The sequence below is a fragment of the Asticcacaulis sp. genome, from assembly GCF_051954415.1.
GTDB lineage: Bacteria > Pseudomonadota > Alphaproteobacteria > Caulobacterales > Caulobacteraceae > Asticcacaulis.
Genome location: NZ_JBQCHT010000009.1, coordinates 1 through 44076, shown reverse-complemented (window position 1 = coordinate 44076; position 44076 = coordinate 1). Strand labels below are relative to the sequence as shown.

Below are 44076 nucleotides of genomic sequence, written 5' to 3'. Positions count from 1 at the left end.
AACAAAGGCGCGATGACATCCCATTCTGTATCGGTCAACTCGTAGCGGCGACGCGTCATGAAAAAGGCTCCCTGTTCACCGGAAGCCTTGAATCACGATCAGTTCTAAATGGGAATCCCGTTTATGGGTTTACGCCCTAAGCTAATCTATCCCCGCTCCGTTTTCCCGGTGCATTCTATCCGGATGTCCCTCGATGACCAGACAGCACAACAACACCTAAGCCCGGAAGAGCGGCGCGGGCTTTTGCGCGCCTTTGCCGACCGGATGCTGCTCAAAATCACCGCCATGGATGATCCCGAAGATATGCCGGGTGTCGAGAAGGTCATGCGTGTGGCCGCCGTGATCGAGCGCATCTACAGCCGCTGCGACCGCGCCGAGCGCCAGCGCGACACAACGCCCGATCCGCGTAAAGCAGAAGCCGAACGCGCCACGCATGAGGAAGCGGCCATCAAGGCGCGCGTTTCCCTGGCCAATACGCTGAAATGGGGCGAAGAACGTCGTCAGGGTCTGGGCCATTGGTGGGAGGCAGCACAAAAAGCCATTCAAACGCCTGCCCCGCAGGCCACGACCTCCGGCCAGACATCCAACACACCGCCGGCTACGCAAAAAGTCATCTATACTGATATGACCGACGACTTCGAAGCCGCCCGCGCCAAACTGGTCCTGAAAAAACACGCCTCGGCGCAATCGGCGCAAATCCCCATGCCTCCGCTGCGCGGCCCGCCACCCAGATCCGGCTAGGCGGGCCCAACTTCCCCTCTCCCCATTTTCATGGGGAGAGGACGACGAGCAAGGCGAAGCCGCAGATCGTCGGGTGAGGGGCTTTTTCTCCCTTTATTACGCCCCTCACCCGGTCACCTGCGCCGCTGGCGCGGCTTGTTTCCCGTCCTCTCCCCATTGTCATGGGGAGAGGGGGAAAAAGCGCTTAATGAATTTCTCTGCAGCGCCTGACCGCACTTGCCGCGCAGCGGTTTAGAGCGCATGAAGCCGTATGCTCGATACCCTGATCCGCGTCCTTGTCTTCTTCGCCTTTATCGGCCTCGGCGCCTTGCTGGTGAAGCTGAAACGCCTGAACGCCCAGGGTCTCGACGGCCTTTCCGCTTATTTTTACTGGCTGGCCTTTCCGTGCTGGCTGGTGATCAGTTTCGCCAAACTGCCGCCCTTCCAGCCTGCCCTCACCTTACCGCTCATGGCCTATATCGCGGTCATGGTCGTCACGGCCATGTGCGTGGTCATCGCGGCGCGCGGGCTGAAAGCCAGGGCCGACGACTCCGTGGCCGCCGGCATGGCCGGTTTCATCAATAATTCCGCTTTTCTAGGCATTCCCATCGCCATCAGCCTGTTCGGCCCGGCCGTTTCGCAGACCGGGCCGCTGGTTGTGGCCGCCGATTTCCTGATCCTGTTCAGCCTTGGCTGCGCCGGCCTCGCCAAGGCGTCCGGCCACACGGTGAAGATGGCGCTCATCAATACCGCCCGCAACCCAACGGTCATCGGCGCGCTGATCGGCGTGCTCTGCATGGTCATCGGCTTTCATTTCCCGCCCGCCATCGAAAATGCGCTCGATATGCTGGGCCATTCCGGACCGCCCGTCGCCCTGGTGGCGCTCGGCGGGATGCTGGGTCTGATGCCGGCCTCAAACCTGATCCGGCCCGATGCCGCCAGCGCCGCTGCGATTATCGGCAAGATTCTGCTGGCGCCGGCCCTGGTCGCCCTTGTTCTGGCGCTACTGCGCGTCGATCCGCTCACCTTCCGCGTCTTCGTCTTTCTCTCGGCCACCCCCACCGCGGTCAGCGTCTTCATCCAGTCGAAGATGTACGGCCTGTGGTTCGAAGGGGCCGCGCGTTCGGTGGCACAATCGACCCTGATCAGCCTGTTCACGCTGTCGGCGCTGGCCCTGCTCTTGACGGCAAGCTGAAAGCCGCTATAAGCGCCCCATCCTTCAGGGGAGTAACCGCCTCACGTCAGTGAGGGCTGCCGTCAACACACTTACCGGGCATCGGTATGGCGTCAGCGGTCCGGGCAGCCGGACAAGGTGAGACCTGCGGTGTCGTGCGTCGCCTTTGATCGGGCGCCGCTGCATGGCGCCGTATGTCTTGAACCTTGCGCCCGATCAGAATAGCAGCCCATAAGTGTCCCTCCCCCTCGACGCCTTCCTCCATTCCACCCTGCTCGTCGCCGTTTCCGAAATCGGCGACAAGACGCAGATCCTGTCGCTGATTCTGGCGGCGCGCTACCGCAAGTCCATCCCCATCGTCTTCGGCATACTGGTGGCAACCCTCGCCAACCACGCCCTGGCGGCCTTCGGCGGCACTCTGCTCATGCACACGGCGCTGAAAGCCTGGATGCCGCTGATCCTGGCCCTCTCCTTCATCGGGCTTGGCCTGTGGATTCTGGTGCCCGACAAGGTGGATGACGATGAGGGCACGGTGAAAAAGGACTATGGCGCCTTCGTCACCACCACGATCATGTTCTTCCTGGCCGAGATGGGCGACAAGACCCAGTTCGCCACCATCGCCCTGGCCGCCGAATACAACAACATCCTGATGGTCGTCGCCGGCTCGACACTCGGCATGATGATCGCCAATGTCCCCGCCGTCATCTTTGGTGATAAGATCATGAAGTATGTGCCGCTGAAATGGGTGCGGATCGTCGCCAGCCTGCTGTTTATCGGCTTCGGTGCCTGGGCGCTTTATCAGTATATCACTTCGGTGATGTAGCCGTGCCGGCCAGTATGCCGCCATCGATGTTGAATTCCGAACCGGTGATATAGGTCGCCTCGTCGGACGCCAGCAGGATAGCCACCGCCGCCACCTCATCCGGCCGGCCGAAACGGTGCAGCGGCATATTGGCCAGCAACTGCTTTTCGTCATCGGCGCTATCGATCATGGCGTCCCACATCGCGGTGCGGATCGAGGCCGGATACAGCGAATTGCAGCGGATGCCAAGGTTCTGCTCGGCGCAATAGAGCGCCACCGTCTTGCTGTGGTTACGGATGGCGGCCTTGCTGGCGGCATAGGCGGCGGTCTTCGGCACGCCCACCAGGCCGGAGCGGCTCGACATATTGATGATCGAGCCGCCACGCCCGGTGGCGCGCATGGCCTGGATGGCGTGCTTGCAGCCCAGGAAGACACTGTCGAGATTGATGCGCATCACCCGGTGCCAGTCATCGAGGCTGGTATGCTCCGGGTCATGCGGACGGCCACTTTCCGTGCCGGTGATGCCGGCATTATTGACCAGCACGTCGAGCCCGCTGTGCTCGGCTACGATGGTCGCCATCACCGCCGCCCACTGCGCCTCGTCGGTGGCATCATGGCGGAGAAAGCGGGCATTTTCGCCAAGTGCCGCCGCCCGCGCCGCGCCGGTTTCCGCGTTGATGTCGCCGATCACAACAAAAGCACCTTCCGCCACGAAGGCTTCGGCGATAGCGGCTCCGATCCCGCTGGCGGCGCCGGTGATGAGGGCGGTCTTGCCCAATAGTCTGTTCATAAGAAAATACCCTGTCCGTTTCCAGACAGGGTATCACTTTCATCGGCAGTGGCTACGGGTTAAATCAGAGCCTTGACCGCCGTGAGACCTTCATCGGCCTTGGAATCGTCCGGTGCGCCGCCCTGGGCAAAGTCCGGCTTGCCGCCGGCGCCCTGGCCGCCCATGGCGATCACCGCCGCCCTGGCCAGCTCTGCGGCGTTGAACTTGCCTGTCAGGTCCGGCGTCACCGCCACGGTCACGGCCGCCTTGCCGTCCAGCTTGCCGACCAGGGCCACGATGCCGCTGCCGACCGATTTCTTGAAGTCCTCGGCCAGCGGACGCAGATCCTTGCCGCCGACGCCTTCCAGCACACGGGCAATAACCTTCGTGCCATTGATCTCTTCCGGACCGGACGCCGCACCGCCACCGCCGACTGCCAGAGCGCGCTTGGCTTCGGAAAGCTCCTTTTCCAGGCGCTTGCGCTCAGCGATCAGGGCTTCGACACGCGCCTCGACCTGCGCCACCGGCACCTTGAACTGATCGGCCAGCGATTGCGCCACGCCGGCCTGCCCCAGCAGGTACTGGCGCGCCGCCTCACCGGTAAAGGCTTCGATCCGGCGGATACCAGCCGCCACGCCGCCTTCGGAAATGATCTTGAACAGGGCGATATCGCCGGTGCGCGCCACATGGGTGCCGCCGCACAGTTCGACAGAATAATCCCCCTCGCCTTCCAGCGCATGACCCAGCGCCAGAACGCGGACTTCCTCGCCGTACTTTTCACCGAACAGCGCCACGGCGCCGGCTTCGATCGCCTTTTCCGGCGACATTAGCCTGGTGGAGGCGGCCTGGTTCTGCAGGATCACGGCATTGACCTCGGCCTCGATGCGCGCGATCTCGTCATCGGTCAGCGGCGCGCCATGGCTGAAGTCGAACCGCATCCGGTCGGCATCGACCAGTTGCCCCTTCTGCGCCACATGCGGCCCCAGAACGTGCTTGAGCGCGGCGTGCAGCAGGTGCGCCGCCGAATGGTTGGAGCGCGTGGTGTGGCGCTTTTCGGCATCGACCTTCAGCTCGACCTTGTCGCCGGGCTTGAGCGTGCCTTCGGTGATCTCAAGCTGATGGACGATCAGGTCTCCGGCCTGGCGGTAGGTGTCCCTGATCACGCCCGTGCCATGCAGCAGTTCGACCGTACCGGTATCGCCGGCCTGGCCGCCGCCTTCCGGGTAGAAGGGGGTCTTCTCGAAGACGACCTCAACCGTGTCACCGGCCAGGGCCTCGCTCACCTGCTGGCCATCCAGCAGCAGCGCCTGCACATGAGCCTGGGCTTCGAGATGTTCGTAACCAACAAATTCCGAGGCGCCGATCGCTTCCTTGATGGTAAACCATTCAGCCGATTGCGCTTTTTCGCCGGAACCCGTCCAGTTTTCGCGGCCGCGCGCCTTCTGGGCTTCCATGGCGTGCTCGAAGCCGTCGAGATTCACGCTCAGGCCCTTGGCGCGCACGGCATCCTGAGTCAGGTCAAGCGGGAAACCGTAGGTGTCATACAGCTTGAAGGCGGTCTCGCCGCTCAGCATGTCGCCCTCTTTCAGGTCGCGCGTCGCCTCATCAAGCAGGGTCATGCCGCGGCCGAGCGTGCGGCGGAAGCGTTCTTCCTCCTGGCGCAGGGTCTCGACGATCGTGGCCTCGGCGCGCTTTAACTCGCCGAAGTGGCCGCCCATTTCCGATACCAGGGTTGGCGCTAGCTTATGCAGCAGCGGCTCCTGCGCGCCAAGCAGATAGGCATGGCGCATGGCGCGGCGCATGATGCGACGCAGGACATAGCCGCGGCCTTCGTTCGACGGCGTCACGCCATCGGCGATCAGGAAGGACGACGAACGCAGATGATCGGCGATGACGCGATGCGACGGCAGGCTGTCGCCTTCCGCCTTGACGCCGGTAGCCGATTCCGAGGCACGGATCAGGGTCTGGAACAGGTCGATGTCGTAATTGTTGTGCACGCCCTGAAGCACGGCGGCGACACGCTCAAGTCCCATGCCGGTGTCGATCGACGGCTTGGGCAGGCTGACGCGTGTGCCATCGGCCGACTGGTCGAACTGCATGAAGACGAGGTTCCAGATTTCGACAAAGCGGTCACCGTCTTCTTCCGGCGTGCCCGGAGGACCGCCCCAGATATGGTCGCCATGATCGAAGAAGATTTCGGTGCAAGGGCCGCACGGACCGGTATCGCCCATCGACCAGAAGTTATCCGACCCAGCAATGCGGGCGATTTTTGATTCCGGCAGGCCGGCAATCTTCTTCCACAGGTCGAAAGCCTCGTCATCATCAATATAGACAGTCGCCATCAGGCGGTTTTTGTCGATGCCGTAGTCCTCGGTGATCAGCTTCCAGGCAAATTCGATCGCCTCGGCCTTGAAATAGTTGCCGAAGGAGAAATTCCCCAGCATCTCGAAGAAGGTATGATGGCGCGCCGTATAGCCGACATTATCAAGATCGTTGTGCTTGCCGCCGGCACGCACACATTTCTGCGAGGTGGTGGCGCGGTTATAAGGCCGTGTTTCCGCACCGGTGAAGACGTTCTTGAACTGCACCATGCCGGCATTGGTGAACATCAGTGTCGGATCGTTATGCGGCACGAGTGACGAGGACGACACGACCTCATGGCCCTGCTTGGCAAAGTAATCGAGGAAGGTCTGACGTATCTGGTTTAAGGACGGCATGAGTGTCTTCAGTTCTTGAAATAAAGACCGCTATATAGAGGGGGTTACACACAAGCGCAAAGACCTTTGCGCAGGCCGGACTATCTTTTTGCGATATGTTGAGACTTAATGCTTCAACCATCTGGAGGGGAGCTTGAAAATTGTGCCGGTAGTTACCCCCTCCGGCGCTGCGCGCCACCTTCCCCTCCAAGAGGTGAGATCAACAAAAAAGACGCCCGTTGCGGGGCGCCTTTCTCTGACCGGGCCGGCGGACCGGCGGGTTTGGAACCGGCCCAACCCAATCATATTTAGCTCAAGCGCCGCTTGGCTCGCCGCATTAGCGGCGGCGGGCAGTCGCCCTTGCCAGATTACTAACGTAATCTGTAATTACAAAGATTCATCGCCATCATTGGCATCCGGCTCCGGCGCGCCCAGCATCTCTTCGGAGATGGCGGCGGTTTTCTTGCGGATACCCATTTCGATCTCTTTCGCCATGTCCGGATTGGCCTTGAGGAAATCGCGGGCATTGTCGCGGCCCTGACCGATGCGGGTCGAGTTATAGGAATACCAGGAGCCCGACTTCTCGACGATACCGCCCTTGACGCCGAGGTCGATGATTTCACCGATCTTGGAAATACCTTCACCGAACAGGATGTCGAACTCGACCTCGCGGAACGGCGGTGCGATCTTGTTCTTGACCACCTTGACCTTGACGCTGTTGCCGATGTTCTCGTCACGCACCTTGATGGCGCCGGTGCGGCGGATATCCAGGCGCACCGAGGCGTAGAACTTCAGGGCATTACCGCCGGTCGTCGTTTCCGGCGAGCCATACATGACGCCGATCTTCATGCGGATCTGGTTGATGAAGATGACGATGCACTTCGACTTGGAGATAGAGCCGGTCAGCTTGCGCAGGGCCTGCGACATCAGACGGGCCTGCAGACCCGGCAGGCTGTCGCCCATGTCGCCCTCGATTTCGGCGCGCGGCGTCAGCGCCGCTACCGAGTCGACAACCACGATATCGACCGCGCCGGAACGCACCAGGGTATCGGTGATTTCGAGCGCCTGCTCGCCGTTATCCGGCTGCGAGACCAAAAGGTCATCGAGATTGACGCCCAGCTTATGAGCATAGGTCGGATCAAGCGCGTGTTCGGCATCGACAAAAGCGGCCGTACCGCCCAGCTTCTGGATTTCGGCCACGGTGTGCAGGGCCAGGGTCGTCTTGCCCGACGATTCCGGCCCGTAGATTTCGATGACGCGACCCTTGGGCAGGCCGCCGATACCCAGCGCCATATCCAGGCCCAGCGAGCCGGTGGAGACGGATTCGATTTCCTGGACCTTGCCATTCGAGCCCAGTTTCATCACCGAGCCCTTGCCGAATGCGCGGTCAATCTGCGCCAGCGCCGCTTCCAGGGCGCGCTGCTTTTCACCTTCGTTCTTGCCTACCAATTTCAATACCGCCTGAGATGACATAACCAAACCCTCCTATGTCACGATTCCCCGCCCGCGGGGCTTGTTTTCGTCGTCGTGAGGATTAACACGTACCCCATTTGTTCCAAGTTCGCAATATGTTCCAGCCGCATTTTGGAACATTTTTAGAACATGCAATGGATTCAACAGTCTAGCCGTACTGCAGACTGAGCACCACGGCCGTTGTGGCGATCACCAGCAGCGACATCAGCGCCCCTACCCGCGAATAGTCACTGAACCGGTACCCGCCCGGCCCCATGATCAGCAGGTTGTTCTGGTGGCCGATGGGGGTGAGGAAATCGCATGACGTGCCCACCAACACCGCCAGCAGCATGGCGTCGGGCTGGACATGCAGCAACTGCGCCAACTGGATCGCCAGCGGCCCCATGATTACCGCCGTCGCCACATTATTGAGCAGTATGGTCAGACACAGGGTGAGCGCGCACATGGCAGCGATGGCCAGAGGCAGCGGAAAGCCGGTCATGACGCCACCCACGGTTTTGGCGATGAAATCGGCCGCGCCGGAGGTCTCGAAACTGCCGCCCACCGGGATCATCGCCGCCAGCAGGACCAGAATACTCCAGTCTATCGAGCTGTAGACCTCTTCCTTCGGGATCAGCCGCAGGGCCGCGATCAAGGCCGCCGCGCCAAGGAAACTTAAAGACGGCGGCACATCGGTGAAAATCACCAGCAGGATCGCCGCCGCGAAGATCGCCACGGTCTGGATCGCCGTGCGCAGGTTTACGGGGATGGAATCGCGCCGGTCGAGTTCGATCAGCCGTTCATTGGCGGCGAAACGGGCGATATCATCCGGCGGACCGCTGATGAACAACTGGTCACCGCTCTGGATCGGCACCACCGAAAGCGCGCACCGCAGGGTGGCGGCGCGCGGCCCCGCCGCCACCACTTCAAGGCCGCCATTGCTGTGCGATTTTACCGCATCATGTGTCTCGCCGATCAGGGGCGAATTATGCGGCACCATCAGGCGCGCCGTGACATGCCCCGGCTCCGCCGTCTCCTTGCCGCGCAGGAAATCGATCGTTTCCCTTATCTCCGCCGGCAGCGACCGCGAGATCAGCAGCAGGCGGTCGCCCGACTGCACCCGGTTGTTCTTCGGCCATTTTATCGTCTTGTTACGCCTCAGAAGCCCCAGTATGCGCGTCCGGCTCTGGCGCAACTGCCGGGAAATATCCTCGCGGACCAGCACCTTGCGCGCATCGAGCGGCAGTTCCAGCACGCGCCACGGCGAATCGGCCGTCATCTCATTGCCCTTGCGGTGCGGCAGCAGGCGCCAGCCCAGCAGGATCAGATAGGTTAGCCCCACCACGCAGACCGCCAGCCCCACCGGCGTCATGGTGAAGAACCCGAACGGCGCGCCCAGCGCCTTCTCACGGAAGGACGACAGGATCATGTTGGGCGGCGTGGCGATCAGGGTCGTCATGCCGCCAATCATGGTGGCGAAGGAGAGCGGCATCAGCACCGTCCCCACCTGCTTCTTGCTTTGGCGAGCCAGTTCGGTGGCCAGCGGCATCATGATGACCAGGGCGGCGATATGATTCATGAAGGCCGACAGGAAACAGGCGCCGATCAAGAGCATGGTCAGGCGCGCCGTGAAGCCGGCCTTTTCCGGGATGACCGAGCGTGCGACCCAGCCGGCCACGCCCGTCAGTTCCAGCGCCCGCCCCACCACCAGAACCGCCGCCACGGTGATGACCGCCGGATCGGCAAAGCCTTTCAGGGCATCGCCAAACTTCACCAGGCCCGTGGCCAGGCAGGCAAACAGCGCCGACAGGGCGATCAGGTCATGGCGCACCTTGTCGCTGATGAAAAGCGCCAGCGCGCCGATGAGAATAATGCCACAGAGCAGCGGCGGAGACACATAGTCGGTCAGCAATGGAGGCCCCGGAAATGGCCGCGCCCGCCATCGGGCCGCGGTAAAACGGACAGCCATTAGCCGCCGCCGGGCGCTAAATTTTCAATGTGGAGCTGCATTCTGTTTATAGGGCGGCGGGTCAGCCGGCGGACACATATCAATAGCAGACGCACCGGGCCGGGTCAGGCGCACGCAATCGCCTTCAAGTCCCTGCCAAGCCGTGCTGCCGAAATTGGCGACCAGCACACGGCCATCGGCATAGCTGGCCTGCTGGACCAGGCGATCCGGCGTCCGCCACTGGAAGCCGGTCAGGGCCACAGGCGTATCCACGCCATGCGCCTGGTGGAAATCGTCCTCGGCCGCCTTCAGCCAGGGGGCAATGCGCGCCAGTTCGCGGCGATCGAGGTTCCACATGGTCGGCGCGCCGTAGAGCAATGACCGGGCGAATCGGGTCCGCTCCTCGCCGGCGATCTTCATCAGGCCGAATTCCCAGCGATCGGCCGATACCACCGAATCGTGGAAAACGGCCTCGAACAGCGGCAGGCGGTCCGAGGCGCCAAACAGCGCGCGTGCCTCGTCCGGCGTCGGCGTCACGGGCCTGAAGAACATCGGCGGGCGTTCCGGCGGCCAGTAACCGCCGAAATCCGGGTTCTTGTGCATCGGCCAGATAGCGGCGGAGTGGGCCTGCGCCGTGCCATGCGAATAGTGGGTCACACCCGCAGCCCAGGCGGTGACGCTTTCCGACCCCAGCACCAGTTTATACTGGCTGATCGCCAGCCCCAGGCGCTTGAGGCGATTGGCGCGGTCCTGCGCCATGGTCATCGGGTGATCGGGGCTGTGGTCCTCGAAGAAATCGCCGAAAGCATCGACATCGATAAAAACATGGCTGACGCCATCCTTGATATGGCGGGCATAGCGTTCACCGGGAATAAACGGCCCCGGATAGCGCGCGATGGCCTCGGTCGACATATAGCAGCCGCGATTGGCGAAGCCCGTTTTCGGCTTGCCATCGGCCTCGATGACGCAGCCCTTCGGATAGAGATCACCCGGCCAGATCGCCACCGGCGTGTCGGCCGTGGCCTCCGGCTGGCCATTATCGAAAGATTCGTAAGGCCCCGCCAGATAACCCATCGCGGCCGCCTTCTTCAGATAATCCGACGTGACCACGAATTTGCCGGTCCGTTCATCCTGATCATAGGCCAGCAGGATGCGGTCGATGCCCAGCGCCTTCAGGTCATCGAGAAAGGCCAGGTCGCGGCCATCGCCCCAGACATAGGCGTGCGGCGCGCCGAACAGGCGCGGCAGGTCAGGCACCGCCTTGTCGGCAAAGGATTTGAACTGTCCGCGCCCCTTCAGCACCTCCCGGTAGAACAGCGCCGGCGCCAGCGGTTCCGGCGGCCGAATGGCGAACAGAAGCTCGATCTTTTCCGCGCCGGGGCCGAACGCATGTTTCAGCCGCGCCTGAAGGCCGTCCTGGTCATGCAGGCACAGTTCCGATTGCAGGCCATCGGCCAGGGCATAGGTCACGGCACGGCTTTCGGTCAGGTAGCTCCAGGCTGGAAAGGACAGGGCCGTGGTGCCGCCCAGGCAATGCTCTTTGTTATAGGCCGCCCGCCAGAAAGGATCACTGACCGTAAAGGCCATGCCCTCCCCGTCCGGCACCAGCCAGGTGCCGCCTGCCGGCGGCGGCAGGTTCCAGGCCAGGTCTTCACCCGCCTTCCCCGTTATCGTCAGACGCAGAGCATGGCCTTCCGCTGCAAGGACCAGATCATGACCGGCGCTGTCGGTCCAGTGAGGGCTCGTAGCGCCGTCATCGATGACCTTTATGTCCTGCGCGGGATAGAGCGGCGGCATGACCGTCACCACCGTGCCGTCGGCCAGTTGCGCGTCGATGCCCAGAGTGCGCGGATCAACATTATAGACCGTGCCATCGATCTTCATGACGACAGGCGAAGCGTTGGCCGGCCCTGCTATGGCAACGGCCAGCCACAGCGCCAGACCCGATAATGCGCCCCTGATCATTTCCGCTCCCCCTGTAAGATATGCCCGACGCTAGCAGGCCCGCCAGCGCCCGGCAATTAACGTATCGGTGAGCCGCTATTGACAAAACATACTGCACCACACATACTGTGTATTATACAGTGTACAACACATACTATACGAGACGCAGGCTATATGGACGGTGAAAGCGATCTTTTCGAGAGTTTGCGCGCGGAGTTACGGCGCGGATCGCTCAGCCTGGCGGTCCTCGCCCGGCTCAGGGTCGAGCGCTACGGCTACACCCTGCGCCAGGCCCTGGCCGAGGACGGGCTGGATATGGAAGAAAGCACCCTCTATCCGCTGCTGCGCCGGCTGGAGGCGCAGGGGCTGCTGGTCAGCGAATGGCGCGAGGAAGAAAAGCGCAAAAAGCGGTTCTACGTTCTCTCTCCAGCGGGGGAGATCATGCTGGAACGGCTGGTCGGGGAATGGCGGGCGATCAGCGCCTCGCTTGAGAAAATAACGAACAATCGGATGTGATGGGGTTAAAATGGACATGCTGGAAGACTATCTGCGGGCCGTATCGCGTCTCCTGCCCAGGGCGAAACGTGAAGACATCATCGCCGAACTGCGCGACGAGATCCTGACGCGCATCGAAGCGAAGGAAAGCGAACTCGGCCGCACGCTCACGCCTGACGAAACCGAGCAGGTCCTGCGCGATTTCGGCCACCCGATCGTTGTCGCCGCGCGCTACCGCGACGGGCCGCAATACAGCGTCGGCCCCGCCCTCTATCCGTTCTGGATATTCGCGGTGCGGCTGGCCGTGATCATCGAGATCGCCATATCCGCCATCGTCTTCTTCGGTCGCATCGTGGGTGGCGCCAATCCCGCCCAGGCATTCGGAACCGCCCTCGGCTCCGGCCTCACCGGCGTCATGACCCTGATAGGCTTCGCCACGGTCGCCGCCTGGATCATCGAGCGCAAGGGCATCAGCATCGATTATTTCAAGACCTGGCGGGTGCGTGACCTGCGCTTCCTCGACTTCCCCATCTGGGATTGGGGAGATGTGAGTGACTCATTCGACAAGTGGCAGAAGGGCGCGCCCTATCGCGCCGAAGCGCGTAATTACGCCTATCACGGCTGGACCCTGCGCCAGTCCTCGGCCGGACGCGGCGTCGGCGCCATCGTGGCCGGCGTGGTGTTCATCCTGTGGTGGGTGGGAATCCTCAGTTTCGGCCTGCGCCCGATCCCGGTCGATTATGCCGGCCTGCATGTCGATCCCGGCCGATTGGCTCAGGTCGACTGGCCGGCGCTCAAGGCGGCCATTTACTGGCCGGTACTCGCCTATTTCAGCGCCGTCGTCCTGTTCGGTGCCGCCGTGCTGACCTGGCCGCGGGGTGTGCGCCTGCGCGGCGTGATCGACATGGTCATCGGCCTGTCGGTCATGGGTCTGGCCGGCTGGGTATGGACCACCTCGCCGATCGCCGATGCCGTCCGCGTCGATGATGTCGCGCACCTCTTCCAGCGCATCCAGGCCTTCTTCGCCCATCCGACGCCCATTCCGCTGGAACTGGCCGTGACGGTCTTCCTGCTCCTGTTCGCCTTCGGGGGCGCGTGCCGGGCGCTGGGCGGCCTGTGGGAACTCCTCACCGGCGCCCCGCGCTATCCGGGGGATTGATCAGCCGCCTTCAGGCCGCCTTCATGGTCGGCCGGTGCAGGCGCACGCAGTTACGTCCACCGGCCTTGGCAGCATAGAGCGCGATATCGGCCAGGGCCACCATCTGCGACAGTTCGGTTTCCGGTGCGTTCGACCAGTGGATGCCGAAACTGGCGGTAATCCGGCCGCCCTCACCGAAGTCGAATGCCTCGATACATTCGCGGATCTTTTCCGAAACCCGCTGCGCGCCGCGCCGGTCGATACCGGCGCAGACCACCACGAACTCTTCCCCGCCCCAGCGCGCCACCAGATCGACCGCGCGCACATTGCGGCTGATCACCCCGGCAATCTGGGCCAACACCCGATCGCCATATGCGTGGCCAAAGCGATCGTTCAGCGCCTTGAAGTGATCGATATCGATCAGGATAACGGTCATGGCCGCTTCGCGCCGCGCCCGGCGCAATTCCTCAAAGCGTTCGGTCACGCCCCGGCGGTTCAGCACCTTCGTCAGATGATCGTGGCGCGCCGCTTCCTGGGCCTCTTGCAGGGCAAGGGCTTCCAGGGTCCGGCGCTCGCGTAACGCACGGCGCAGATTACTGAGCCGGTAGCCGAGATAGGCGACGATCATCAGGATCCACAGACCCAGCAACAGTGAATACCACTGCGCGTCGCTCATGATGGCGGTCCTGATCTCGATATCCCTGATCCGGAAGGTGTGCGACCCCAGCGGCGCCTCGGAACCGGTTTCGATGATGATGGAGGTGATATTGTCGAACTGCGGCCGGCCATACTGCGGCGCCAGCTTGTATTTGCGCAACCACCAGTCGGCCACACCGAAATCATCGGGCACGAAACTGGTCCGCTGCCACTTGCCGGGCGTGGTGTCGGCCTCCACACGCAGATATTTCGGCGTGTCGTCATCGGTGGCGCGGCTGTAATGGGGATCGAAATTCTTGAGATGCACCCGGAACGAGGTCGCCTGGCCCTCGTACATCAGGGTGATGGTAAGCGTGCGCATATTGGTCAGGTTCAGACCGTGCGTGCCACGATTGCCGTCGACAAACAGCTCATAGCCGCAATAGGGATAAGGATTGCCGGTTCGCAGATCGCAATCCCAGGCCAGAGGTCCGGTGCCCCGCACCACCGTTTTGCCGCCGGAATCGGCGTCGGAAAAGACCAGGTGGCTGTTTGAGGCGGTGCTGGCCGGCGTAAAGTGCGTGGTGCGCAGGAGTATCTGATCCTGCCAGACAACGGCGCCGGCTGTGAGCAGCAGCAAGCCCAGCAGCGCCAGTTCAAACCGGACATTCGCCAGCAGGCGCGCAAGCCTTCCGGCCCGTTCCGCGAAATCCTTAGGCAAGCCCTTGATACGCAAGGCCATTCACTACCTCAACCCACTGGTTTCCATTTTCCCCTGTGGATATCTTACACGCCAACCCTAAGCGGACCGTGAAGGTTTAGCGTTAACGCGGTTACTTTGAGTGTCGCACCCATATTATTTCTTTTTATTTCGTTTTATATCATTTTATAACTTGTAGTATTTTTACATCTGATTAATCTGGGCCACAGAACACCCGGCATTTGTCCGGGCGTGGACATGGGAGATACCAATGACTGTGTTTGCCTTTTCCCGCATTCGCCGCATTCTGGCGCTATCGGCGCTCCTGCCTTTGGCCCTGACCGCTTGCGGCACCAGCACGCAGGCATCCCCGGCAGAACCGCCGCCTGCGCCAGACTCCGCGGTTCAGGCGGTCTTTGCCACGACAGACTCCGACTTTCCCAATCCCGAACGCGGCTTCTACCATGCGTCGGCTACCGGCCTGGAGGCGCTCGACGCCGCTGAAATGACGCAAGCCTACGCCGATGGCTATCGGCTGATCTATGTCCGGATCAATCTGGATGACTACCGTGACACCGACCTGCCGCCCGCCTTTCTGGAGCGGCTTGAGGCCGGCTTCGCCGTCGCCCGCTCATCCGGCGTCAAGCTGATTGTCCGCACCACCTATAATTATCCGCAGGGCGAGACCGAATATCATGATGCCAAGGACGCTCCTCTGGCGCGGGTGAAAAGCCAGCTTGCGCAGCTCAGGCCGCTTTTCTACCGCAATGCCGATGTCATCGCCTTCATGCAGGCGGGTTTCATTGGCGCCTGGGGCGAATGGCATACCTCATCGAACAATCTCACAACGCCCGAGAACCGCACGCAGATCAAAGACGCATTGCTCGACGCCGTGCCGCCGACCCGCTTTATCCAGTTCCGTTATCCGCCCTATATCCACGACTGGTATCCGAACCCGCCGGGCGTCACCGCCGCCCTGAAAGACAATTTCCGTATCGGATTTCATAACGACTGCTTCCTGGCCAGCCAGACAGATGTCGGCACCTATTCGGAAGACCCGGCCACCCGCGCACAGGAACAACAGTTCACCGACGCCCTTGGCGATGCCGGCCCCTTCGGCGGCGAGACCTGCAATCCGGCCGATGACCCCGGTGCTATCCCCCGCACCGCCTGCGCCGATATCCTGGCCGAAGGCGCGCGCTACAATCTCACCTACCTGAATGATGGCTATTATCGCCGCCTGTTCCATGACAACTGGACAAAGGGCGGCTGCATGACCGAGGTCCGCAGCCATATGGGCTACCGCTTCGGCCTGGTCAGTGTGGCTCATGCGAAAACCGCCACGCACGGCGGCGCCCTGGCCATTTCGATCGTGGTCCGTAACAGCGGCTGGGCGCGGCTTTATAATGCTCGACCGGTCGAGATCATCCTGCGCGACCCTGCCTCAGGAGAGGTTCGGCGCCTGGAAGCAAACGGCGCCGATCCGCGCCGCTGGCTGCCGGGCGCGGATACGACTGAGACCCTGAAAATCAGCCTGCCGGCGGATTTACCCGCGGGCACGCGCGAGGTCTGGCTGGCCCTGCCCGATGCCGACAGCCGGATTCAGGCCGATCCGCGCTTTGCTATCCGCCTGGCCAATGCCGATAACGCGGCGAAAGGCCAGACATGGGACGCGGACCTGGGCGCCTTCGCGCTCGGCACCACGTTAGATATAAGGTAGGCCCTGCCCTTAAAGCCAAACTTGCCAATCCCCTTGTTCACGATTAGCCTCGACACCGTACTTTGCGAAAGCGCACTGTCACAAAAGGGGGAAACATAATGTCATTTACCATCGCCAATGTCTTCGGCGGCACCTTTTCCAGCATCCGGAAAGGATTCATTCCGCTGCTCATCGTCACCCTGCTGCTCTATCTGGGGCCGAACCTGCTGGTCACCCTCGGCCTGCGCTTCGGGATGGGCGTCAATCTGGGCACGTTGGCGGCTTTTCAGGGCAAGGCCCTGGCGGTAACCATAGCGGCATCGCTCGTGATGTATTTCCTGGTTTTCGTCCATATCAGTGCGGTGACCGAGATCACCGTCCTGACCGGTACGGACCAGCCCGTTAATCTGGGCACGATTTTGAGACATGGCGTTGTCAATGCGATCCCCATCTTCGTGATATATCTGCTGTGCGGTATCGGCTGGATGATCGGCAGTCTGTTCCTGCTCGTTCCCGGCTTTATTTTCGGCACCATCTTCTCGCTTGTCATACCTGTCTATGTCGCGGAAAGATCGGGCATTTTCAAAGCCTTTGGCCGTTCTCGCACGCTGACCAAGGGCCGCCGCTGGGGTGTCTTCGGCTTCTGGTGCCTGATCGTGGTCATTTTCTACATCCTGATGCTGGCCATCGAAATGCCCATCATCATGCCGATCATGCGCCAGGCCATGCAGGCCCAGACCACCGGACCGTCGCCCGCGGATTTCATGCCCCCCTTGCCGATGCTCGTCCTGCTCACCATCGCCGGCAGCCTGGCCAGCGTCATCTTCCTGATGATCAATGCCACGGTCTATAATTGCCTGCGCTTCGAGAAGGAGCGCTATACCGGCCTGAACGTGGAAAAGATCTTCGAGTAGAACTTTTAAGCGGCGGAACCCACCGGTTCCGCCGCTACACAACTACCCCTTAGGTGATGATCTAAAATCGTGTGCGGGCCGGTGCGGCCGACTTTCCCTCGGATCACACCACTATTTTTTGACACTGCGCACCTTTGATGATAGCGCTGTCATTGAATAACCGTGCCGAATTTGTCTAAATCAAACAATCGCCCGGTAAAACCCCTTCGGACTTGTCCTCAGCAATGCGTACAGATAGATATTCGGCAATAGTCAGGGGGCGGCACGCAAAGTGTTAGACAAGTCGGCCAGGCGCAGTGTACGGGCCTCCAGTTCGGGGCGCGCAACACTGGACGATATTGCCGCGAAACTCGGCGTATCAAGCATTACCGTGTCGCGGGCGTTTCGCAATCCGGGCAAGGTCGCGGACGAATTGCGCGAACGGATAATTAAGGTGGCCGATGAGCTTGGCTATGTCCGCAACAGAGCCGCGAGTACCCTGGCCTCCGCCCGGTCCATGAATATCGCGGTCATCATCCCCTCCTTAGGCAACGCCGTCTTCGTCGACATACTGAATGGTATCGACAAAATCCTCCGGCCGCGCGGATACCAGATGCTCCTGGGCGTCAGCCATTATTCATCGGAAGAAGAGGATGCGCTCGTCCGCGCCTATCTGGCCTTCGATCCCGACGGCATTATATTGCCAAGCCTGAACTATCGGGAATCGACGCGGCACCTGCTTGAAAAGACCGGCGTGCCGGTCGTGCATCTCATGGAATTGTCCGACCAGCCTGACGTTCATTGTGTTGGCTTTTCGCAGGAAGCCGCCGGCAAGGCGATGACACAACACCTTCTGGCAAAGGGCTACAAACGCATCGCTTTTGTCGCTTCCCAGCTTGATTCGCGTACTCTGGCGCGCGGCCGCGGATACCGCGACGCCCTTGTGGAAGCCGGGCTTTATGACCCAAGGCGCGAGCTTATGGTGCCGGATCCGTCCTCGATCGCCCTGGGCGGCCGCTTGCTTCAGCGCCTTCTGCAACAGGCCCCCGACACCGACGCGATCTTTTTCTGTAATGACGACCTGGCGCAGGGCGCCCTTTTCGAATGCGCGCGGCAACAGATTCCCGTGCCGTCGCAACTGGCCGTCGCCGGCTTCAATGACCTTTCTGCCTCGGCTTCGACCGTGCCTTCGCTGACCACAATCGCCACGCCGCGATTCGATATCGGTGTTCAGGGGGCGAACATGCTCTTGTCCCTTATCGAACATCAAAGGGTAAACCGTTCGAGCATCGATCTGGGTTTTGAACTGAAGCCTCGAGAAAGTGCCTGAAAACCGGCTTGCACCCGTGATAAAATTTGACCGCAGCGGGATCAACTCAGACATTTTTTAAAAATCGGATTTGACTCCGGCGAAATTTCACGCATAGTGACGTTCGCATGACAGCGTTACCATCTGATAGCGCTATCATGTAATAAAATATGACACAGGAAATGCCCTTGCCTGCCCGGAAACGGTCGGGCTTTTACAAAACCAAACAATGTTAGCGCTGTCATTATACTTATAAAGCATAAGACAGAGAACGCAATGCTATGCGATAAAAAGCGGCATGAAAATGCCCGCGCACAATGTTAGCGCTGTCATAATGCACCACATTGTTTTCAAACAGGATTGGGAAAGAATATGCACAACTCGAAGCGAAACATCTTGATCGGATCAGGGTCGCTGCTGGCGTTCTGCGCCTTTGCGGGCGCCGTTCTGGCGGCCGAGCCCGCGCCGCAGCAAACTGAGAAGCCCGATGACACCACTGTCGTTATCGTCACCGCCTCGCGCATCACATCACGCGGCTTCAAGGCCCCTACCCCGACAACCTCCATCAGCACGACGGACATCGCCAACATGGCGCAGCCGAACGTGTTCACCACGATCACGCAATTGCCTTCCCTGCAAGGCTCCAGCGGCGTGGCCACCAATACGTTCAGCACATCGAGCGGCCAGCAGGGCCTCAGCTCCTTCGCACTGCGCGGCCTGGGCGTCAGCCGCACCCTGACCCTGCTCGACGGCCAGCGCGTCGTCCCTTCCAATATCGGCACCGGCGCCCCTGACATCAGCCTGTTCCCGCAACTGCTGCTCAAGCGCGTGGACGTGGTCAATGGCGGCGCCTCCGCTTCCTGGGGGTCCGATGCCGTCGGCGGCGTCGTCAATTTCATCACCGACAAAAAATTCGAGGGCTTCAAGGCCAATGTCGAAATGGGTGAAACGACCTATGGCGATGACAAGCAGGGGCTGGTCCAGATGGCCTTCGGCAAGTCCTTCCTGGAAGGTAAGCTGCACACCGAGTTCGCCGTTGAATACCACAAGGAAGACGGCGTCGAAGCCGGCGACTTTGGCGAGAATGCCGCCAACGGCCGTGACTGGTATCGCAGTTCAACCCTGGTCAATACCGGCATCACCAATAATGGCTCACCGCAGTACGTGAACGTCGATCACGCTCAATCCACCACCTATTCGAAATATGGTTTGATCACCTCCGGCCCGCTGCAGGGCATTGCCTTCGATCAGAACGGCAATCCGTATAACTTCGCCTATGGCTCGAACGGCGTACCGCAAAAGGATGCAGCCGGCACGGTCGCGGGCTGCTATATCGGCTTCTGCGTTGGCGGCGACACCTCAGCCAATGTCGGCGTCGGGGCCAGCCTGCAATCGGCCATCACCCGGTCGAACTTCTATAATCGCACCTCGTTCGATCTGAACGAGGACAACGAAATCTACTTCACCATCAACCTGGCCAAGGTCGATACGCACAACCAGCCGAACCCCGGCTTTACCGAACCGGGCCTGACCATCCAGTGCTCGAACCCGTATGTGCCGGACGCGATTGTCACCCAGTGCGGCCTGAACGGCATCACCAGCTTCAAGATGGGCACGGTCACGCCCTTCCTGCCAAATATCCGCGTCAATACCGAGCGTAAACAGGAGCGGTTTGTTGTCGGCGCCGACGGCAAGTTCGAGCTGTTTGGCAGCAACTGGAACTACGACGCCTATTATGAGCACGGCAAGCAGAACTCGGATATCTATGTCCACAATCTCCTGCTGAAGGCCCGCTTTACCGCCGCGATCGATGCGGTCGAAGAGAATGGCGTCATCGTCTGCCGTGATCCGGTGGCCCGCGCCAACGGCTGCCAGCCGATCAATGTCATCGGCAACCAGACGCCGAGCGCCTCAGCCATCGCCTATCTGCAACCGCCCATCGGCGCCTACCAGAACACGATCCAGACGCAGGACGTGACCGCCGTCAGCATTTCCGGCGAGCCTTTCTCACTGTGGGCCGGCCCGGTTTCGATGGCGACCGGCGCGGAATATCGCCGCGAATGGTACAGCGCCGTGGCCGATCCCTATGGCAACGGCACGACCACGCCCTATAACGCCGATTATCCGGCCGATCCGCTGCTCAGCACCGGCGGCGGCAATTTCTACGCCGGCAACTATCGCAACGGCACAGGCAGCTTCAACGTTATCGAAGCCTTCCTGGAATTTAACGTGCCGCTGCTCAATTCCGACGCGACCGGCCAGCTCAACATGAACGTCGCCGGCCGTGCCGAAAAATACAGCACGGCGGGCAATGCCGAAGCCTGGAAGGTCGGCTTTACCTGGGATACCCCCCTCAGCGGGCTGCGCTTCCGCACCGTCCGGTCCCAGGACGTGCGGGCGCCGAACCTGAACGACCTGTTCGGCCCGACCACCTCGACCAATATGCCGAACTTCACCAATCCGTTCACCAACACCACTTTGACCATTTCGCAGAACCAGGGCTCGAACCCAGGCCTCAAGCCGGAAATCGCGCAAAACTTCACCTTCGGGGCCGTTCTCTCGAACCCGGACTGGCTGCCTGGCTTCAGCGCATCGATCGACTATTACGACATCAAGCTGGAAGACGCGATTGCCTCCGGCCCCAACGCCACCCAGCTCGTGCAGTACTGCTTTGACGGCTCCGTGCCGGCGGCCTGTAACGCCTTCGACCTGACCGGCGCCAATCCGTATGTCAATGTCGGCAGCATCAACGCCGCCTCGATCAAGACGAGCGGTGTCGATTATGAACTGAGCTATCAGATGCCGCGCCCGCTCGGTCTGCAGGGCAACCTGATCTTGCGTGGCCTGGCGACCAATGTGCATAACTTCACCACCGTACCGGGCCTGCCGGGCACCATTCCTTCGGAATCCGCCGGACAGAACTCCGGTGCGACGCCTGACTGGAAAGCGCTGTTCGTCCAGACCTATTCGACGCCGACCTACAGCCTGACCCTGCAGGAACGCTGGTTCAGCAACGGCGTGATCGGTACGCAATATGTGGTTTGCAGCACGGGATGCCCGGTTTCGACCTCCAACAACCCGACCCTGGACAACAACACCATGAAGGGCGCGACCTATGTCGATCTGGCCGGTTCCTACAACATCAACAAGAATGTCGTGGCCTACTTCAAGATCGACAACCTGTTCAATGTCGATCCGGAGCCATCGCCCCAGACCAATACGGGCCTCGATGTAAACCCGGCGCTCTATGATACGCTCGGCCGCTTCTACCACGCAGGCCTGCGGTTCAACTTCTAAAACCACCCACCGGATATCCGCTGCCTGGCGGCAGATATCCGGTGCTCCTTATTGGAGCGTTTTTTTCTCCCCCACTTGGCGCGATATCCTGGCAAGCGTGAGCGCAGCGATATTCGAGCTACATGCTTTCAGGCGAAGCCTTCTCCCTGGGCGCCTGGAAGCATGTTTTTTCTTTTCATTCCACGTCCCTGTCGGGCTCCGAGGTAACGCATTGACACTTTCGGCGAAGGCGATCGTCATCATGGGCATCAGCGGGTGCGGCAAATCCACCCTTGGCAATGCGCTGGCCGAGGCAACAGGATACCGGTTCATCGAAGGGGACGATCTCCATCCCCCGGAGAATATCGCCAAGATGTCCGCCGGCACCGCCCTGACGGATGATGACCGCTGGCCCTGGCTGGAACGCGTCGCCGATGTGCTGGGCAGCGCTGATGAAAGCAGTGGTGTCATCATCTCCTGCTCGGCCCTTAAATATATTTACCGCGATTTTCTGAGATTGCGGACCGGGCACCCCATTCTGTTCGTCTTCCCGAATCTCCCGGTCGAGGTCGTGCGCGCCCGTCTGCGCCATCGTTCTGACCATTACATGCCGCCGAGCTTAGTGGACAGTCAGTTGGCAATACTCGAACCGCCCCGGCCGGATGAACGGGTGCTGATCCTGAATGGTACGCCCACCACCGCCCAGTCCGTCAACCTGGTCATGGGGTATCTTTCGGCCCTGACCGAACTCCCCACCTGATCCCTCCCCCCACACCGGAATTGAGGTTACGCTTATGGTACGCAAATATTGGCCCAAAAAACACTGGATGCTCGCCGCGTCCCTGACCGTTCTCTCTTTTGGCATCTGGTCATCGGCCCAGGCCGGCCAGTCGATTTTCGTGACCGCGCCCCACGATCCGCTGGCCATAACGGTGAAAGCGGTGGGCGATGGCAAGACCGACGATACGGCCGCGATCCAGGCCGCGATCGATACCGCCGCCAAATCCGGCGCCGGCAGTATTGTCTGGCTGCCATCCGGCCGCTATCGCCTCACGCGGACCCTGCTCGTGCCGCCAGCGGTGCGGTTGTTTGGCGAAGGCGCGAAACGGCCCACGCTTGTCCTGGCGGACCGGACGCCGGGCTTCGACGCGGGGGTGAAAACGATGGTGACCTTCACCGGCGCCGATCAATATGCCACAGGCCCCGTACCCGTACCGGTGCTTTCGGCGACGCCGGGCCAGCCCGATGTGCGTGACGCCAATTCAGGGACGTTCTATTCGGCGCTGTCCAACATCGATTTTGAAATCGGCGATGGCAATCCGGCCGCGGTGGCCGTGCGTTTTCGTGTCGCCCAGCATGGCTACCTCAGCCACATCGACTTCCATATCGGCTCAGGCTTTGCCGGTATATACCAGGCCGGTAACGAAGCCGAAGACCTGCACTTCTACGGTGGCCGCTATGGCATAGTGTCGGAAAAGACCTCGCCCGCCTGGCAGTTCACCCTGATTGACTCGCACTTTGAAGGCCAGCGCGATGCCGCTATCCGCGAGCACGAGGTCGATCTCACCCTTGTCAACGTCACGATCAAGGATACGCCGACCGGCATCGATATCGACAAGGGCTACAGCGACAGCCTGTGGGGCAAGGATGTGCGGTTCGAGCGCGTATCGAATGCCGCCGTGGTCATCAGCAATGAGAACAGCCCCTTTACCCAGATCGGCTTCGATAACGCCCTGGCCGCAAACGTACCGGTTTTCGCTCGCTTCCGCGATTCCGGGAAAACCGTCAAAGGACCGGCCAAAGCGTATCAGATCGGCGCCTTCAATTATGGGCTGAAAATCGACAGCCTCGGCGAAATGGGGCATTTCGACACCCACTTCCAGGCCAAGCCGCTGGCGCAACTGCCCAAATGGGGTGGTCCTGTGCTGCCGGCCCTGCCGCCTGTCGATCAGTGGGCGGATGTCCGCAGCCAGGGCGTTATCGGCGACGGCGTGGCCGACGATACGGCGGCCCTTCAAAAGGCCATCGATAATAATCGCGTCGTTTACCTGCCGATTGGCCATTACCTGGTCAGCGACACCCTGCACCTGCGACCGGACACGGTTCTGATTGCCCTGCATCCGAGCGCCACCCAGATCACCCTGGCCGAAAATACGCCGGCCTATCAGGGCGTCGGCAATGCTAAAGCCCTGGTTGAAAGCGCGAAGAGCGGCAATGCGATCATCACCGGCATCGGCCTGTTCACCGGCGGCGTCAATCCGCGCGCCACGGCGCTGCTCTGGAAGGCGGGTGAAGGCTCGCTGGTGGAAGATGTCCGCATCCACGGCGGTCACGGCACCCTCCTGCCCAATGGCAAGCGCGTCGATTTTTCCGATCCGAAGTTCCGCATGGACGGCCAGCATCCCGGCATCTGGGTGACCGATGGCGGCGGCGGCACCTTTGTCGCCAACTGGACGCCCAATACCATGTCGGACTCGGGCTTCTATGTCAGCAACACCAAAACGCCCGGCCATGTCTACGAACTATCGGCCGAACACCACAACCGCCATGAAATCGTCCTCGACAACGTGGAAAACTGGGAATTCCTGGCGCCCCAGACCGAGCAGGAAGTGATCGACGGGCTGGAATCGATGTCGCTCGAAGTGCGCAACTCGAAAAACATCCTGTTCGCCAATTACCACGCCTACCGCGTGACCCGCAGCCTGAAACCGGCACCGACCGCCGTCAGGCTGTTCAATGTTGACAATATCCGCTTCCGCAATATGTCGACAAATGCCGAGAGCGGCTTTGCCACCTGCGACGATAACGGCTGCGGCACTTATCTGCGCGCCAGCAAGTTTCCGTTTGAAAACGCCATCACCGACATGACGCATAAGCTGGAGGTGCGTGAGCGCCAGTTCGCCGTGCTCGACGTGTCGGCCACGCCGCCGGCGCCCGCTTCCGCGCCCGTGCCGGCCGGCCTGACGGAAGCGAAGGTCGAAAAGCTGGAGGACGGGTTCTATTCGATCGCCGGGGGCGCGGTCGATGACAAAGGCAATCTTTATTTCGTTGACCATCACTTCCACCGCATCTATCGCTGGTCGGAAGGACGCGGCCTGGAAGTCGTCAGCGATGCCGCACTCGACCCGGTCAACCTGGCCGTCGATAAATCCGGGCACCTGATGGTCCTGTCCTCGGATGGCCCGGACGCCACGGTCTACAGCCTCGATCCGTGGACCGCCACGCCGGAACTGACCCGCATTGCGCCCACGCCGGTCGCGGCGCATACCGACGCGGTCACCGCCCTGCCCGGTAATTTCTGGAACAACGGCGAATTCCGCGACCAGCTCGATCCGAAGACCTACACCTTCACCACGCTGGCGGAGATGTTCGCGCACGACGTCGCTACCCCTAAGCCACTTGAATATATCTCCCCGGATGGCAGCCTGGTCCTGCCGGCCTTCCGCGTCTACAGGCAGGGGCCGACCAACTTCCAGGGCTGGCGGTGGTCCGATACGCTCGACACCTACGGCTTCGTCACGGGCAAGCCCGGCGACCGGGTGACGGTCAGCAACGGCTCCGAAGGGCGGATCTACAGCGGGCAGGTCGGACAGGGCGGCAGCCTGACCGATCTGAAGCCACTGACCGACCGCGGCGGTGAAAGCGTCACCGTCGATGCCAAGGGGCGGCTGTTCGTCGCCAACGGGCAGATCTTCATCTATGACAATGAAGGCAAACCCCTCGGCCGCATCGATACGCCGGAGCGGCCGCTGCAACTGATCTTCGGCGGCCCCGACCGCCAGACGCTGTTCATTCTCACGCATCACCGCCTTTACAGCCTCGATGTGAAAGGCTTCTGATCCATGCTGGCCCTGTCCCCGGAAACGACCGCCCTGGTCATCGTCCTCGCCGCGGTACTGACCCTGATCGTCATGATCGCCTGGGCCAAGGTCCAGCCCCTGCTGGCCTTTGTCGTGGCATCGATCCTGGCCGCCCTGCTGCTGCAAATGCCGCTCGACAAGGTGACCCATTCGATCGAGCAAGGCATCGGGGACATGGTGGGCTCCCTCGCTGTATTGCTGGCCTTCGGCGCCATCTTCGGCAAGATCGTTGCCGACAGTGGCGCGGCCAAAAAGATCTCCAAGGTTCTGATCGGGCTGTTCGGCGACAAGCGCATTGCCCTGGCCCTGTGCCTGACCGGCTTTATCGTCGGCATTCCCCTCTTCTATAACGTCGGGTTCGTATTGCTGGTGCCGCTGATTTTCTCGGTGGCGCGCCAGTCAGGGAAGCCGATCGTATTCCTCGCGGTGCCGGTCATGGCGGGCCTGTCCATCGCGCATGGCTTCCTGCCGCCGCATCCGTCACCAGCGGCGATCGTGCCCATGTTCAGCGCCAATATGGGCCTGACCCTGATCTACGGGCTTATCGTCGGCATTCCCACCGCCCTGATCGCCGGTCCGGTCTTCGCCCTGAGCGTCCGGCACATCCAGGCCAATCCACCGGCGCTGTTCGTTGCGGAGGAGATTCCGGACGACCAGTTGCCGTCAACGGCCAACAGCTTCCTGACCGCGCTTCTGCCGGTCATCCTCCTGACCGGTTTCACCCTGCTTGGTTATGCCAGTGGTCTCGATGCATCCGAGAAGGCACTCATCAGTTTCCTCGGCAATCCGATGATCGTGATGCTGGTGTCCGTCATGGTGGCGCTGGTGACCCTGGGCCTGGGGCGGCGCAAGCCGCTGGGCGAACTCATGACCGGCTCGGGCACGGCCCTGCGCGAAATCGCCCCGATCCTGCTGATCATCGCTGGCGCGGGCGCCCTGAAGCAGATCTTCGTCGATGGCGGCGTCAATGATCAGCTTGGTATTCTGCTAAAGAGCCTGCCCGTACCGCCGCTGGTTCTGGGCTGGCTGATCGCCGGGGTCATCCGCCTGTCCCTGGGCTCGGCGACGGTGGCCGGATTAACCGCCGCAGGACTGGTCACGCCGCTGGTCAAGGCCAGCGGGGTCGATCCGAACCTCATGGTGCTGGCGGTCGGCGCCGGCAGTCTGATGTTCAGCCATGTCAACGATTCCGGCTTCTGGATGTTCAAGGAATATTTCGGCCTGTCCGTCAAGGACACCCTGCGGTCGTGGACCCTGATGGAGGGCCTGGTCGGCATATTCGGACTGATTTTCGTCCTCATTCTCAATCAGTTTCTGAAATAGCGCAGACGGCTTTTGCCAGTGCATATACGGAAACTATATGACGGCGTCCGGTGATTATACGCCGGGCATATGCCTGAGCGCCTAAAACAGCCTCCATCACAGGAGGTTCTCATGAGCATCGTCTATTTGCTGATCGGCGGCATTTTCTTCGTCATCTGCCAGACATTCGTCGAATATTGCGAAAAGCTGCGGGAGGACGGGCAATGACCGTTCTCTATGTCGCGGCCGGCCTCATCACCGTGGCCATAGCGGGCTATCTGATCATCGCCCTGATCAGGCCCGAACTCTTTCCGTAAAATTCGAGCCATAAATCCGAGACTGTCACATGTCCTATGCACTCACGGGCAATAGCTGGTTGCAGCTTGCCCTTTATCTGGCTGCGCTTATCGCGCTCGCCTGGCCGCTTGGCCTTTACATGGCTAAAATCCTCACGGCCGAGCGCCTTTTCATGGCGCCGGTCGAAAACGCCGTTTATGGCACGCTTGGCATCAAGCCCTCCGAAGACATGACCTGGAAAGCTTACGCCACCGCCGTCATTGTCTTTTCCTTCGGCGGCTTCGCCCTGCTCTACCTGCTCCTGCTGTTCCAGAGCCACCTGGGCCTCAATCCGCAGGGCATGGCCGACCTGACGCCGGACCTCGCCTTCAATACAGCGGTCAGTTTCATCACCAATACCAACTGGCAGTCTTATGCCGGCGAAAGCACGCTTGGCTATGCCAGCCAGATGCTCGGCCTGACCGTGCAGAACTTCCTGTCGGCGGCGGTGGGCATTTCAGTGATGGCGGCGCTGATCCGGGGTCTTTCCCGCCAGTCCGCCAAAGGCATAGGCAATTTTTGGGTCGATCTGGTCCGCAGCACGCTTTATGTCCTGCTGCCCCTCGCCCTGGTCTGGGCCGTGCTGCTGGGTTCGCAAGGCGTCATCCAGACCCTGGATGCCTATGTCACCGGCCATACCCTGGAAGGCGCGCAGCAAACCCTTGCCCTGGGCCCGGTCGCCAGCCAGGAAGCCATCAAAATGCTCGGTACCAATGGCGGCGGCTTCTTCAATACCAACTCCGCTCATCCTTTCGAGAACCCGACACCGGTCTCCAATTTTCTCGAAGTTCTGGCCATCCTGCTGATCCCGACGGCCTGTTGCTTTACCTTTGGGAAAATGATCGGCGACAAACGCCAGGGCATTGCCGTGCTGGCCGCCATGACATTGGTGTTCGTGCCACTGACGCTCTTCTGCGTTTCGGCTGAACAGGGCGGCAACCCGCATTTCGCAGCGCTCGGCGTCGACCAGCTGGCCTCGGCCACACAGGCCGGCGGAAACATGGAAGGCAAGGAAACGCGCTTCGGCATCGTCAATTCCGCCCTGTGGGCCACCGCCACCACCGCCGCGTCCAACGGCTCGGTCAACGCCATGCACGACAGCTTCACGCCTATGGGCGGCGCGGTCCCCATGCTGCTGATGAAGTTTGGCGAGGTCATCTATGGCGGCGTCGGCTCCGGGCTTTACGGGATGCTGGTCTTCGTCATCATCACCGTCTTCATTGCCGGTCTGATGGTGGGCCGCACGCCGGAATATCTCGGCAAGAAGATCCAGAGCTTCGAGATCAAGATGGCCTCGATCGCCATCCTCGCCCCCTGTGCCTTCGTGCTGATCGGCACGGCGGTGGCGGTGCTGACGCCCTGGGGCAAGGCCGGGCTCTATAATCCCGGCGCCCAAGGCTTCTCCGAAGCCCTCTACGCCTTTACCTCAGCGGCCAACAACAATGGCTCTGCCTTCGCGGGCCTCAGCGCCAACACCCCTTTCTACAATACGGCCTTAGGCATCTGCATGTTGTTTGGACGGTTCTTCGTCCTGCTGCCGGTCCTGGCCATTGCCGGTTCGCTGGCCACCAAAAAGGCCGTTCCCGTCTCCGCCGGCACCCTGCCCACCCATACCCCGCTGTTCATCGCGGTTCTGATCGGCGTCATTCTGCTGGTCGGTGTCCTGACCTACCTGCCGGCACTGGCGCTCGGTCCCGTGGTTGAACATCTCATCATGATCAAGGGCTAACCTCTTCTCCTCCCCTGCACAGCGGGGGAGGTGGCGAGCGTAGTCTCGCCGGAGGGGGCTTCCAGGACAAATGCCCCCTCCACCACTTCGTGGTCCCCCTCCCCCGCTTCGCCAAGAGGCTCGCAAGGGAGGAGAAGAAAGCACAATTCAGAAAGACACAAAATGTCCTCTATAACCGCTAAAAAATCCAGCCTCTTTGAAGGCGCCGATCTCGGCTCTGTTCTCAAACAAACAATCCAGCGCCTCAACCCGGCCTATCAGGTGCGCAATCCGGTGATGTTCGTTGTCTTTATCGGCTCGATCGTCACCACCCTGATCTTCGCCGTCATGCTGGCTGCGCCAAAAAGCCTCATCGGAGGCGGCCAGCCCCTGTGGTTTATCGGCCTGATCACCTTCTGGCTGTGGTTCACGCTGCTTTTCGCCAACTTCGCCGAGGCCATCGCCGAAGGCAAGGGCAAGGCGCAGGCCGATTCCTTGCGCTCCGCCCGCAAGGATGTGTCGGCGAAAAAGCTCGACAAATCGGGCCAGATGACGGTCGTCGCCGCCAATTCCTTGCGCAAGGGCGACCTCGTCCTGATCGAGGCCGGCGACGTCATCCCCGCCGACGGCCAGGTCATCGAGGGCATTGCCTCGGTCGATGAAAGCGCCGTCACCGGTGAGAGCGCGCCCGTCATCCGCGAATCCGGCGGCGACCGCGATGCCGTCACCGGCGGCACGCGTGTCCTCTCCGACCAGATCCGGGTGCGCGTCACCTCCGATCCCGGTGAAAGCTTCCTCGACCGCATGATCGGCCTGGTGGAATCCGCCAAGCGCCAGAAGACGCCCAACGAGATCGCCCTGTCGATCCTGCTGGCCGCCATGACCCTGATCTTCCTGCTGGCCGTGGCCACCCTCCTGCCCTTCTCGCTGTTTTCGGTGGCGCGCGCCGGTTCCGGCTCAGTTATCACCATCGTCGTGCTGATCGCTCTGCTGGTCTGCCTGATCCCGACCACCATCGGCGGGCTTTTATCGGCCATCGGCATTTCCGGGATGCAGCGCCTGATCAAGGCCAATGTCATCGCCACCTCCGGCCGTGCGGTCGAAGCCGCCGGTGACGTTAATGTCCTGCTGCTGGATAAAACCGGCACCATCACCTTCGGTAATCGCCAGGCGGTCGAGTTCTTCCCGGCGCCGGGCGTCACTCCCCGGCAACTGGCCGAGGCCGCCGAACTGGCCTCTCTGGCCGACGAGACCCCGGAAGGCCGCTCGATCGTCACACTCGCCCGCACGCAGTTCGGCCTTGCCGAGCGCACCGCCGACGATGTGGAAGCCACCTTTATCCCCTTCAGCGCCGAGCAACGCCTTTCCGGTATCGTGGTCAATGAGCGCCATATCATGAAGGGCGCCGGCGATGCCATTGCCGCGCTGGTCGCCCTGAAAGGCGGCGCGGTAACATCGGAAGTGACCGCCCAGATCGACGATATCGCCCGCAAGGGCGGCACGCCGCTGACCGTCGCCGAAGGCCCGCAGGTGCTGGGCGTGGTCTACCTCAAGGATATCGTCAAGCCGGGCATCAAGGCGCGCCTGGCCGACCTGCGCAAGATGGGGATCAAGTCCGTGATGATCACCGGCGATAATCCGCTGACCGCAGCCGCCATCGCGTCGGAAGCCGGTGTCGACGACTTCGTGGCGCAGGCCACGCCGGAGACCAAGCTCAAATATATCCGCCAGATGCAGGCCGGCGGCGAGATGGTCGCCATGGTCGGCGATGGCACCAATGACGCCCCGGCCCTGGCGCAATCCGACGTGGCGGTGGCGATGAATTCCGGCACCCAGGCCGCCAAGGAAGCCGGCAACATGGTCGATCTCGACAGTGACCCGACCAAGCTGATCGAGATTGTCGAGATCGGCAAACAGCTCCTGATGACGCGCGGCGCATTGACCACCTTCAGCATCTCCAACGACCTGGCCAAGTATTTCGCCATCATCCCGGCGGCCTTTGCCACCACCTATCCGGCGCTGGGGCTGCTCAACATCATGCACCTGGCCTCGCCGCAGAGCGCCATACTGGCGGCAGTGATCTTCAATGCCCTGATCATCATCGCGCTCGTGCCGCTGGCCCTGAAAGGCGTCAAATATCGCGCGGCCAGGGCGCAGAGCCTGCTCACCCGCAATGTGTTGATCTATGGCCTCGGCGGCGTCATCACCCCGTTTATCGGCATCAAGCTGATCGATATGGGCCTGGCCGCTGTTGGTTTGGCTTAAGGAACCCGAAAATGACCAATCTCTTCAAACAGGCACAGGCCACGATTGTCAGCCTGCTCTTCTTCACCCTGCTGTTGGGCGGCCTCTACCCGCTGCTGACCACAGCCATCGTCCAGACCGCTTTTCATGCCGAGGCCGAAGGCAGCCTGATCCATGACACCAAAGGCCACGTCATCGGCTCGCACCTGATCGGCCAGAACTTCAGCCAGCCGCAATATCTCTGGGGGCGTCTGTCAGCCACCGGCCCGGCGCCCTATAATGCCGGCGCCTCCTCCGGCTCCAATCTCGGCGTCAACAATCCGGCGCTGAGGGAGGCCGTCAAAGGCAGGATCGACGCCCTGAACGGCTCCAAACCCGTGCCGGTCGATCTGGTCACGGCCTCGGCGTCCGGCCTCGATCCGGAAATCAGCCCGGCCGCGGCGGCCTACCAGGTGCCGCGCATCGCCGCCGCCCGACGGATCACCCCCGCCGCCGTCACCGAAGCCATCGCCCGCTCGACCAAGGGCCGCACCTTCGGAATCCTCGGCGAACCGCGCGTCAATGTGCTAGAGGTCAATCTGCGACTGGATGGCCAACTGAAGTGAACACCCGACCCGACCCCGACAAACTGCTGGCCCTCGTCACTGCCGACGAGGGCCGCCTCGCGCGTGGTGCCCTGAAGATCTTTTTCGGCGCCTCCGCCGGCGTCGGCAAGACCTACGCCATGCTCTCCGAAGCCCGGCGATTGGCGGCGGAGGGCCGTGACGTGCTGATCGGCGTCATCGAGCACCACGGCCGCGATGAGACCAGGGCCCTGACCGAGGGCCTGGAAACCCTGCCCCGGCTGGAAATCGATCATCGCGGCGTCAAGGTGCATGAATTCGATCTCGATGCCGCCCTGGCCCGCCGTCCCTCGCTGATCCTGATGGACGAGTTCGCCCACACCAACGCGCCAGGCTCACGCCACCCCAAGCGCTGGCAGGATGTCGAGGAACTGCTCGACAACGGCATCGACGTCTATACCACCCTCAATGTCCAGCACCTCGAAAGCGTCAATGACCAGGTGGCACGCCTGACCGGCGTCTGGGTGAAGGAAACCGTGCCCGACAGTGTATTCGACGAGGCCGCCGATATTGCGCTGATCGACATTCCCTCCGACGAACTGCTGAAGCGTCTGGCCGATGGCAAGGTCTATGTCGCCGAAGGCGCCAATACCCGCGCCGCCGAAAACTTCTTTAAAAAGAGCAATCTCGGGCACCTGCGCGAACTGGCGCTGCGCCGCACCGCCGAGCGCGTCGACGCCCAGAATGAACAGTTGAGCGCCGCCACGGGTCAGGGTGAAGCCGCGCTCTCCGAAAAGGTGCTGGTGCTGGTCGGGCCAGACAGTTTTTCCGGCCGCCTGATCCGCCACACCCGCCGCATGGCCGGCCGTTCAAAGGCGCCGTGGACCGCGCTCTATGTCCAGACCGACCGTCATGAACTGCTCGATCAAAAAGCCCGCCTGCGCGTCGAGCACAATCTGCGCCTGGCAGAACGCATGGGCGCTCAGGTGGTCCGGCTGAACGGCACCCATGCCGCCACCACCATCATCAACTACGCCATATCAAACGGCTTTACCCGCGTCGTGGTCGGCAATCGTAAGGGCCCGCTGTGGCGGCGCTGGCGCAAATCGCTGTCGCAAAAGCTGATCGAACACGGCGACGGGCTGGAAATCACCACCCTCAGCGCCGACTTTATGCCCGCTGACCATGCGGATACCGCTCGCCCCCGGCCAATCACGGGTCTGGCCGCGCCTCTGATCGTGCCGTGGATGGATTATGCCTATGCCGCCCTGGTCGTGGCAGTCATGACGGCCGTGGGCTTTCCCTTGCGCGGCATCACCGATCCCGACAATCTCGCCCTGCTCTACCTGACCGGCGTGGTCATCGCCGCGGCGCGCTTCGGCATCGGCCCGGCCGTGCTGGCCTCGGTGATCAGCCTGCCCGCCTTCAATTTCTTCTTCACCCAGCCCTATTACACCTTCAGCTTCTACGACTCGCATTACTATTTCACCTTCGGCTTCATGCTGGCCACATCGCTGATCGTCGGCTCCCTGACCGCGCGCCTCTCCCTGCACGCCCGTATGGCGCGCAAGAGCGAACAGGAAACCCGCCTGCTCTACGATCTGACGCGCGGCCTTTCCTCGGTACGCGGCTATGCCGCCATGGCCGAGGTGACCGCCCGCCACCTGGCCCCGGCGCTCAATGCCGAAGTGCGTTTATGGGTGAGCGAGGACAAGGTGCTGACCGCCTTCCCGGCAGGCGAGACTGAAATCCGCGAGACGGGCGCCGTGCAGTGGGTAGCGGCCAATGGCCAGATCGCCGGTCGCGGCACCGATACCCTGCCCTCGGCGCGCGGTCTCTACCTGCCGCTTATCGCCGAAAACAAAACCCTCGGCGTGCTCGGCCTGACGCCGCCGGACGACCGCGCCTTTACCGGCGCCGACATTCTCGTTTTCGAGACCATTGCCAGCCTGATCGCCAGCGCCCTGCAACGCGCCCAGCGCGCCGACGAAGCCGAGACATCCCGCATCGAAAGCGAAAATGAAAAACTGCGCAACGTGCTGCTGGCCTCGCTGTCGCATGACCTGCGCACGCCCCTCACCGTGATGAACAACAGCATCTCTACCCTGCTGAAACAGCGCAAGAAGCTGCCGCGCGAGGCGGTCGACGAACTGACGGGCCTGTGGGGCCAGATGCAGCGCCTGCAGAAGTTCGTCACCAACCTGCTGAAGATGGCGGCCATCACGTCCGGCCAGCTCAGGCTCAATTTCGAGCCCTATCTGATCCAGGAAATCATCGGCGCCGCCATCAGTCGCGTGGAGCCGCAAAAGGAAAACCGCCAGGTCCGCACCCAGATCAATGGCCAGATACCGATGGTCATGATCGATGGCGCCCTGATCGAGCAGGTGCTGCTCAACCTGCTGGAAAACGCCTTTGCCCATACGGCCCCGAATGGCGTGATCCAAATCTCGGTCGAGAACGACGCCGACCGGGTGCGCGTGCGGGTGTCGGACGACGGCAACGGCCTGAAACCCGGCGAGGAAGATCAGATCTTCGAAAAATTCCATACCCGCCAGAGCGAGAAATCCGACCGCGCCCAGTCGGGCACCGGCCTGGGCCTGGCCATTTGCCGCGGCATCATCCAGGCGCATGGCGGGCTGATCTATGCCAAGAATAACCCAACGGGTGGCGCCAGTTTCATCTTCACTCTCCCTGTGGCAAAAGACCAGACATGACCGCCACGATCCTGATCATCGAAGACGAAACCGAAATCCGCCGCTTCCTGCGCGCCACGCTCAATGCCAATGGCTTTAGCCCGCTTGAGGCTGAAACGGCGCACGAGGGGCTGCAAAAACTGATCGCCCAGCGGCCCGAAGTCGTCATCCTCGATCTCGGCCTGCCAGACCAGGACGGCCAGGACTTCATCCGCGATGTCCGCGAATGGTCGCAGGTGCCGATCATCGTCGTCTCGGCCCGCGAGCAGGAGGCGGACAAGGTGCAGGCGCTGGAAAACGGCGCCGACGACTACCTGACCAAGCCCTTTGCCGCCGGCGAATTGCTGGCGCGCATCAAGGTGGCCCTGCGCCACGCCCAGCGCGTGGGGAACAGCGTCGGCCATACCTATGATTATGACGGCCTGAGCATCGACCTCTCCGCCCGGCGCGTGACGCTGGATGGCGAAGAGGTCCGTCTGACGCCGATCGAGTACAGACTGCTCAGCGTGCTGGCCAAGAACGCCGGCAAGGTGCTGACCCACGCCTACCTGCTGAAAGAGGTCTGGGGACGGCATTCAACCGAGCAGAACCACTATCTGCGCATCCATACCCAGCACCTGCGCGAAAAGCTGACCGACGATCCGCTGTCACCGCGCTTTATCATCACCGAACCCGGTATCGGCTACCGGCTGAAGATATAAGCCGGCCAGGCCCGCCGCCCGCCGTCAGATCAGCCCTGCGTCCTTATAGACCTGCTCCAGCACATCGAGCGGCACCGCGCCGCACAAAAGCCCGGTATCGTGGAACTTTTTGATATCGAACGCCGCGCCGGCCTTGGCCGTGGCCGCCGCGCGCAGCTTCAGCCACTGGATCTTGCCGACCATATAGCCCAGGGCCTGGCCCGGCCAGACGCAATAGCGCTCGATCTCGGTTTCGTTCGAGTCCCCCAGATTGGTCATCATGAAGGCCATGGCCTGCTCGCGGCTCCAGCGCTTGGCGTGCATCCCGGTATCAACCACCAGGCGGCAGGCACGGAACATGGCGTCGCTTAAGTAACCGATATGGCCGAACGGATCGGTTTGATACATGCCCATATCGGTGCCGGCCAGTTGCTCGGCATAGAGCGCCCAGCCCTCGATATAGGCGTTGAAGCCTGAAATCTTGCGCAGTTCCGGCAGGTTCTTGTTTTCCTGCTGGATGGAAATCTGCATGTGGTGACCGGGGATCGCCTCGTGATAGGTGAGCGTCGGCAGGGTCCAGCTCGGCACTTCCTTGGTGTCGCGCAGGTTGATGTAGTAGGCGCCCGGACGCTTGCCGTCGAGCGAAGCCCCTTGATAATAGCCGCCCGGCGCACCCAGTTCGGTCGCCTTCGGCACGCGCTTGACCGTCACCTTCGATTTCGGCAGCACGCCGAAGAACTGCGGCAGCTTGGCGAAAACAACCTCGACCTGCCTGTTCAGGTCGGCCAGGAGCTTGTCCTTGCCGGCATCGGTGTTCTCGTACCAGAACTTCGGATCCTTGTGCATGGCTGCCAGGCGCTCGCCGGTCGTGCCCTTGGTCATGCCCTGCGCCTTCATGATGGCGTCCATCTCGGCCGAGATTTCCTTGACCTTGTCGAGGCCGATCTGGTGGATTTCATCCGGCGTCAGCGTGGTCGAGGTATTGGCCTTGACGCCAAAGGCATAGCGCGCGTCGCCGTTCGGAATATGCCACACACCGGCATCATGCGTCGCTTTCGGCAGGGCGGCCTTCAACGCGTCGATCTGGCGGCCGAGCGCGGGCAGGATGGCGTCTTGGTAGGCTTTGGTGGCGGGCGCCGACCAGTCACCGGCAATGGCCTTGTCCCTGGTCCGGCTGACGATCGACTGCACCAGCGGCGAGACACCCGCCTTGGTACCGGCCTGCGTCTCCATCTGCCGGATCGCTTTCTGCAGGGCGAAATCGGGCGGCACGATGCCGTCGGCGATGCTGGCATTGAAGCGCGCCGTCTCCTGGTCCAGCAACTGGGCGTACTGGTTCAGGCGGCTGAGATAGGCGTCGGCATCGTCCTTGGTCTCGATGCTGTGCTGGCTGTCGAGGAAGTCCGGTACATACTGATAGCTGCCGGTAAGCTGCGTGATCGGGTACGGCCCCCAATAGGTGCCGCCATCACCGAATTTGAAGCTCTTGTAGCCTTCCAGCGTGGTTTCGGTATCCCACAGCACGGTGTCGTAATTGATGCGGTCCATGCCGGAGAGCGTCTTGCGATCAATGGCCTTCAGGGCAGTCGCCGATTTCTCATAATAGGCGGTCAGCCGCGCGCGTTCTTCCGGGGTGGCGGGGTCAAGCTTCGATTTCAGCGGAACCAGCTTGTCCTTGTCCAGGCCCAGCGAGGTGGCCAGCATCGGCGAATTGGCCACCGTCTCGTCATACATCGACTGGAACAGCGTATTGAGATCGGCGGCTTTCGCGGCCGGCTTCGAACAGGCGGTGACCGCCACGGCCGCCAGAGCAGAGCCCCCGGCCAGCAGATTACGACGATTGATCATATTATTTCCCTTTTTCATCAAATCATTCCTGCGGCCTTGTACACATCATCCAGCACATCCAGCGGCACGGCACCGCAGGTCAGGCCGACATCATGGAAGCGCTTGATATCGAAGCCCGGCTTCGCCTTGGCAGCATCGCGCAACTTCAGCCATTCGAGCTTGCCGACCATGTAGCCCAGGGCTTGGCCGGGCCAGACGCAATAGCGCTCGACCTCAGCCGTCGCCTCGCCCTGCGCCTTGCCGGCCGTATCCATCATGTAAGTGATCGCCTGCTCGCGGCTCCAGCCGGCGCCGTGGATGCCGGTATCGACCACCAGCCGCACCGCGCGAAACAGGGCATCGTGCAGATAGCCGATGCGCCCGGCGGGATCAGTATCATACATGCCCATCTCGCCGGCCAGTTGCTCGGCATAAAGCGCCCAGCCCTCAACATAGGCATTGAAGCTGGAGAGCTTGCGCAGCATCGGCAGCCCCTTGGTCTCCTGCTGGATCGTCCCCTGCAGGTGGTGGCCAGGAATGGCTTCGTGATAGGTGAGCGTCGGCAGGGTCCAGCTCGGCAGTTCGGAAATATCGCGCAGATTGATGTAGTACATGCCCGGCCGCGAGCCATCGACCGATCCCGGACTATAATAGCCGCCCGGCGCCCCGGCTTCGATCGCCACCGGCACGCGCTTGACCTGCACCTGGGTATTGGGCCGAACGCCAAACCATTGCGGCAGGCGGATCTGCACCGTCTTGACCTTGGTGTTCAGGTCATCCAGCAGCTTCGCCTTGCCGGCGTCGTCATTGGCATAGAGATACTGCGGATCCTTGTACATGGCCTTCATCCGATCGGCCACCGTGCCCTGACTGCGCCCCATGGCGCGGAAGCGCGTATCGAGTTCGGCGGTGATGTCGCTGACTTTCTGCAGGCCCAGCTTGTGGATGTCCTTTACCGTCAGGCTGGACGAGGTATTGAGCCTGACGCACTGATCATAATAGGCACGGCCATTGCTCAGGTTGAGCACGCCGGCATCATGTTTGGCCACGCTTTGCTGCGCGGTCAGGGCATCGACCTGGCGACTGAGCGCCGCCTTCACCGGGCCGGAGATGATGGCCACGGCCTGAGCCTGCCAGTCGCCCCCAGAAGCGGGAGTGATGTTTTTCGCCGCCGTGCGCGTCACCAGCGAGGTGACCAGGCCGGAGGTTGCCGGATCGGCGTCGCGCAGGGCGGTCAGCGCTGCGATCGTCTTGCTCATGATGAAATCGGGCGGCACCACGCCGCGTGCGAAATCGGCTTTCGCCCGTGCTGTTTCCTGATCGAGCACACCGGCCCAGGCCGTCAGGCGGCTGAGATAGGCTTGCGCGTCGCTGGCGTTTTCAATCGTATGCTGGCTTTCGAGGAAGTCCGGAATATACTGCCACGAACCGGAAAGCTGGCTGATGATATAGGGATTTGGGAAGCCGCCGCTCCAAAGCCCGGCGCAGGGCGCGGCATCGCCGAAGGTGAAGCTGCGCGCCAGGGTCAATTGATTGCTGTTGTCCCATAGCACGGCGTCATAATTGACCCGGTCGGCGGCGGCCAGTTGATCGCGCGGGATGGCATTCAGGCGATCGACCGCCCGCTGCAGCCGCGTGACATGGGCGGCCTGCGCGGTGGTACTGCGGTCATCAAGCTTCGCTTTCAGGGCGGCGAATTCGCCATATTCCGGCTTGTCGAGCCCGGCATAGGTGGCCAGAACCGGCGAGGCCAGCAGCATATCGCGCAGGATGGTGCCGAAGGCCGAGGTCAGGGCCTGGGCCACTTCCGGCGGCGTCACCTCGGGGATCGGCGGGGGCGGCGGTTCCACCGGCTTTGGGGGCGGCGCCTTCTTCACGGCCTTTTTCGGCGCCGCCTTGCCCCTGGATTTCTTCGTCGTTTTGCTTGATTTTTTCTTGCTCGCTGCCTTTTTCGCGGCTGGTTTTTTCTTCTTTGCGGCGGCCAGGGCTTCGGTGGCGGTCAGGCCCAGCAGGGCACCCAAAGCGCCCACCAGAAAACGACGATCGATCATAAGAACCCACTTTATGGTTTATTATGACGGCGAACCTATGCCGAACTTGTCTCGCCCGCAACCGCCCGCGCATGAATAGTTTGTCATCTGACGATCCGCCGCCTCATTCCCTTATGGTTTCCTTATGCACCGGGTGCTACGAAAACCCTGTTCAGAATCGTTCGCAACCGGGAGCCCCACATGATCCGTTACAGCCTCGCCGCCCTCGCCCTGCTCGCCACACCGGTGCTGGCGCAAACATCGACGCCCGCCCCGGCCCCCGCTTCGGATACGCTTACTGGCAAACTGGCCGGCCCCGATGGCGCCGATATGGGCATGGTCACCATCAAGCCGGCGCCGAATGGCGTCATTCTGCATGTCGAGGCCAAGGGACTTACCCCAGGCTGGCACGCCATGCACTTCCATGAAAAAGGCGCCTGCTCGGATGAGAAATTCGCCTCGGCCGGCGGCCACGTCCATAATATGACGCCTGTCACCCACGGCCTGCTCAATGCGAACGCCAATGACGCCGGCGACCTGCCCAATATCTTCGCCAATGCCGACGGCACCGCCACGGCGGAAGTCTATTCCACCTTCGTCAGCGCCCGCGAAGGCGGCAAACTGCCCGCCCTGATGGATGCAGACGGTTCCGCCGTGGTGATCCACGCCATGGCGGACGACTACACCACCCAGCCGATCGGCGGGGCTGGCGTCCGTGTCGCCTGCGCGGCCCTGCAATAGTCTGGTGAAAAGGCGGTGGACCACCACCGCCTGACTTTGCTAAACAAAGCGCTCCGGGGCTGACTACAAATAAAGGCGCGCCATGTCCCTCCCCCCGCTTGATTCCCGCACAACCGCTCTCGTCCTGATCGATTTGCAAAAGGGCATTGCCACCCCCGGCCGAGCCCCCAATGACAGCGAGGATGTGGTGGCAAAGGCGAAATCCCTGGCCGAACGCTTCCGTGCCGCCGGCAGCCCGGTCTTTCTCGTCCACGTCTATTGGGCGAAGGACTACGCCGACGCCCTGAACCAGCCGGTCGATCAGCCGGCACCCTTGCCCGCCGATGGCCTGCCCCCCGCTTTCTACGAATTTGTCGACGGGTTGAGGCAGGACGGCGATATCATCATCCACAAGCGCAACTGGGGCGCCTTTCACGGCACGGACCTCGACCTGCACCTGCGCCGCCGCGGCATCCAGACACTCGTTCTGGCTGGTATCGCCAGCAATATCGGCGTCGAATCCACGGCCCGTGACGCCTGGGAGCGCAATTACAGCCTGGTCGTGGTCGAGGACGCCTGCACCACCAATGCCGCCGAGGCTCACGCGGCGTCTTTCAAATACATTTTCCCGCGTATTGCACGCGTGGTCAAAACAGAGGATGTCAGGCTGGGTTAAAGCCTGATGATGTCAGCTTAAATCGTTAATCCTCCCCTCTTGGAGGGGAGGTGGCGAGCAAGCGCAGACCGCAGGTCGAAGCGCGTCGAGACGGAGGGGTAAGGTCACGCCCCCTGCTCTTTACCCTTCCCCCCTGCGGGATCCCCAGCGCCGGCCGCCCGGTTCCCCTCTAAGAGGGGAGGATTCAGAACGAGCGAAACCAAAGTCATCTGGCTTAAGCCGTTCATTATCCACCTCAGTCACCGGCGGCTTCAGCCACAGCTTCAGGCGCCGCCGGATCATCTGGCCGCCGACAAACAGCAACAGCACCACCGCCGCCAACAGCCAGAAGGACAGACCGCGGATAAGCATTTCATCGGCGTGAGCGAAATACCAGGTCACGCCATCCCGGTAATGCGGCAGCACAAACCCGCCGGGCGCATCTGTCACATGTGGCCGCACCGCATAGAGATGGCTGATAAACAGCGGCAGGCTGACCGCCGGCACGACAACAAACACAAAAGCCGCCAGCAGACGCCACCAGGCGGCAGCAGGACGGGGCTTGGAAACAGGCGCATTACTCATGCCCGAACCCTAGGCCGCCCTGCCCTAAAAACTCAATGTGGAACCAATGGCAATGACAACTGCCGCTTCGCCGCCGGCATAACCGGCGCGATATGCGGCCGCGGCTTGACCACCGCCTTGACCGGATAAAGCGGCCTTTCCACCCGCTTCGGCCGCGCCAGTACGGAGACACGCGGGCTCACCTGCGGCAGGACCGGCGCCTCGCCATTGATGGCGATCCGCACCATGCCGCCGCACGCCTCATCCCGGCAGCGGTATTTCCATTCGAGCAGATCGACAAATTCCACGCCCAGGTGCCTGTCGATCAGCCCCTGCACGCTCTCGCTCCATTGCCGCCCGCAGCTCCGGCAGGTGGCGCCAATCCGGGTATCGCGCGGCAAATCCCTCACCTGCGGCGGACATGTATAGATTTTGGTATCCAGCATGATGAAACATCCTCAAGGGAACAGCCACGCCCAATGTTCTTATTTTGTTCCATTCTGTGGATAAAGTCAACAGGCAAAACTCTCCTGCCTGCGCTCTAAAATCCGTCAGGTACGTCAATACCCATTTCACGCGCGCGCGAACGCACCATATCCCTATGCTCATTGCGGATGCGATCACGCTCGGCGTCGCTGCCTGCCGTGCGCATCCGTTCATGAAACTGCAAGCGTTCCTGATCGGTGAGCAACAACGACATCAGATAACGATTCTGTGCCGGGCCGGCCCCCGAACCCGGACCAAACGGCGCATCAACACCCAGTTCGCGCGCCCGTTCCGTTATGATATTGCGATGCTCGTTACGGATGCGCGTGCGGTCCGCATCCGTCGCTGCCTGCTGCATTTCCTGGTGGAAGCGCGAGCGCTCCTCGCTCGTCAGCAGGCTCCAGTTGCTGATCTGGTCGCGCAGAACCTGGTCTGTGCGTAAACGATCCTGATCCTTAAGTCTGTCCTGATCCTTGAGCCGGTCCTGGTCGGTAGTTCGCGTCCCCATGGGCATGTTCATTGCCCCGCCGCGCCCCTGACCACCCCCACCACTACCGCCGCCGCCGCCCCGCGCCTGCGCGGGTTCGCCCGCCACCGCTACCATCAATATGGCCGGAATGACCCATAATTTGGCTAAAGACATGCCTTTCTCCTTTCATGCGTGAATACCGCCGGTCGGCAAAATGCCGCAAACCCTGGAGGTATTTCTAATGGAAGGGAGGGCCGGTCGGTTTGACTGCAATCAAGACGGCGGTCATTTCGGGTTACGGTTCGGCCCATAAAAAACGGCCCCGAAAGCTGGAGCGCTGCCGGGGCCGTTTAATGATATGCGAGAGGTGAGCGCCAGCAGGTATATTTGATACCTGCCAGCGAAACCGACGCCCTAGTCGACCAAAGATCGATGCTTAGGCGTCTACCTTGACCCGCTTCTTGCGGAACGAAGGATTGAGTTCCTTCTTGCGCAGGCGGATCGACTTCGGCGTCACTTCCACCAGTTCATCGTCTTCAATGTACGCGATCGCCTGCTCCAGGGTCGGACGGCGCGGCGGCGTCAGGCGGACGGCTTCGTCCTTGCCAGAGGCGCGGACGTTGGTCAGTTGCTTGGCCTTCATCGGATTGACGTCCAGGTCGTCCGAACGCGAGTTCTCACCGATGATCATGCCCATATAGGTCTTCTCGCCGGCGCCCACGAACATCACGCCGCGCTCTTCCAGGTTCCACAGCGCATAGGACGCCGTTTCGCCATCGGAGTTCGACACCAGCACGCCCTTGCGGTTCTGGTCGATCAGGCCCTTGTAGCCTTCATAGTGCGAGAACACGCGGTTCAGCACGCCGGAGCCACGCGTATCGGTCAGGAACTCGCCCTGGTAACCGATCAGCGAACGCGACGGCGCCTTCAGCACCACGCGCTGCTTGCCGGCCCCCGAAGGCGCCATGTCCTTCAGCTCGGCCTTGCGGGCGGAGAGCTTTTCGATGACGATGCCGGTGAACTCTTCATCCACGTCGATCACCACGTCTTCGATCGGCTCCATCTTCTCGCCGGTTTCCTCGTCCGTCTTGAAGACGACGCGCGGACGCGAAATGGCCACTTCAAAGCCTTCGCGGCGCATGTTTTCGATAAGCACGCCCAGTTGCAGTTCGCCGCGGCCCGCCACTTCAAAGGCGTCCTTCTCGGCGCTTTCGGTGACGCGGATGGCCACGTTCGACTCGGCTTCCTTCAGCAGGCGCTCGCGGATCACGCGGCTCTGCACCTTGGTGCCTTCACGGCCGGCCAGCGGCGAGTCGTTGACCGAAACGGTCATGGAGATGGTCGGCGGATCGATCGGTTGCGCGGGGAGCGCGGTATCGAGGCTCATGTCGCACAGCGTATCGGCCACGGTCGCCTTGGAAAGCCCGGCGATGGCGCAGATATCGCCCGCTTCCGTACCTTCGTCGATCGGCTGGCGCTTCAGGCCGCGGAAGGCGAGCACTTTCGTAATGCGGCCGCGCTCGATTTCAACGCCGTCGCGGTTCAGCGCCTTGATGGCCAGGCCCGGCACGGCCTTGCCCGATTGCACGCGGCCGGTCAGCAGGCGGCCCAGGAACGGATCGGATTCGATCAGCACCGACAGCATCTGGAACGGCTGGTCGACATTCTTCTGCACGGCCGGCGCCGGCACATGCTCGACGATCAGGTCGAACAGCGGCGCCAGGTTGTCCGAAGGCGTATTCAGGTCCATGGTGGCCCAGCCGTTCTTGCCCGACGCATAGATGTGCGGGAAGTCGAGCTGCTCGTCGCTCGCGCCCATGGCGGCGAACAGGTCGAAGGCTTCGTTGTGGACGCGGTCCGGATCGGCGTGCGGGCGGTCGACCTTGTTGATGCAGAGGATCGGGCGCAGGCCCAGCTTCAGCGCCTTGCCCAGCACGAACTTGGTCTGCGGCATGACGCCTTCCTCGGCGTCGATCAGGATGACGCAGCCGTCCACCATGCCGAGAATCCGTTCCACTTCGCCGCCGAAGTCGGCGTGGCCCGGCGTGTCGATGATGTTGATGCGGGTCTCGCCCGCCTTGCCATGCCACAGCACGGAGGTACACTTGGCGAGAATGGTGATGCCGCGCTCGCGTTCCTGGTCGTTGGAATCCATGGCGCGCTCGACGGTCGCTTCGTTGGCGCGGAAGACGCCGGACTGGGCCAGCAGGGCGTCAACGAGGGTGGTCTTGCCATGGTCAACGTGGGCGATGATGGCGATATTACGCAGGTTCATAAAGGGCCTTGTA

At 61.8% G+C, this 44076-nt stretch carries 32 protein-coding genes; 20 read left to right on the top strand and 12 right to left on the bottom strand.

Going from position 1 to position 44076, the window contains the following annotated elements; translation table 11 throughout:
- The first annotated feature begins 123 nt into the window (after positions 1 to 123).
- The 3 genes from ACTHND_RS03000 (at position 124) to ACTHND_RS02990 (ending at position 2717) form a co-directional block, all read left to right on the top strand.
- Entirely contained in the window at positions 124 to 741 is a 618-nt protein-coding gene (locus ACTHND_RS03000) for a hypothetical protein (protein WP_440175821.1), read from the top strand.
- Between the two features lie 250 nt (positions 742 to 991).
- Entirely contained in the window at positions 992 to 1915 is a 924-nt protein-coding gene (locus tag ACTHND_RS02995; RefSeq protein ID WP_440175820.1) for an AEC family transporter, read from the top strand.
- A gap of 214 nt (positions 1916 to 2129) precedes the next feature.
- A complete protein-coding gene (locus ACTHND_RS02990; protein ID WP_440175819.1) occupies positions 2130 to 2717 on the top strand; it encodes a TMEM165/GDT1 family protein in 588 nt (195 codons plus the stop codon).
- Here the strand turns inward: ACTHND_RS02990 and ACTHND_RS02985 are convergent.
- The 5 genes from ACTHND_RS02985 to ACTHND_RS02965 form a co-directional block, all read right to left on the bottom strand.
- Complete coding sequence (locus ACTHND_RS02985; protein WP_440175818.1) at positions 2701 to 3486, bottom strand: glucose 1-dehydrogenase; 786 nt, start codon at positions 3484 to 3486, stop codon at positions 2701 to 2703. The two genes, ACTHND_RS02990 and ACTHND_RS02985, sit on opposite strands and share 17 nt — an antisense overlap.
- Before the next feature lie 59 nt (positions 3487 to 3545).
- Entirely contained in the window at positions 3546 to 6182 is a 2637-nt protein-coding gene (alaS, locus tag ACTHND_RS02980; protein WP_440175817.1) for an alanine--tRNA ligase, read from the bottom strand.
- A gap of 366 nt (positions 6183 to 6548) precedes the next feature.
- Complete coding sequence (recA, locus tag ACTHND_RS02975; protein WP_440175816.1) at positions 6549 to 7634, bottom strand: recombinase RecA; 1086 nt, start codon at positions 7632 to 7634, stop codon at positions 6549 to 6551.
- A gap of 148 nt (positions 7635 to 7782) precedes the next feature.
- Entirely contained in the window at positions 7783 to 9525 is a 1743-nt protein-coding gene (locus ACTHND_RS02970; protein ID WP_440175815.1) for an SLC13 family permease, read from the bottom strand.
- 81 nt (positions 9526 to 9606) lie between these two features.
- Positions 9607 to 11526, bottom strand: coding sequence for a glycoside hydrolase (locus tag ACTHND_RS02965; RefSeq protein ID WP_440175814.1), 1920 nt, complete (start codon positions 11524 to 11526; stop codon positions 9607 to 9609).
- Positions 11527 to 11679: 153 nt separating this feature from the next.
- On the opposite strand from ACTHND_RS02965, the gene ACTHND_RS02960 reads away from it, so the two are divergent.
- Both ACTHND_RS02960 and ACTHND_RS02955 read left to right on the top strand, forming a co-directional pair.
- Positions 11680 to 12021 carry a PadR family transcriptional regulator gene (locus ACTHND_RS02960; RefSeq protein ID WP_440175813.1) on the top strand — a complete coding sequence of 114 codons (342 nt, stop codon included), beginning with the start codon at positions 11680 to 11682 and terminating at the stop codon, positions 12019 to 12021.
- 10 nt (positions 12022 to 12031) lie between these two features.
- Entirely contained in the window at positions 12032 to 13159 is a 1128-nt protein-coding gene (locus ACTHND_RS02955; RefSeq protein WP_440175812.1) for an HAAS signaling domain-containing protein, read from the top strand.
- 10 nt (positions 13160 to 13169) lie between these two features.
- Here ACTHND_RS02955 and ACTHND_RS02950 read toward each other — a convergent pair whose 3' ends face one another.
- Positions 13170 to 14516: a GGDEF domain-containing protein gene (locus ACTHND_RS02950; protein ID WP_440175810.1), complete on the bottom strand. Its 1347-nt coding sequence runs from the start codon at positions 14514 to 14516 to the stop codon at positions 13170 to 13172.
- 229 nt (positions 14517 to 14745) lie between these two features.
- On the opposite strand from ACTHND_RS02950, the gene ACTHND_RS02945 reads away from it, so the two are divergent.
- From ACTHND_RS02945 to ACTHND_RS02885, 13 genes are all read left to right on the top strand, one after another.
- Positions 14746 to 16194 carry a DUF4832 domain-containing protein gene (locus ACTHND_RS02945; protein ID WP_440175809.1) on the top strand — a complete coding sequence of 483 codons (1449 nt, stop codon included), beginning with the start codon at positions 14746 to 14748 and terminating at the stop codon, positions 16192 to 16194.
- A 98-nt stretch (positions 16195 to 16292) separates the two neighbouring features.
- Positions 16293 to 17087, top strand: a complete 795-nt coding sequence (locus ACTHND_RS02940; protein WP_440175808.1) for a hypothetical protein — start codon at positions 16293 to 16295, stop codon at positions 17085 to 17087.
- 271 nt (positions 17088 to 17358) lie between these two features.
- A complete protein-coding gene (locus ACTHND_RS02935; RefSeq protein ID WP_440175807.1) occupies positions 17359 to 18396 on the top strand; it encodes a LacI family DNA-binding transcriptional regulator in 1038 nt (345 codons plus the stop codon).
- A gap of 351 nt (positions 18397 to 18747) precedes the next feature.
- Positions 18748 to 21672 (top strand): TonB-dependent receptor domain-containing protein, encoded by a 2925-nt coding sequence (locus tag ACTHND_RS02930; RefSeq protein WP_440175806.1) that lies wholly within the window; start codon positions 18748 to 18750, stop codon positions 21670 to 21672.
- Between the two features lie 211 nt (positions 21673 to 21883).
- The gene (locus ACTHND_RS02925; protein ID WP_440175805.1) at positions 21884 to 22411 is read left to right on the top strand and encodes a gluconokinase; all 528 of its coding nucleotides are present in this window, start codon (positions 21884 to 21886) and stop codon (positions 22409 to 22411) included.
- 67 nt (positions 22412 to 22478) lie between these two features.
- Entirely contained in the window at positions 22479 to 25490 is a 3012-nt protein-coding gene (locus tag ACTHND_RS02920) for a glycosyl hydrolase family 28-related protein (protein WP_440175804.1), read from the top strand.
- A gap of 3 nt (positions 25491 to 25493) precedes the next feature.
- Complete coding sequence (locus ACTHND_RS02915; RefSeq protein ID WP_440175803.1) at positions 25494 to 26834, top strand: GntP family permease; 1341 nt, start codon at positions 25494 to 25496, stop codon at positions 26832 to 26834.
- A 203-nt stretch (positions 26835 to 27037) separates the two neighbouring features.
- Positions 27038 to 27130: a potassium-transporting ATPase subunit F gene (locus tag ACTHND_RS02910; RefSeq protein WP_440175802.1), complete on the top strand. Its 93-nt coding sequence runs from the start codon at positions 27038 to 27040 to the stop codon at positions 27128 to 27130.
- Between the two features lie 29 nt (positions 27131 to 27159).
- Positions 27160 to 28878: a potassium-transporting ATPase subunit KdpA gene (gene kdpA, locus ACTHND_RS02905; protein ID WP_440175800.1), complete on the top strand. Its 1719-nt coding sequence runs from the start codon at positions 27160 to 27162 to the stop codon at positions 28876 to 28878.
- 162 nt (positions 28879 to 29040) lie between these two features.
- Positions 29041 to 31122, top strand: a complete 2082-nt coding sequence (gene kdpB, locus ACTHND_RS02900; protein ID WP_440175798.1) for a potassium-transporting ATPase subunit KdpB — start codon at positions 29041 to 29043, stop codon at positions 31120 to 31122.
- A gap of 11 nt (positions 31123 to 31133) precedes the next feature.
- Positions 31134 to 31706: a potassium-transporting ATPase subunit KdpC gene (gene kdpC, locus ACTHND_RS02895; protein WP_440175796.1), complete on the top strand. Its 573-nt coding sequence runs from the start codon at positions 31134 to 31136 to the stop codon at positions 31704 to 31706.
- Entirely contained in the window at positions 31703 to 34378 is a 2676-nt protein-coding gene (locus ACTHND_RS02890) for a DUF4118 domain-containing protein (protein WP_440175794.1), read from the top strand. The genes kdpC and ACTHND_RS02890 overlap by 4 nt, the downstream gene beginning before the upstream one ends.
- On the top strand, positions 34375 to 35058 hold the full coding sequence (locus tag ACTHND_RS02885) for a response regulator (RefSeq protein WP_440175792.1): 684 nt from the start codon (positions 34375 to 34377) through the stop codon (positions 35056 to 35058). Before ACTHND_RS02890 ends, ACTHND_RS02885 begins: the two co-directional genes overlap by 4 nt.
- A 24-nt stretch (positions 35059 to 35082) precedes the next feature.
- Here the strand turns inward: ACTHND_RS02885 and ACTHND_RS02880 are convergent, their stop codons facing one another.
- Positions 35083 to 36885 (bottom strand): DUF885 domain-containing protein, encoded by a 1803-nt coding sequence (locus ACTHND_RS02880; RefSeq protein ID WP_440175791.1) that lies wholly within the window; start codon positions 36883 to 36885, stop codon positions 35083 to 35085.
- Positions 36886 to 36902: 17 nt separating this feature from the next.
- Positions 36903 to 38915, bottom strand: a complete 2013-nt coding sequence (locus ACTHND_RS02875; protein WP_440175789.1) for a DUF885 domain-containing protein — start codon at positions 38913 to 38915, stop codon at positions 36903 to 36905.
- 180 nt (positions 38916 to 39095) lie between these two features.
- Between ACTHND_RS02875 and sodC the strand changes: the two genes are divergently transcribed.
- Both sodC and ACTHND_RS02865 read left to right on the top strand, forming a co-directional pair.
- A complete protein-coding gene (sodC, locus tag ACTHND_RS02870; RefSeq protein ID WP_440175788.1) occupies positions 39096 to 39635 on the top strand; it encodes a superoxide dismutase[Cu-Zn] in 540 nt (179 codons plus the stop codon).
- A gap of 82 nt (positions 39636 to 39717) precedes the next feature.
- Positions 39718 to 40290 (top strand): hydrolase, encoded by a 573-nt coding sequence (locus ACTHND_RS02865; RefSeq protein WP_440175787.1) that lies wholly within the window; start codon positions 39718 to 39720, stop codon positions 40288 to 40290.
- Between the two features lie 120 nt (positions 40291 to 40410).
- On the opposite strand, the gene ACTHND_RS02860 is transcribed toward ACTHND_RS02865, so the two are convergent.
- The 4 genes from ACTHND_RS02860 to typA form a co-directional block, all read right to left on the bottom strand.
- Positions 40411 to 40854, bottom strand: a complete 444-nt coding sequence (locus ACTHND_RS02860) for a hypothetical protein (RefSeq protein ID WP_440175786.1) — start codon at positions 40852 to 40854, stop codon at positions 40411 to 40413.
- A gap of 32 nt (positions 40855 to 40886) precedes the next feature.
- The gene (locus tag ACTHND_RS02855; RefSeq protein ID WP_440175784.1) at positions 40887 to 41279 is read right to left on the bottom strand and encodes a hypothetical protein; all 393 of its coding nucleotides are present in this window, start codon (positions 41277 to 41279) and stop codon (positions 40887 to 40889) included.
- A gap of 95 nt (positions 41280 to 41374) precedes the next feature.
- Positions 41375 to 41962 carry a hypothetical protein gene (locus tag ACTHND_RS02850; protein ID WP_440175782.1) on the bottom strand — a complete coding sequence of 196 codons (588 nt, stop codon included), beginning with the start codon at positions 41960 to 41962 and terminating at the stop codon, positions 41375 to 41377.
- A gap of 262 nt (positions 41963 to 42224) precedes the next feature.
- Entirely contained in the window at positions 42225 to 44063 is a 1839-nt protein-coding gene (typA, locus tag ACTHND_RS02845; protein WP_440175822.1) for a translational GTPase TypA, read from the bottom strand.
- Positions 44064 to 44076 lie beyond the last annotated feature (13 nt).

Excerpts from the sequence above, each read along its gene's own strand:
- kdpA (WP_440175800.1), top strand. The coding sequence starts at position 27,160 with ATGTCCTATGCACTCACGGGCAATAGCTGGTTGCAGCTTGCCCTTTAT.
- recA (WP_440175816.1), bottom strand. The coding sequence starts at position 7,634 with ATGTCATCTCAGGCGGTATTGAAATTGGTAGGCAAGAACGAAGGTGAA.
- ACTHND_RS02875 (WP_440175789.1), bottom strand. The coding sequence starts at position 38,915 with ATGATCGATCGTCGTTTTCTGGTGGGCGCTTTGGGTGCCCTGCTGGGC.
- ACTHND_RS02940 (WP_440175808.1), top strand. The coding sequence starts at position 16,293 with ATGTCATTTACCATCGCCAATGTCTTCGGCGGCACCTTTTCCAGCATC.
- ACTHND_RS02965 (WP_440175814.1), bottom strand. The coding sequence starts at position 11,526 with ATGATCAGGGGCGCATTATCGGGTCTGGCGCTGTGGCTGGCCGTTGCC.
- ACTHND_RS02855 (WP_440175784.1), bottom strand. The coding sequence starts at position 41,279 with ATGCTGGATACCAAAATCTATACATGTCCGCCGCAGGTGAGGGATTTG.
- ACTHND_RS02985 (WP_440175818.1), bottom strand. The coding sequence starts at position 3,486 with ATGAACAGACTATTGGGCAAGACCGCCCTCATCACCGGCGCCGCCAGC.
- ACTHND_RS02950 (WP_440175810.1), bottom strand. The coding sequence starts at position 14,516 with ATGGCCTTGCGTATCAAGGGCTTGCCTAAGGATTTCGCGGAACGGGCC.
- ACTHND_RS03000 (WP_440175821.1), top strand. The coding sequence starts at position 124 with ATGGGTTTACGCCCTAAGCTAATCTATCCCCGCTCCGTTTTCCCGGTG.
- ACTHND_RS02915 (WP_440175803.1), top strand. The coding sequence starts at position 25,494 with ATGCTGGCCCTGTCCCCGGAAACGACCGCCCTGGTCATCGTCCTCGCC.
- ACTHND_RS02865 (WP_440175787.1), top strand. The coding sequence starts at position 39,718 with ATGTCCCTCCCCCCGCTTGATTCCCGCACAACCGCTCTCGTCCTGATC.
- ACTHND_RS02860 (WP_440175786.1), bottom strand. The coding sequence starts at position 40,854 with ATGAGTAATGCGCCTGTTTCCAAGCCCCGTCCTGCTGCCGCCTGGTGG.
- kdpC (WP_440175796.1), top strand. The coding sequence starts at position 31,134 with ATGACCAATCTCTTCAAACAGGCACAGGCCACGATTGTCAGCCTGCTC.
- kdpB (WP_440175798.1), top strand. The coding sequence starts at position 29,041 with ATGTCCTCTATAACCGCTAAAAAATCCAGCCTCTTTGAAGGCGCCGAT.
- ACTHND_RS02945 (WP_440175809.1), top strand. The coding sequence starts at position 14,746 with ATGACTGTGTTTGCCTTTTCCCGCATTCGCCGCATTCTGGCGCTATCG.
- ACTHND_RS02880 (WP_440175791.1), bottom strand. The coding sequence starts at position 36,885 with ATGATCAATCGTCGTAATCTGCTGGCCGGGGGCTCTGCTCTGGCGGCC.
- typA (WP_440175822.1), bottom strand. The coding sequence starts at position 44,063 with ATGAACCTGCGTAATATCGCCATCATCGCCCACGTTGACCATGGCAAG.
- ACTHND_RS02955 (WP_440175812.1), top strand. The coding sequence starts at position 12,032 with ATGGACATGCTGGAAGACTATCTGCGGGCCGTATCGCGTCTCCTGCCC.
- ACTHND_RS02995 (WP_440175820.1), top strand. The coding sequence starts at position 992 with ATGCTCGATACCCTGATCCGCGTCCTTGTCTTCTTCGCCTTTATCGGC.
- ACTHND_RS02920 (WP_440175804.1), top strand. The coding sequence starts at position 22,479 with ATGCTCGCCGCGTCCCTGACCGTTCTCTCTTTTGGCATCTGGTCATCG.
- ACTHND_RS02850 (WP_440175782.1), bottom strand. The coding sequence starts at position 41,962 with ATGTCTTTAGCCAAATTATGGGTCATTCCGGCCATATTGATGGTAGCG.
- ACTHND_RS02960 (WP_440175813.1), top strand. The coding sequence starts at position 11,680 with ATGGACGGTGAAAGCGATCTTTTCGAGAGTTTGCGCGCGGAGTTACGG.
- ACTHND_RS02910 (WP_440175802.1), top strand. The coding sequence starts at position 27,038 with ATGACCGTTCTCTATGTCGCGGCCGGCCTCATCACCGTGGCCATAGCG.
- ACTHND_RS02930 (WP_440175806.1), top strand. The coding sequence starts at position 18,748 with ATGCACAACTCGAAGCGAAACATCTTGATCGGATCAGGGTCGCTGCTG.
- alaS (WP_440175817.1), bottom strand. The coding sequence starts at position 6,182 with ATGCCGTCCTTAAACCAGATACGTCAGACCTTCCTCGATTACTTTGCC.
- sodC (WP_440175788.1), top strand. The coding sequence starts at position 39,096 with ATGATCCGTTACAGCCTCGCCGCCCTCGCCCTGCTCGCCACACCGGTG.
- ACTHND_RS02885 (WP_440175792.1), top strand. The coding sequence starts at position 34,375 with ATGACCGCCACGATCCTGATCATCGAAGACGAAACCGAAATCCGCCGC.